Raw genomic sequence first — 46,475 nt, 5'->3', positions numbered from 1 at the left:
CACCCGAACCCCGCCCATGAAGCTACTCAGCCTGAACACCGGCCGCGCCAGCGCGATGGACATCGATGGCCGCAGCGTGCTCACCGGCATCCGCAAGACGCCGCGCGGCGGCGCCGTGGCGCTCGCCACCCTCGGCCTCGAGGGCGACGAGCAGGCCGACCCCAGCGTGCACGGCGGCCTGTCCAAGGCCGTCTACGCCTATCCCAGCGAGCATTACGAGTTCTGGCAGACGGTGCGCGCCCAGGCCCAGGTGGCGGCCTGGGGCCAGGTCTTGCCGCCCGGGTCGCTGGGCGAGAACCTCACCCTCAGCGGCCTGCTCGAGAAGGACGCCTTCATCGGCGACACCCTGCGCTTTGCCGGCGGCGTCGAGCTGCTGGTGAGCGAGCCGCGCTTCCCCTGCTTCAAGTTCAACGCCGTGATGGGCTTCAACAAGGCCGCCAAGCTGATGGCGCAAAGCCTCTGGTGCGGCTTCTATCTGGCGGTGAAGATCCCCGGCGAACTGGCCGCCGGCGAGACTTTCGAGCTGCTGCCGGGGCCGCGCGAGTTATCCATCCCCGAGCTGTTCCGCGCCAGGATGAAGGGCTAATCGCGCAAGGCTTCGATGTCGGCGATGCGCCTGGGCACCTGGCCGGTCAGCAGCTCCGGGCCGGCGGCAGTGACCAGCACATCGTCCTCGATGCGCACGCCGATGTGCCAGTAGCGCTCGGGGATGTCGGCGGCCGGGCTGATGTAGATGCCCGGCTCGGCCGTCAGCACCATGCCGGCCTGGGCCGGGCGCCATGCGCCGTCGGGCAGGTGGTAGCGGCCGGCGTCGTGCGTGTCCAGGCCCAGGTAATGGCCGGTGCCGCACATCAGAAAGCGCAGATAGGCCTTGCTCTCCAGCACGCCCTCCAGGCTGCCCTGCAGCAGGCCCAGGTCCAGCAGGCCCTGGCTGACGCCGCGCACATGGGTCTGGTGCAGGCGCTCCAGCGATTCACCCACGCGCAGCGTGGCGATGCCCGCATCGAGCGCGCCCAGCACGATCTCGTAGAGTTCGCGCTGCAGGCCGCTGAAGCGCCGCCCTATCGGCAGGGTCCGCGTAATGTCGGCGTTATAGCCCTGGAAGTCGCAGCCGGCATCGATCAGCAGCAGCTCGCCATCGTTGAGCCGCATCTTGTTCTCGACGTAATGCAGGATGCAGGCATTAGCGCCCCCGGCCACGATGGGGTTGTAGGCCGGCCCGCGCGCGCCGCGGCGCCGGTACTCATGCAGGAGCTCGGCCTCCACCTCGTACTCGTACTGGCCCGGCCGGGCAAAGCGCATCGCGCGCGTCATCGCCGCGCCGGAGATCTGTGCGGCCTCGTGCATGAGGGCGATCTCGGCCTCGTCCTTGATCACGCGCATCTCGTGCAGCAGCGCGCGCGGGTCGTGCAGGGTGATGGGGAAGACACTGCCCTGGCGGATCGCGCGCGCACCGCGCAGGGTATTGAGCGCGGCAAAGATGCGCTGGTCGCGGCCCGCATCCACGCCGAAGGGATAGTGCAGGCTGCGCTGGCCCTTCAGCAGCTCGGGCAGGCGCTGCTCCAGCTCGGCGATCGGGTAGGCCTCATCCAGGCCCAGAGCCGCGGCCGCGGCGGCGGGCCCCAGGCGGCGGCCATTCCATTGCTCCAGCGCCGCATCGCGCGGCCGGCAGAACAGGATGCTGCGCGGCGCGGCGCCACCGGTCAGCAGCAGCAGCGACTCGGGCTCTTCGAAGCCGCTGAGGTAGTAGAAATCACTGTCGGGCCGCCAGGCCTCGTAGCCATAGCGCCAGCCGTGATAGCGGCTGGCATCGTCCTCACGTTGCGGCAGATGGCTGTTGGGCAGCAGCAGCGCGGCATCGCCGATCGCGGCGAACACGCGCGCGCGCCGCGCCGCCAGGGCTTGAAGCTGGTTCACAAGCAGGCTTTCGATATAAATATATCTAAAGCATACTTGAAATCGACTCAGGCGGCCAGGCTCGGATAGTCGGTATAGCCATGGGCGTCGCCGCCGTACAGCGTGGCGCGGTCCAGCGGCTGCAGCGGCGCGTTCAGGCGCAGGCGGCGCACCAGGTCCGGGTTGGAGATGAAGTCGCGGCCAAAGGACACCAGGTCCGCCTGGCCCTCGGCCACGGCCTTCAGGGCCATCTCGCGGTTGTAGCCGTTGTTGACCAACCAGGGGCCGCCGAAACGCTCGCGCATGGCCCGGTAGTCGAAGGCGGCGATGTCGCGCGCGCCGCCGGTCTGGCCCTCGATGATGTGCAGGAAGGCAAGCTTCAGCGGCGCCAGCTGCTCGGCCACATGGTTGAACAAGGCCTGCGGATCGCTGTCCTGTCCGGCGTCGTTGACCGGCGTCACCGGGCTCAGGCGCAGGCCCGTGCGGCCGGCACCGATGGCCTGGACGATCGCCGTCATCACCTCCACCGTCAGGCGCGCGCGATTCGCGATGCTGCCGCCGTAGGCATCCTGGCGGTCGTTGATGCTGTCGCGCATGAACTGGTCGAGCAGATAGCCGTTCGCGCCATGCACCTCCACCGCATCGAAGCCCGCCTCCATGGCGCAGCGCGCGCCATGCACAAAGGCCGCGATGATGGCGGGCACCTCGTCGGCCCCGAGCGCGCGCGGTGCCGAGATCGGCACAAAGCCCTCGGCGGTGAAGGTCTTGCCATGCGCTGGGCGCGCGGTGGACGAGACCGGCGCGCGGCCCTCTGGCTGGAACACCACATGCGAGATGCGGCCCACATGCCAGAGCTGGGCGGCGATCTTGCCGCCCGCGGCATGCACCGCATCGGTGACCTTGCGCCAGGCGGCGATCTGCGCGGGCGTGTGGATGCCGGGGGTGTCCAGATAGCCCTGGCCCTCGGGCGCCACCTGGGTGCCCTCGCTGATGATCAGGCCGGCGCTGGCGCGCTGGCGGTAGTACTCCACCGCCAGCTCACCGGGCAGCAGGCCCTTGGAGCGGCTGCGCGTCAGCGGCGCCATGACGATGCGGTTGGCAAGGGCGAGGTCGCCGATCTGGATGGGGTCGAACAAGCTGGGCATGGCGGAGTCAGGGCGGGCTGAGGAATCGGACAGACAGGCAATGTATCCAGGTCAGCTGCTGAGCGCGGGCGGCGTCGGCAGAAGGCGAGCGCTAGACTGCGCCGCATTGCTCACCCCTGCAGTCGCTCATGAACTGTGCTAACTCGCACCGCCGGGCCTTCTTCGGCCAGCTGCTGGCCGTTGGCAGCGGCTGGCATGTGCGACCCGCCACTGCGGCCGGCCACGGCGCGCCACAGGCGCGACAGATTCTGCGCGTAGGCCCCGGCCGGGATGTGAAATCGCTGGCGGAAGCCGCCCGTCTGGCAGGTGATGGCTGCCTCGTCGAGGTGGATGCCGGGGATTACCTGGCCGACGTCGCCTACTGGCCGCAAAGCCAGCTGCAGCTGCGCGCCGTGGGCGGGCGTGTACGCCTACGCGCGGCTGGTGCCGCCGTGCGCGGCAAGGGCATCTTTGTGGTGGCGGGTGAGCAGGTCTTGATCGAAGGCTTCGACTTCCACGATGCCCAGGTCCCCGACCTCAACGGTGCCGGTGTGCGCATGGACAGCGGCAGCCTCTTGATCAGGGATTGCGTGTTCGCCGGCAATGAAACGGGGGTGCTCACCAACAACGTGCCCGACAGCCGTCTCGAGCTGCAGAACTGCGAGTTCGGCCACATCCTCCGCCGCGACGGCCAGAACCACAACGTCTATGTCGGCCAGATTGCGTCCTTGCGCGTGCAAGGCTGCTATTTCCACCATGCCCAGATCGGCCAGCTGCTGAAGAGTCGCGCGGCGCGCAACGAAGTGCTCTACAACCGCATCACCGATGAAAGCGGCGGTGCGGCCAGCTACGAACTGGAGTTTCCCAACGGCGGCGTGGCCGTGGTGCTGGGCAACCTCATCCAACAGGGCGCGCAGACAGAGAACGCGCACATCATCAGCTATGGCGTGGAAGGCTATCGCTGGCCCGTCAACGAGTTGCACCTGGTCCACAACACGGTGATCGACCAGCGCCGGTTCGGCGGCACCTATTTGCGCGTCAGCCCGAGCCGGCCTCCCTTGCAAGCACCCACGGTGCAGCTGTTCAACAACCTGTTTGCCGGCAATTCACGCATGCCAAGTCGGGATGGCTGGACGATGCGCGGCAACCATGTGGTGGACCTGGAAGAGTTTCGGCAGCCCGCGGATCACGGCTATCGCCTGCGGCCCGAGTCCACCCTGCGTGGGCGGGCCATGCCCTTGCCTGAAACAGCGGAACCGGACCTGACGCCGCGCCGGCAGTACGAACATCCCCGCCACAGCGTCGCCCTGAGCGGCCCGGCGCGCGATCCCGGCGCCCTCCAGCAGGGCTGAGGCGCTACAGTCCGCACATGCTTGCTTACCGACACGCCTTCCACGCCGGCAACCATGCCGACGTTCTCAAACACCTGGTACTCACGCAGGTGCTGCGCTACATGGGCGAAAAGGAAAAGCCTTACACCCTGGTGGACACCCACGCCGGTGCCGGCGGCTATTCGATCGAGGGCCGCTACGCCCAGAAGAAGGGCGAATACAGCAGCGGCGTGGCGCGCCTCTACGACGCCAAGGACCTGCCGGCGCCGCTGGCCAACTACGTGGACCTGGTGCGCCAGTTCAACACCGATGGCCAGCTGCGCCAGTACCCCGGCTCGCCCGCCATCGCCAATCTGCTGATGCGCGAGCAGGACCGGCTGCGCTGCTACGAGCTCCACCCCACCGATTTCCGCATCCTCGACACCTATCTCTCCACCCGGCCCAACACCCAGGTGAGCGACAAGGACGGCTTTGCCTCGCTGAAGGGCGAGCTGCCGCCGCCCTCGCGCCGCGGCGTGGTGCTGATGGACCCGCCCTACGAGATCAAGACCGATTACGCCAAGGTGCTGGCCGCCCTGCGCGAGGGCTTGCAGCGCTTCCCGGACTGCGTCTTCATGATCTGGTATCCGCAGCTGGCGCTGCTGGAATCCACCCAGCTGGCGCAGCGCCTCAAGGCGTCGGCCGACGCCGCGGCCAAGAAGGGCTGGCTGCATGTGCGCCTGACCGTGGACCAGCCCGACGAGCGCGGCTTCGGCATGCTGGGCAGCGGCATGTTCATCGCCAACCCGCCCTTCACCCTGCACGACGATCTGCAGGCCTGCCTGCCCTATCTGGTGGAGAAGCTGGGCCAGTACGACGGCGCCAACTTCGTGCTGGAGCAGCGCGCGGTTTGATCAATAGGCCAGCGTGAAGCGCTGCTGCAGGTGCTTGGGCGCCTCCAGCTCGTCGACGATGGCCAGCGCCAGGTCGGCGACCGAGATGTGCGAATGGCCCTCGGCGTCGGCCAGCAACTCGTCCCGGCCCAGGCGGTAGCTGCCGCGGCGCTCGCCCGGCTCCAGATGCGCCGGCGGCGAGACAAAGCTCCAGTCCAGTTCATTCTCTGCACGGATGCGGTTCAGCGCCTCGCGCGCCGCCAGCGCGCCGGGCTTCCACTGCGCGGGGAACTCCGCCGTGTCCACCAGCTGCACCCCCGCTGCCACGAACAGGCTGCCGGCGCCGCCCACCACGATCAGGCGCTTCACGCCGGCCTGCTTGAGCCCGGCGTTGATGGCGGCCGAGCCGCGCAAGAATTCTTCGTACAGATTCGGGTTGGTCCAGCCGGCGTTGTAGGCGCTCACCACCGCGTCCACGCCGCGCACCGCGGCGGCCACCGAATCGGGCTGCAGCACATCGGCCTGGCGTGCCTCCACGCCGGCCTGCGGCGCCCATTTGGATGGCTCGCGCAACAAGGCCACCACCTGGTGTCCTCGGGCGAGCAATTCCTTCAACACGACCGAGCCGACGAAACCGGTGGCACCAATCAGAGCGATCTTCATAAGAGTCCTGTGTCTGCCCTGGCCGGTGGGCCGGTGGGCGCTTGTTGCGATGCCTGAACTTTACGGACTTCACAATCACCGCATAAGTCCTCAAAATCACCATCCATTGTTTAGATCATCTACATGCTCGACCAACTCAAGCGCATGGCGGTGCTGGCCACGGTGGTGGACCAGGGCAGCTTTGTGGCCGCCGCCAAGCGCCTCAAGACCACCACCTCGGCGGTGAGCCAGCAGGTGCGCGCGCTCGAGCGCGACATGGGTGTGACGCTCTTGCACCGCTCCACCCGCAAACTCAGCCTCACGCCCGCGGGGGCGCGCTTCCACGCGGGCTGCGCCGCCATGCTGGCGGCCGCCCAGGGGGCACAGGCCCAGCTGCTGCAGCTGCGCGATGCCCCCGAGGGCGAGCTGCGCATCGCCTGCCCGGTGGGTTTTGCGCGCCAGCTCGGGCCGGCCCTGGCGCCGCTGCTGGCCGCCCACACCGGCCTCAGCCTGCATCTGGAGGTGGAGGATGGCTTCACCGACCTGGTGGCCCAGCGCATCGACCTCGCCATCCGCTTCGGCCGCCTGCCCGACAGCAGCTGGGTGGCGCAGCGCATCGGCGCACAGGCCCTGTCCCTCTTTGCCGCCCCGGCCTATCTGGCCCGCCAGGGTGTGCCGGCCAATGTTTCCGACCTCACCCGGCACGACTGGCTGGCCCTGCGCCCCGGCACCGACAGCGTCCACACCCTCCATCTGCAGCAGGGCCAGGAAGCGCCGCAGACCCTGCGCATCAGCCCGCGCGCCAGTAGCAACAACCAGCTCAGCCTGCAGCAGCTCTGCGAAGCCGGCCTGGGCCTGGCCATGCTGGGCCATGACGATGTGCGCGAGGCCAGCCTGGCGGGCCGCCTGCTGCCTCTCATGCCCGGCTTGCAGCTGCCGCCCCTGCCCATCTACGCCCTCACCCCGCAACGCGATGCCCAGCCCGCCAAGGTGCGCTACGCGATCCAGGCCCTGCAACAACATCTCGCCTCCGCATGAACCAGCACGACGCACTCAAGAACGGCCCCCTCACCGGCCTGAAGGTCCTCGAACTCGGCCAGCTCATCGCCGGCCCCTTTGCCGGCAAGACCCTGGGCGATTTCGGCGCCGAGGTCATCAAGGTGGAGCCACCCGCGAGCTCTGACTCACCCGGGGGCGACCCGCTGCGCCAGTGGCGCATGCTGCACGAGGGTGAAAGCGTCTGGTGGCAGGTGCAGAGCCGCAACAAGCAGAGCATCACCCTGGATCTGCGCGAGCCGGCCGACCGCGCCATCGCGCGCCGCCTGGCCGCCGAGGCCGATGTGCTGATCGAGAACTTCCGCCCCGGCCTGATGGAGGAATGGGGGCTGGACTACGCAGGCCTGAGCGCCGCCAACCCGCGCCTGATCATGCTGCGCATCAGCGGCTATGGCCAGACCGGCCCCTACCGCGACCTGCCCGGCTTTGCCGTGGTGGCAGAGGCCATGGGCGGCCTGCGCCATCTGATGGGCGAACCCGGCCGGCCCCCGGTGCGCGCCGGCGTCAGCCTGGGCGACACGCTGGCGGCCCTGCACGGCGTGATCGGCGTGCTGCTGGCGCTGCAGGCGCGCGCCAGCACCGGCCGCGGCCAGGAGATCGACGTGGCGCTCTACGAAGCGGTGTTCAACTGCATGGAGTCGCTGCTGCCCGAGTACAGCGCCTTCGGTGCGGTGCGCCAGCCCGCCGGCTCGGCCCTGCCGGGCATCGCGCCCAGCAACGCCTACCGCTGCGCCGACGGCCAGGTGGTGATCGGCGGCAACGGCGATTCGATCTACAAGCGCCTGATGACGGCGATCGGCCGGGAGGACCTGGGGCAAGACCCGACCCTCGCCGGCAACGCCGGCCGCGCCGCGCGCGTCGACGAGCTCGACGCCGCCATCACCGCCTGGACCGTGCAGCGCCCGGTGGCCGAGGTGGTGGCGCTGCTGCAGGCCGCGCGCGTGCCGGTGGGCCGCATCTACACGGCCAGGGACATTGCCGAAGACCCGCACTACCGCGCGCGCCGCATGATCGAAACCATCACCACCGCCGGCGGCCTGCGCCTGGACGTGCCCGGCATCTGCCCCAAGCTCAGCGACACCCCCGGGTCGATACGCAGCCTGGCGCCCGCCCTGGGTGAGCACAATGCGCAACTGCGCGACCCGCTGCGCTAATCCCATGCCTCCCAGCCCTGCCGCCCTCGCCCGCATCCTGCCCTTCGCCGCCTTCATGGCCCTGCTGGGCCTGCGGGGCATGTTGCCCGAGCTGCCCGGCCTCGATGCGCGCTGGATCTACAGCCTCAACCTGCTCATCGTCGGCGGCCTGCTGGCCTGGTACTGGCGCGAGTACGGCGAGCTCTACCGCCAGAACCTGCCCACGGCGCGCGAGGCCGGCTTCAGCGCCGCCATCGGCCTGGTGGTGTTTGCGCTCTGGATCGAGCTGGACGCGCCCTGGATGCAGCTCACCAGCCCCACCGCCAGCTTCTTCCCGGTGGACGCCGGCGGTGCGCTGATCTGGCCCCTGGTGCTGGTGCGCTGGCTGGGCGCGGCCCTGCTGGTGCCGGTGATGGAAGAGCTGTTCTGGCGCAGCTGGCTGATGCGCTGGCTGGAAAGCCCGCAGTTCGAGGCGGTGGCGCCGCAGCGCGTCGGGCTCAAGGCCATCGCCCTCTCCACCTTCGTCTTCATGCTGGCCCACACCCTCTGGCTGGCCGCCATCATCGCCGGCCTCGCCTATGCCCTGCTCTACATCCGCACCGGCAAGCTCTGGTGCGCGGTGCTGGCGCATGCGGTCACGAACGGCGCACTGGGAATCTGGGTGGTGCAGACGCGGCAGTGGCAGTTCTGGTAGGCGCGCGCTGCAGATGGCGGAAATGCTCGAACAGCCACGCACGCATGCCCATCACCAGGCTGTAGGCGCGCTTCTCGGCCTCGGGCAGCCGCTGATCCAGCAGATGCTGACGCGCGAAGTCCTCGGCCACGCGCTGCAGCCGCTCCTTCAATTCGCGCGCCGCGCCATGGCCCAGCTGGCCATGCACCAGCATCAGCAGCTCGGCCTCGCCGTCGAAGCCGCCTGAGAAGAAATCCCCCATCACCTGCTCGCGGAAGAAGTTCATCACCGGCCCTTGCGGGCGCCAGCGGAAGGTCTTGGCCACCTGCAGCTTGTAGCGGTTCAGGGGCTTGAGCTCGATGATGCCCAGGCGGTCCAGCTGGGCCAGGTAGCGCGTCAGCTCGGCCTCGCTGACGCGGTAGCTGGCCAGGATCTGCTCGGCGCTCCACTGGCTCAGGCAGCAGATCGCCGTCAGCAGCAGCTTGGCATCGGCCACCACCGCGCGCTCCTGCGCCAGCGTGAGCTCGCGGCGCTGCGGCTGGCGCTGCGCCAGGCGGGCCGCGAGTTCGGCAAAGTCGGTCTTCAGCACGCGGCAGACCTCATCCACGCGCGACAGCGGCATCTCGCCGCCGGCCGCGAACATGCGCTTGACGCTGGACTCCGACAGCTTCAGCTCCACGGCCAGCGCGGCATAGCTGATGCCCGCCTGCTTGAGTTCGGCCTTGATGAGATCGACGAGGGCGGAAGAGGTACTCATGCCGGCACGGTAGCGCATCTTGCTACCGCCGGGCGCGGCCCGCGACACCGGCGCAGGCCGACGCAGACATCGCACCGCGCCAGGAACAGCATCCGCCCCATGCAAAGACGACACCTGCTCTGTTGTGGCGCCGCGGCGGCGGCCGGGCTGTTCAGCGCGCTCACCAGCCCACCGGCCCGGGCCATGCTCGCCAACCCCTGCCACGGTGCGCCCGGCCCCGACGCGCGCGCCCTGCTGCAGCGCTGCTGGCAAGACCTGGCCCCCGACCAGCTGTGGGACGTGCACACGCATCTGCTCGGCACCGGCGATGCAGGCTCGGGCTGCCGCATCAACGCGCAGATGACGCAGTGGTGGCACCCGGTGGAGAGCCTGCGCCGCCGCGTCATCATGAACGGCGCTTGCGTGCCGTCCGATGCCCCCAGCGTGGACCGCGCCTATGTGCAACGCCTGCAGCAGCTCACCCAGGGCTTCCCGGCCGGCGCACGCTGGCTGCTCTATGCCTTCGACGAAGCCATCGACGCGCAGGGCCAGGCGCGCCCGGCATGGACCACCTTCCATGTGCCCAACCGCTACGCTGCCGAGGTCGCCCAGGCCCTGCCCGAGCGCTTTGCCTGGGTGGCCTCCATCCACCCCTACCGGCCCGATGCGCTGGCGCAGCTGGAGGGCGCGATCGCGGCCGGCGCCGTGGCGCTGAAATGGCTGCCCAGCAGCATGAACATCGATCTGCGCGACGCCCGCCTGGTGCCCTTCTACGCCCGCCTGGCCGCCGCGCGCCTGCCCCTGATCGTGCATTGCGGCGAGGAGAAGGCCGTGCCGGGCGCGGGGCGCGAGGACCTGGGCAACCCGCTGCTGGTGCGCGCGCCCCTGGCCGCCGGCGTGCGCGTGATCGTCGCGCATTGCGCCTCGCTGGGCCAGGCGCTGGACCTGGATCTGGCCAGGCCGCGCCTGGTGCCAGCCTTCGAGCTGTTCGCACGCCTGCTGGACGAGCCGGCCTGGCAGGGCCTGCTGTTGGGCGATGTGTCGGCGCTGTTCCAGTTCAACCGCCGACCCGAGGTCTGGCAACAGATCCTGCTGCGGCAGGACTGGCACGCGCGTCTGCTGCACGGCTCCGACTATCCGCTGCCCGGCGTCGGGCCGCTGTACCGGCTGGGCAACCTGGTGCGCGCCGGGCTGCTGCAGGCCGACGACGCCGAGGCGCTGGAGACATTGCGCGCCCACAACCCTTTGCTGTTCGACCTGGCGCTCAAACGCTGCGTGCAGTGGCGGGGTCAGGGCTTGCTGCCCGCGGTGTTTGCCACGCGGCGGCATTTCGAGGCCGTCGGGACCGAGAACAATTACCGAGGCCGGGCGCTCCCAATGGCCCGATGATCGCGCCATTCAAAACAAAGGGAGGATGAAAGCCATGCACCAACAGTTCAACAAGGTCCGCCGCGACACCAATGCCTGGCGTTATCAGGTCTGGATCTCCTTCGGCATCAGCTTGTCGCTCTGCGCCATCGGCCTGGCCTGGCTGCCCGGCAACGACCTCGACCGTGCCTTCATGGTGATGGGTTATGTGTTCTGCCTCTCCACCGCCTTTGCGCTCGCCAAGTTCGTGCGCGACAACCAGGAGCGCGTGGTCGACACGCCGATGTGGCAGCTGGTGGTCTGGGGCGGTTTCGTCCTGGCCATGTCGCTGACCGGCTGGGGCCTCTGGCGCATGGAGATACAACCGGTCTGGAAGGCCTATCTGCTGGTGTGCTGGCTTTACCTGATCTCGAATGTGTTCACCCTCGCCAAGATGTTGCGCGATGCCCATGAGGCCGACCTGCAAGAGGCGCGCCAGCAGGGCCGCCGCGAAGCCAGCCGCGAATTGCCCGACGCCGCTTGAGGACCGAAACGCCATGACGAAACATCTGCTGCAAGCCAGCCTGCTGTGCCTCGCCCTGCTGGGCCAGGCCCGGGCGCAATCCACCACCGCCTCCGAGGCGAGCGCGCTCTCGATGCTGCCGGTGGCGGTCTCGGTGGCGGCGCCGGCGCTGCTGCTGTCGGCCGGCGCGATGCTGACGGTGGTGGCGGTGGAGGCCAGCGCCAGCGGTACCGTCTGGGTGCTGCAGCGCGCCTCCGATGGCGCGCGCCTGAGCGTGCGCTTTGCCAGCCAGGCGCTGGCCGGCACGGCGCTGGCGGTGGGCACGGTGGTGACGGTGGCGGTCATCAGCACCGGCACCCTGCTCTCGGCCGCCGGCGAGGCCATCGCCTTCATCCCGAACGAGATCGGGGCCTCGCTGCTCTACAACGAGAAGCTGACGCGATGAGACGCTGGCCGATGCTGCTGGTGCTGCTGGCCGCGGGCGCCGCCCAGGCCGGCCGGCCCTGCGAGGACAAGCCGCTCAGGCCCGAGCAGGTCGAGCGCGGCATGGGCCTGGCCCTGACCACCGCGCGCCAACTCGATGCCAGCGGCGCCGAGGTGGTGCTGCTGGCGCGCGCCGGGCAGGACCTCGGCAAATACGGCCTGCAATGGTCGCACCTGGGCTTCGCCTACCGCGATGGCAGCGGCGGTGATCGAACAAGGCCGGTGTGGCGGGTGCTGCACAAGCTCAACCAGTGCGGCACGGCGCGCAGCGATCTGTATCGCCAGGGCCTGGGCGAGTTCTTCATGGACCGGCCGTACCGCTACGAGGCCGCCTTCGTGGTGCTCACGCCGGCGCTGCAGCAGGCCCTGTTGCCCCTGCTGCACGACAACGCCCAGCTGCCGCGCCTGCACGAGCCGCGCTACAACATGGTGGCCTATCCCTGGGGCGGCGGCTATCAGCAAAGCAACCAATGGGCGCTGGAAACCCTGGCGCTGGCGGCCGATGCGCAGAACCGCTCGCGCGCGCTGGCGCAGGGCTGGCTGAAGGCCCGGGGCTACCAGCCCAGCGACCTGCGCCTGTCCACCGCCACGCGCCTGGGTGCGCGCATCGGCATGGCCAATGTCACATTCGACGATCATCCTTCGGCGCGGCGCTTCGCCGGCCATATCGAAACCGTCACGGTCGATTCCGTCTTCGCCTGGCTGCCCCGTGCGGGCCTGGGCGGCGCCATGCAAGAAGTGAAAGAACAGTGAAAGTCCACCCATGAGCTCACCAGGTCACCCCAACCAGTTCGCCCTGCTCGCGCAGCGCCGCTTCGCGCCTTTCTTCTGGACCCAGTTCCTCGGCGCCGGCAACGACAACCTGTTCAAGTTTGCCTTCACCGTGATGGTGACCTACCAGCTGCAGGTGAGCTGGCTGCCGCCGGCCCAGGCGGGGCTGGCGATCGGCGCGCTCTTCATCCTGCCCTTCGTGCTGTTCTCGGCCACCAGCGGCCAGCTCGCCGACAAGCTCGACAAGACACTGCTGATGCGCTGGGTCAAGAACCTCGAGATCGCCATCATGGCGCTGGCCGGCTGGGGCTTCATGCAAGCCAAGGTGCCGGTGCTGCTGGCCTGCGTGTTCCTGATGGGCCTGCACTCCACCCTGTTCGGGCCGGTGAAATTCGCCTACCTGCCGCAGCAGCTGAACGAGCGCGAACTCACCGGCGGCAATGGCATGGTGGAGATGGGCACCTTCGTGGCCATCCTGCTGGGCAATGTGGCCGGCGGGCTGCTGATCGCCACGCCGCAGGTGGGCGCCAGCCATGTGGCGATGGCCGCGCTGGGCGTGGCCCTGCTGGGCCGGCTGACGGCGCAGGCGATTCCGCTCACCCCCGCCACCGACCCCGGCTTGCAGATCAACTGGAACCCGGTCTCGGAGACCTGGCGCAATCTCAAGCTGGCGCATGAGCAGCTGGCGGTGTTCCGCTCGCTGCTGGGCATTTCGTGGATGTGGTTCTTCGGCGCGGTCTTCCTGGCCAACTTCCCGGCCTTTGCCAAGGAGGTGCTGCATGGCAACGAGCAGGTGGCCTCGCTGCTGCTGGTGGTGTTCTCGATCGGCATCGGCGTCGGCTCGCTGCTGTGCGAGGTGCTGTCCAAGCGCCATGTGGAGATCGGCCTGGTGCCGCTGGGCGCGATCGGCATGAGCGTGTTCGCGATCGATCTCTATGTCGCCGCGCATGCGCTGCCGCCGGTGACGCAGCAGCTCGGCCTGGGCGAGTTCCTGGCCCAGCATGCGCATTGGCGCGTGCTCGCCGACCTGTGCCTGCTGGCGCTGTTCGCCGGCCTCTACAGCGTGCCCATGTATGCGCTGATCCAGCTGCGCGCGCAGCCCACGCACCGCGCCCGCATCATTGCCGCCAACAACATCCTCAACGCCCTGTTCATGATCGCCAGCTCGGTGCTGGCCGGCGCGCTGCTGGGCGCGGGGCTCTCCATCCCCGAGATCTTCCTGGCGGTGGGCCTGGCCAATGCGGTGGTGGCGGCCTACATCTTCCTGGTGGTGCCCGAGTACCTGCTGCGCTTCATCGCCTTCATGCTCTCGCGCCTGGTGTACCGCTACCGCCTGCGCGGTGACGAGCACATCCCCACCAGCGGCCCGGCCCTGCTGGTCTGCAACCATGTCAGCTTCATCGATGCGGTGCTCTTGATGGCCGCCAGCCCGCGCCCGATCCGCTTCATCATGGACCACCGCATCTTCGCCACGCCGGTGCTGGGCTGGCTGTTCCGCCTGGCCAAGTGCATCCCGATCGCGCCGCAGAAGGACGACCCCGCCACCTACGAGGCCGCCTTCGCGCAGGCGCGCGCGGTGCTGGCCGATGGCGAGTTGTTGGGCATCTTCCCCGAGGGCGGCATCACCCGCGACGGCAGCTTGCAGCCCTTCAAGGGCGGTGTGATGAAGATCGTCGAGGGCCTCCCGGATGTGCCGGTCGTGCCGCTGGCGCTGCAGAACCTCTGGGGCTCCTTCTTCTCGCGCGTGGAGCGTGGCGAGGCCATGGTCAAGCCCTTCCGCCGCGGCCTGTTCAGCCGCGTCGGGCTGGTGGCGGGCGCGCCGCTGGCGGCGGCCGAGGTCAGCCCGGAGCGCCTGCGCAGCGAGGTCAGCGCGCTGCTGGCCAGCTAAACGCCAAGCTCAGGCCCAGCTCAGGCCTGTTGCGAGAACATCTGCCGCCACGCGCGCAGGCGCCGCCGCAGCAGGCAGCGCAGCGCGCGCGCCTGGCGCCACAGCAGGCTGCTGCGCACCCAGGCCAGCAGGCCTTCCTTCCAGGCCGTCCAGCGCGCATACAGGCGCGCAAACCAGCCCAGCCGCATCAGCGCCGGCTGGCTCAGCATGAAGATCCGCGCCAGCACGGCCGTGCCCACCAGCTTGGCGATCAGGATCACCGCCAGGCCCAGCAGGGCGCGGCCCTGGGCGATCAGCCACAGCGCCAGCAGCTTGACGGGCAAGAGCAGCAGGGCCGGCGCCAGCAGCAGGGCCAGCGCCGCATAGGGCGGCAGGCGCCGGATGCCGGCCTCCAGCTGGCGCAGCAGCGGCAGGCGGCCCAGCCAGGCCATGGCGCGCTGCAAGGGCGTCCAACCCCATTCCTCGAACAGGATGATCAGCGCCAGCAGCAGCCGCGCCAGCCAGCGCAGGGGAGCCATGAGCTTCTTCAGCATGAGGCCATCATGGCCCTAAGTGGATGCCCTGCCAAAGGGCACGGCCGGCACGCCTAGAGTCCGCGCGCGCGGTCCGCCGCAAACTGCAGGCGGAAGGCCTCGAAGGTCCCCGCGTCCAGCGCCTCGCGCACCTCTTGCATCAGGTTGAGGTAGTAGTGCAGGTTGTGGATGCTGGTGAGCATGGGGCCCAGCATCTCGCCGCAGCGGTCCAGGTGGTGCAGATAGGCGCGGCTGAAGGTCTTGCAGGTATAGCAGGCGCAGGTCTCGTCCACCGGGCGCGCATCGGTCTTGTAGCGCGCATTGCGCAGGCGCAGATCGCCGAAGCGGGTGAACAGGTGGCCGTTGCGCGCATTGCGCGTGGGCATCACGCAATCGAACATGTCGATACCCTGGCTCACGCCCTCCACCAGATCCTCCGGCGTGCCCACGCCCATCAAGTAGCGCGGCTTGTGGCTGGGGAGCTGCTGGCCGATATGGGCCAGCACGCGCTGCATATCGTCCTTGGGCTCGCCCACGCTGAGGCCGCCGATGGCGTAGCCCGGCAGGTCCAGCGCGGCCAGGCCGGCCAGCGATTCATCGCGCAGCTTTTCGAACATGCCGCCCTGCACGATGCCGAACAGGGCGTTGGGGTTCTGCAGGCGCGCGAACTCGTCCTGGCAGCGCTTGGCCCAGCGCAAGCTCATCTCCATCGACTTGCGCGCTTCCAGCTCGGTGGTGATGTGGCCCTTGGTCTCGTAGGGCGTGCACTCGTCGAACTGCATCACGATGTCGGAGTTCAGCACCGTCTGGATCTGCATGCTGATCTCGGGCGTGAGGAAGAGCTTGTCGCCATTCACCGGCGAGGCGAACTTGACGCCCTCTTCCGAGATCTTGCGCATCTCGCCGAGCGACCAGACCTGGAAGCCGCCGCTGTCGGTGAGGATGGGCTTGTTCCAGCTCTCGAACTGATGCAGGCCGCCGAACTGCTTCATGATGTCCAGGCCCGGCCGCATCCAGAGGTGGAAGGTATTGCCCAGGATGATCTGCGCGCCCATCTCCTCCAGCGAGCGCGGCATCACCCCCTTCACCGTGCCGTAGGTACCCACGGGCATGAAGATGGGCGTCTGCACGACGCCATGGTTGAGGGTGAGCGTGCCACGGCGTGCGCGGCCCTCGGTCTTGAGGAGTTCGAACTTCAGCATGATGGGGCGATTGTCGCAGGGGACAATCGCGCCACCATGCCCTTCAGCCTTGCCGCCCCCGTCCACAGCGAAGTCGTGATCAAGAAGAGCCGCTTTATCGGCTGCGTGGAGGCCTGCGCGGATCGGGCGGCCGCGCTGCGCCGGGTCCAGGAACTTCGTGAACAGCACGTCAGTGCTGTTCACGTCTGCTGGGCCCTGATGGCGGGCGGGCAATCGGCCGCCAACGACGACGGCGAACCCGGCGGCACCGCCGGCCGGCCCATGCTGGAGGTGCTGCGCCACCAGGATCTGGAGGGCGTGCTGGCCACCGTGGTGCGCTACTGGGGCGGCAGCAAGCTGGGGGCCGGCGGCCTGGTGCGCGCCTATACCGATGCGGTGGCCCAGGCCCTCTTGAAGGCGGAGAAGGTGCCGCTGCTGCGCCTCGCCCAGCTGCGCTGCACCGTGCCCTATGCGCTGGAGGGGCTGCTGCGCCGCGAGATCGAGCTGGCCCAGGCGCAGCTGCTGGAGGTCCAGCATGGCGCCCAGGTGGAGTTCCACCTGGCCCTGGCCGAGCCGGCCGCGGCCGGCTTCGTGGCCCGGCTCAACGAGAGCGGTCAGGGTCGGGTGGGCTGGTTGCGGACAGAGCCCTAAGTTTCTCGGGGTTGCGCACGATGTAGACCGCGCCCAGGCGCCCGGGCTGGGCCGCCGGCGCCAGCGCCACCGCCTGCACCGGCGTGCCGTCGGCCTGGAACACCAGATAACCCGCCAGGCCATTGATCTGCGCCAGGCGCACGCGGAACTGGCTCAGGTCCAGATGCTTGCCAAAGCCCACCAGGGCCTTGGCGATGCGTGCGCCGCCGTGCAGCGGCCGCGGCACCGCGTTCACGATGCCACCGCCATCGGTGAGCAGCACCGCGTCGTCGGCCAGCACCTGGGCCAGCGCCTCCACGTCGCCGCGCATGAGGGCCCCGGCAAAGGCGGCCAGCAGGCGCTGCCGCTCCTCCTCCTGCACCTCCACGCGCGCATAGCCGGCCTTCACATGGGCGCGCGCGCGGCTGGCCAGCTGGCGGCAGGCGGCGGGGCTGCGCTGCAGGCGCGTGGCCAGCTCGTCGAAATCCAGCTCGAACACATCGTGCAGCAGGAAGGCGGCGCGCTCCAGCGGCGTGAGCCGCTCCAGCGCCAGCATGAAGGCCATCGAGACATCCTGGGCCCATTCGCTGCGCGCCTCCGGCCCGGGCGACCAGGCCTCGACCTCGTCCACCAGCGGCTCGGGCAGCCAGGTGCCCACATAGAGCTCGCGCCGCCTGCTGGCGGACTGCAGCTTGTCCAGGCAGAGATTGGTGACCAGGCGCGAGAGAAAGGCACCCGCATGCAAGACCTGACCCTCATCGACCTCGGCCCAGCGCAGCCAGGCTTCTTGCACGATGTCCTCGGCCTCGGCGCGCGAGCCCAGCATGCGGTAGGCCAGCGCGCGCAGGCTGCGCGCGTGCGTGCGGTCAAAGCGCAGCGCGCGTGCCGCCGGGCTCAGGTCCAGGCCCTCGTCCATCAAGCCTGCTCCAGCCCGATCAGGATGCGCGCGTGGGCGGGGCCAGGCCCTAGGCCCTGGGCCCTGCAGGCGGCTTGATGGAGGGTGGTGACGTTCATTCCGTGGCTCCCCGCTCTGCGTTCATCGACGTTCTTCATGGTGCTTGGCTACACCCCCGACCTGATCCGGCTGCGCCCGAGGATCCGGCTTCGCCGGGCCTGCGGGCGCGCCCCCTTGAGGGGGCCGGCGAAGCCGGTAGGGGGTGGTTCAATTCAATCCAGCCTTGTCCAGGCCATAGGCCGCATCGTAGGCGCCCGGCGCGGTGCGGAAGGCGATGCTGGCGCGGTTCCAGCCATTGATGGCCATCACCCGGTAGGTGAGGTCGGCCAGCTCAGGCTCGGAGAACTGCGCGCGTGCCAGCGCATAGAGCTCGTCGGGCACGCCCTCGGGCGCCAGGCGGGTGAGCGCCTCGGTCCAGGCCAGGGCGGCGCGCTCGCGGGCGCTGAACAGGGCCGACTCGCGCCAGATCGCCAGATGGTGCAGGCGCAGCTCGCGCTCGCCGTGCAGCTTGGCCTCCTTGACATGCATGTCGAGGCAGAAGGCGCAACCGTTCAGCTGCGAGGCGCGGATGTCGACGAGATGGGACAGCACCGGGTCGAGGCTGCTGTCCTGGATGGCAAGGCTGAAGTCCAGGAACTTCTTGAACAGGGTGGGGGATTGCTGCGTGTGGTTGAGGCGTGGGCTCATGATGTCTGGCTCGCGTGGAGATCGTGATGGAAGGGTTGACGGGGGGATGATTGGCTCCCTCCTACCTCACAAGACGACACAGCCGGCAGGCTTGTGACATCGGGCCACGCCTCAGGGCACCATGCGCTCCAGCAGCATCGCGTCCCCGTAGCTGAAGAAGCGGTAGCCCTGCGCGATCGCGTGGCGGTACAGCGCCATCACCTGCTCGTAGCCGGCAAAGGCGCTCACCAGCATCATCAGCGTGCTCTTGGGCAGGTGGAAGTTGGTGAGCAGGCGATCGACCACGCGGAACTCGAAGCCCGGGGTAATGAAGATGGCGGTCTCGCGCGCGCCGGCCTGCAGCGTGCCGCCCTGGGCGGCGGACTCGAGCGCACGCAGCGTGGTCGTGCCCACGGCCACCACCTTGCCGCCGCGCGCCCGCGTGGCGGCGATCGCCGCCACCGTCTCGGCCGGCACCTCGAACCACTCGCTGTGCATCTTGTGATCGCTCAGGCGCTCCACGCGCACCGGCTGGAAGGTGCCGGCGCCCACATGCAGGGTCACATGGGCCGTGCCGATGCCGCGCTCGGCCAAGGCGGCCAGCACGCCTTCGTCGAAATGCAGGGCCGCGGTGGGCGCCGCCACCGCGCCGGGCTCGCGCGCGAACACGGTCTGGTAGCGCCGCACATCGTCGGCCTCGTCGGCATGCTCGATATAGGGCGGCAGCGGCACATGGCCATGCTGCTCCAGCAGGGCAAAGGGGTCGCTGGGGAAGCGCAGGTGGAACATGCCGCCGTCCGGCCCACAGCGGCCCAGCACCTCGGCATCGAAGGCCTCGTTGAAGCGCACGACACTGCCGGGCTTGGGGCTCTTGCTGGCGCGCAGATGGGCCCAGACTTCGAGGGTGCCGGGCAGCACGCGCTCGATCAGCGCCTCGACCGAGCCACCGGTCTGCTTGGCGCCATAGAGCCGCGCCTTGATGACCTTGGTGTTGTTGAACACCAGCAGGTCGCCGGGATTCAGCAGGCCGGGCAGTTCACGGAACACCCGGTCCACCGGGTGATCCGCACGCCCGTCGAGCAGACGCGAGGCGCTGCGCTCGGGGGCGGGGTGCTGGGCAATCAGTTCGGGCGGGAGCGCGAAGTCGAAGTCGCTCACGTTGAAGGGGGGACGGGACATGGTGTTGAGGGCCGGACGGACCCGTGCCAAGCAGGGGCAGCGATTGTCCCATGCCCGCCGCCGCTACTTGCCGCCGGTGCCCGTGGCCAGCACGGTTCCCATCGTGCCGGTGATCCAGCCCAGGCGTGCGTCGGCAAAGCGTACCGAACCCAGCAGCTGGCGCGTGCCGCTGCGCTGCGCGACCCAGCTCTTGCCGCCGTCGCGCGTTGCCAGCACCGTGCCTCGCGCGCCCACGATCCAGCCCTGCTGCGCGTCGATGAAGAAGATGTCGCGCAGCGCGGGCAGGTCCGTCGACAGGCTCAGCTTGCGCCATTGGCGCCCACCATCGTCGGACTTGAGCACCACGCCGGCATCGCCCACGGCCCAGAGTGTCTGGGCATCGCTGGCTACCAACTGGTGCAGGCGCTCGGGGGTGCCGCTGCTGCGCCGGGTCCAGGTCTTGCCTGCGTCCAGGCTTTCGGCCAGCAGGCCGCCCTCGCCCAGCGCCCACCAATGCAGGGCGTCCAGCTGACGCAGCGCCTGCGTGCCCGCGGGCACGGCCAGCGCGGACCAGCTGGCTCCGCCGTCCTGCGTCGCCACAAAGCGCGGCCGCAGCGGCGCCGCCATGGCCCAGCCCAGTTGGGAGTCGGCAAACTCGACACGAACCCAGTCGCTGCTCGCGCTCAGCATCTGGGCCCAGCTGGCGCCACCGTCGGCGCTGCGCTGCAGCTTGCCATCGCCGGCAATCATCCAGACCACGGCAGTGGACAGCATCTGCAGCTGCACCGTGCCGGCCGTCAGATCACTGCGCCTGAGCTGCCAGGTCCTGCCGCCGTCACCAGTGGCCCAGAGCTCGCCACCTGCGCTCAGGCGCAGGCCATGCTGGGCGTCCGCAAAGGAAAGCGCCGGCGCGGCTTCGCTGCGATCGCTCGCGCTGCCGGCCAGGCGTTGCCAGCTTTGCGCACCGTCGCTGCTGAGGAAGAACTGGCCGTCGTTGTCGCGCAGCAGATAGCGCTGCGGGCCCAGCGACTGCAGCTCCAGCCAGGCCACCTTGCGCCCGGGTGGATGCTGGGCCGCCTGCCAGCTCACGCCCCAGTCCGGGCTCAGCCAGACCTCGCCAAAACGTCTGAACAGCAAACCCTGACCCTGCAGGGCCAGCAGATCCTCGCCGTACTTGCAGCAGGAGATCTCATCGCGCATGGCAGCCCAGCGGGCGCCGCTATCGCGGCTGATGTAAGGCGTGCCGTTGTGGCTCGCGATCATCACATCGTCGCTGGCGCTGAAGCGCTCGAACTTGAGCCATTCCCACAGCCAAGCCGGCGAGACGATGCCGCTGGGCACGATCTTCTGCCAGCTCTGGCCGCCGTCGCGGCTGCGCCAGAGCATGTTCTTGCGCATCCAGCCCTGGTTGATGTCGTAACGCTCGCCCACCGCGTTGACGAGGATCTGCTGCTCGTCCAGCACCAGCAGCTGTGCCGCGTACTGGAACATATAGTCCTCGTGCGCCAGCGTCAGCACCAGTTCGGGCTGGCGGCCCAGCGACCGCGCGCGATAGACCCGGCCATGCTCCTCGGTCCAGACCGTGCCTGCCGGCCCCACGGCGTCGGGGCGGCGCTCGACGCGTTGCCAGTCGACGCCGGCGTTCTCGCTGACCCAGAAGCTGTAGCGATCCAGCAGCAGCAGACGCTGCGCATCCAGCGCGCGCAGCACCAGCTGCGGGTTCTCCTGCGGCAGGGGCGCGGCACGGCGCTGCCAGCTGCTGCCACCGTCGGCCGTCCACAACAGGGTGCCCGGCTGGCCCAGTACAAAGCCCTGCTGCGTGTCGAGAAACTGCAGGGCATAGAGATCGGCATCCACGCCGCTCGGCTGCCGTGCCCAGCTCAGCCCACCGTCCACGCTCTTGAAAATATCGCCCGCGTCGCCCACGCGCCAGGCCGTCTGGGCGTCGACGAACTGGATCGCCTGCGCGGCATTGCCGCCCGCTTGCCAACACCAGGCGCTCGAGCCCGGGCCGCTGCAATCGAGCCCCAGCACCGGCGCCTGATGCTGGACCGATACCGGCCAGCTGGCCTCGCGGCTCTCGCCGTACTCATTGCTGACGCGCAGGCGCACCACATAGTCGCCGGCACGGCCGAATCGGTAACTGGGCTTGGGCGCCTGGCTGACGCCGCCATCGCCGAAACTCCAGGCAAAGCTCAAGCCGGCCAGTTCGGCCGCCGTGCTGCCAAATTGGGCCGGCGCGGCCACATCGGCCGTCGCGGCCGCCTGGATCTGCAGCGTGGCGGGCAAGGGCGTGGGGCCGCCAGATTCGCCACCACAGGCCGCCAGGGCCAGCAGGGCACCGGCAGTCCAGGCCCTTGGCCACGGCAGAGTAGTTCGACTCAAGCTATGCCCCACGCCGCTCGCTCCTGTCAGAAACCGCCGGTCCCGGTGGCCAGCACGATGCCATTCTCGCCAAAGGCCCAGACCGTCTTGGCGTCCTGGATAAGCAGCGCCAGCAGGCTCTGCTGCGTCGACTGCGCCTGCTGCTTCCAGCTTTTGCCGCCGTCATCGGTGGCCAGCAGCAGGCCAGCGTCGCCAACGATCCAGCCGTGCAGCGCATCGGCAAACTGAACATCGTTCAGTGCGCCGGCCGCACCCACGTCCTGCCGCAGCCATGTCCTGCCTGCATCGGCGCTGCTGAGCACCAGCCCCTTGCTGCCCACCGCCCAGATCTTGCCGCCCGCCTGGCGATGCAGGCGCCGCACGTAAAGCCCAGGCCCGGACACCGAATCGGAGTCGGCGCTGTAGACGGTGCTGAAGTCTGCCGAGTCCGCCTTGATGAGGAAGAGGCCGCCGGTGCGCAGCCCATTGCCGCCCGCCGCCAGCACCTCACCGTTCTCCAGCGTCAGCAGCTGCCTCACGTCAACCGGCAATGTGGCGCGCATGGCCCAGCTCTGACCACCGTCACTGCTGCGGTAGACGATGCTGCCCTGCCAGTTGCTCACCGCCATGATCCCCTCGGTTTCGCTGCTGAAACGCAGGGCCTGCAGCGCACCGCCAAATTCAGATCCGCCGGTCGGCACGGCCCACACCTGCGACCAGTTGGCGCCGCCGTCGCGGGTACGGAACAGCAGGCCAAAGTCGGCCACCACCCAACCCGTGTTGGCGGAGACGAATTGCAGGCTGCCGATATCACCCATCGAAAACATCGGCGGCGCTTGCCAGCTGCGGCCGTAGTCGCTGCTGCGCAGCAGCTGACTGCCGCTGAAGGCGAACAGGCGGCCCGGCGTCGGCATCGCGGCCGAGCCGATAGCGCCCGCCAGTGCCCCGCCACCAAAGCCAAGGGCCAGATCTGCTGAGCCGAAATGCGGGACCAACAGCTGCCAAGCCCCCTTGCCATCGTACGAACGCAATGGGCGCCCGCTGAGCAGCACGCCCTGGCCGGCCAGTGAGCTCAGGGATTCGGGCAATCCGCCCAGGCCCACTTGCAAGGCCTGCCAGCTGGCGCCCGCATCGGCGCTGACCCAGGAGTTCCCTGCGTCATTCGTAACGAGCAGCGTGCTTGCATTCACCACATGGCGGATCGAGGCGCCTGACTCCGGGGCTGCCACGGTCATCCAGGTCTCGCCGCCATCGACGCTCCGGTACAAGGTCGCGCCGCCACCGCCCACGTTGCTGTGGCTCGCCCAATACTGGCCAGCGCCAGCCGGCCAGAACGCCACGTCGCCCCTCAGACTGAACCGCGAATACAGCAGCTGGGGAATGCCGGTGGCCGCAACCCGCTTCCAGGTCTGGCCGCCATCGGTGCTGGTGCACAACACCACCTGATCCACGAAATGCTGCCAGCCACCTTCGTTGGAGGCAGAAATCTGCCAGCTCACGCTCAGCAAATCGCTGCGCGAAGCCGCCTGTATCAAGCGCCAACCCGTGGCGCTGCCCTGACAAGCGGCGGGCAACTCCCCCGCCACGGACTCATGCAGGCCCAGATCCAGCGATCGCACGACCTGCAAGCTCTTGCCGTCGCCCGTCCACTCGGTTCGGTACAGGCTGCCATCCTTGGCTTGCGAGTCGTAGCGCTGCGCCGACGCGAACCAGCTGGCGCCGCCATCGGCGCTCACCCACAGGCTTGTCGTCGCCAGGTCGGCGCTCACGCTTGTCACCGACAGCAAATCGCCGCCGTGGTTGCGCAGCGGACTGCTTCCCAATGGCGCAGAGAGCCGGCCAACGCGGCGGAAGCCGGCGCCGCCATCGTCACTGCGCCAGACACCACCGTCCGCCCCCAGCACCCAGGACTTGTTGGCATCGACCAGGGCAAAGCTGTGCAGCTTGCCGGCATCGGGCAGGCGTAGCGCCTGCCAATTGCGAGCACCGTCCGAGGTCTTGCTGAGTTGCCGCTCGTCCGTCAGCACCCAGCCAAGCTGAGCAGTGACAAAGCTCGCCTGCGTCAGCGCCGCGCCCGCCGGAAGCGGCGCCTGCCAGCACCAGCCGGAAGCCTCAGCGCCCGAACAGATGCGGCCGGCCAGATGAGCCTTGTTGCTGAGGCTCAGCTTGAAGCTGCTGCTGCGGCTTTGCCCGGCCTCGTTGCTCAGCTTCAGCTGCACCTCGTAATCGCCGGCCTTGGCGTAGGCATGCTTGGGGCTGACCTCGGTGCTGCTGCTGCCATCGCCGAAATTCCATTCATAGCGCAGGCCGGCGGCGCTGCCAGCACTGCTGCCGAACTGCACCGCCGCGGCCAGATCACTCGCTGCCGGTGCCGAGATGCTGAGCACCTCCGGCAAGGGCGCCGGCGGCGCGACGCTGGCGCCATCGCCACCTCCTCCGCAAGCACTCAGTAGTCCGACGACAAGCGCGACCCCGGCCGCGCGCCATTTTTTCTGCGTCTTTCGCTGCATGTAACCCTCCCTGGGTTGTGACTTATTTTTGGGGCATTCTGCACGAAGCCCGGTGGCAATGGACGCATGGCGCACGGGCGCCCTTGGAGCATGACCACAGTTGGCTAGACTCGCCTTGTGATCGCTGCCGAGCCCCCCAGGTGAACCGCCGCCAATTGCACGGCTTGGCGCTCGCCTGCCTGGCAGGCGGCCTGCGTGGCGCAAGGGCCGCCGAGCCCATGCTCACCGGCTTCACTGAGAACCTGCCGCCGCTGAACTACCAGGACGAAACCGGGCCGCAGGGCTTCAGCGTCGAGCTGCTGCGCATGGTGGCGCTGCAGGCCAATCTGAAGCTGGAGATTCAGGTGCTGCCCTGGGTGCGCGCCATGCAATCGGCCGAGGCCACACCCAACAGCATCCTGTTCTCGCTCACCCGCACGCCCGAGCGCGAGGCGCTGTTCAAGTGGGTGGGGCCCATCAGCCCGCGCCGCATCGTGGTCTACAAGCTGGCCAGCCGCAGCGAGCTGAGCCTGTCCGAGCTGCGCCAGCTGCAGGGCGCCAAGATCGGCGTGGTGCGTGAATCGGCCACCGCGCGGCAGCTGCTGGCCGAGGGCTTCAAGCCCGGCGAGGAACTCGAATTCGGGCTGGACGACGCCACCAATGTGCGCAAGCTGCTGGCCGGGCGCATGGAGTACGTGATGCTGCTGGACTGGGCCGCGGCCTGGAACCTGCGCCAGCTCAAGCTGCCTTATGCGACCCTGCAGGCGGTGCTGGACTACGACAACAGCAAGTCCTACTGGTACGGACTGCCGCCCGACACCGACCCGGCCTTGGTGCGGCGTCTGCAGGCCGCGCTGGACGTCACCAAGCGCGATGGGCGCTACGAGCTCTTGAAGCTGCGCTATTTCAGCTGAAGCCGCCTGCAGCAAGCGGGCAAAATCGCGCCCATGCCCGAGGCCCTCCCCGCTCCCGTCAAAGCCAAGTCAGCCCCCCAGAAGGCGATGGAGAAGCTGGGCCTGCTGCGCGACATCGACCTGGCCCTGCACCTGCCGCTGCGCTACGAGGACGAGACGCGCCTGACCCCGATCGCCGAGGCGCGCGATGGCGACACGGTGCAGTGCGAGGGCGAGATCGTCGAATCCCATATCGAGCTGCGCTCGCGCCGCCAGCTGCTGGTGCGCATCGACGACGGCAGCGCCCAGCTGCTGCTGCGCTTTCTGCACTTCTACCCCTCGCACCAGAAGAGCCTGGCGGCCGGCGCCCGGGTGCGCGTGCGCGGCGAGATCCGCGGCGGCTTCTTCGGCCGCGAGATCGTGCACCCCAGCTTCAGGCTGGTGAACGAGGGCGCGCCGCTGGCGGACTCGCTGACCCCCGTCTACCCCACCAGCGCCGCCCTGCCTCAGGCCTATCTGCGCAAGGCGGTGGGCTCGGCCCTGCAGCGCGCGCCGCTGGAAGAGATCCTGCCCGAGCAGGCGGTGCCGCGCCAGCTGCCCGCGCTGCGCGAGGCGCTGATGTTCCTGCACCACCCGCCGCCCCAGGCCAGGTTGGCTATGCTGGAGGACCACAGCCACCCGGCCTGGCAGCGCCTCAAGTTCGAGGAGCTGCTGGCTCAGCAGCTGAGCCAGCTGCAGGCGCAGCGCGAGCGCGCGCGCCTGCGGGCGCCGGCCCTGAGCGGCCGGCGTGGCGGCCTGCACGAGCAGCTGCTGGCTGCCCTGCCCTTCACCCTCACCGGCGCACAGCAGCGCGTCTGCGAGGAAATCGCGCAAGACCTGGCACGCCCCCAGCCCATGCACCGCCTGCTGCAGGGCGATGTGGGCTCGGGCAAGACCGTGGTGGCGGCGCTGGCTGCCGCGGTGGCGATGGCGGCCGGCTGGCAATGCGCGCTGATGGCGCCCACCGAGATCCTGGCCGAGCAGCATTTCCGCAAGCTGATCGGCTGGCTCGAGCCGCTGGGCATCACGGTGGCCTGGCTGACCGGCAGCGTCAAGGGCAAGGCGCGCCAGAAGATGCTGGACGCCGCCGCCTCGGGCGCGGCCCAGCTGGTGGTGGGCACGCATGCGGTGATCGAGGACAAGGTGAGCTTCGCCAAGCTGGGCCTGGCCATCATCGACGAGCAGCACCGCTTCGGCGTGGCGCAACGCCTGGCGCTGCGCAAGAAGCTCGCCAGTCAGGCGCTCGAACCGCATCTGCTGATGATGAGCGCCACCCCCATCCCGCGCACCCTGGCGATGACTTATTTCGCCGACCTGGATGTGTCGACCATCGACGAGCTGCCGCCCGGCCGCACGCCCATCGTCACCAAGGTGTTTGCAGACAGCAAGCGCCTCGAGGTGGTGGCCAAGATCGCCGACGAGGTGGCGCGCGGCGCCCAGGTCTACTGGGTCTGCCCGCTGATCGAGGAGTCGGAGACGCTGGACCTGAAGAACGCCACCGAGACGCACGCCGAGCTGAGCGCGGCGCTGGCCGGCCAGCGCGTCGGCCTGCTGCACGGCCGCATGCCGCCAGCCGAAAAGGCCGCGGTGATGGCCGAGTTCTCGAGCGGCCGCATGAGCGTGCTGGTGGCCACCACGGTGATCGAGGTGGGCGTGGATGTGCCCAACGCCAGCCTGATGGTGATCGAGCATGCCGAGCGCTTCGGGCTCAGCCAGCTGCACCAGCTGCGCGGGCGGGTGGGCCGCGGCGCGGTGGCCAGCGTCTGCGTGCTGCTCTACACCGGGCCGCTCTCGGACACCGGCAAGTCGCGCCTCAAGGCCATGGCCGAGACCAACGACGGCTTCGAGATCGCGCGCCGCGACCTCGACATCCGCGGCCCCGGCGAGTTCATGGGCGCGCGCCAGAGCGGCGCCGAACTGCTGCGCTTTGCCGATCTGCAGGAAGACTCAGCCCTGCTGCAAGCGGCGCGCCGGCTGGCCCCCGAGCTGCTGGACCACCACCCCGCGGCCGCACGCCGCCAGGTGGAGCGCTGGCTGGGCAGCAAGGCGGAGTTCCTCAAGGCGTAATTCGCACAAACCGGCATGACCAACGCTAGGCCGAGGCGGGCTTCGCTATAGTCCGCGGAACTTTTTCCCACGAAACCCAGCTCATGATGAACCCCCTGTCCTTCCAGCGCCGTGCCGCCCTGTCCTTGATGATCCTCGGCGCCAGCGCCGCGCTGCTGAGCGCCTGCGGCGGTGGCGGCAGCAGCAGCCCGGCCGATACCTCGGGTTCGGCCGCCGTCACCGTGCTCAAGACCACCGACACCCTGGTGGGCACCGGCGCCACCGCGGGGGCCGGCAAGACGCTGACGGTGCATTACACCGGCTGGCTGTATGACGAGAAGGCCGCCGGTCAGAAGGGCACGAAGTTCGACAGCTCGGTGGACCGCGGCACGCCGTTCACCTTCGTGCTGGGTGCCGGCCAGGTCATCGCGGGCTGGGACCAGGGCTTTGTCGGCATGAAGGTGGGTGGCAAGCGCACCCTGCTGATCCCCAGCGCCCTGGCCTATGGCACGGCGGGCCGCCTGCCCACCATCCCGGGCAACGCCGCCCTGGTGTTCGACGTCGAGCTGCTCGCCGTCAACTGAGCCCCAGGCTCACTTCAAGCGCTGCACCCAGTACACCAGCACCTCCTGGCGCGGCTGGATGTCGGCATCGCTGTAGAAGTAGACCGGCACCGCATTGATGGCCTCCACCGTGGCCATGCCCGAGATGACGCGGCCGAACACCGTGTAGCCGGGCTTGGCCGCGCTCTGGTAGTCCAGGCTCGGGTTGTCCTTGACGTTGATGAAGAACTGGCTGGTGGCGCTGTTGGCATCGCTGCGGCGCGCCATCGCGATCGTGCCGGGCAGATTTCCCAGGCCGTTGTTGGCCTCGCTGACGATGGGGGCGTAGGTCGGCGGCTTGAAGCGCATGCCCGGCGCATAGGCGCCGCCCTGGATCACGAAGTCGCGGTCGACATGGTGGAACAGGGTGTTGGTGTAGAAGCCGTCCGCCACATAACGCAGAAAGTTCGCGACCGTGACCGGCGCATAGCTGGTGTAGAGCTCCAGCACGATCTCACCGCTGCTGGTGAGCATGCAGACGGTGCTGTACTGGCTCTCGGCCGACTTGGCCAGGCCGGTGGCGCTGCAGCTGTTGGTGGGCGGATTGGGGTTGGGGTTGGGCGTCGGGTAGGGCCCGCCGCCAGGCCCGTCGTCATGGCCGCCACCACCGCAGGCCGCCAGGCTCAGGGCGGTGGCCAGGGCCAGCAGGCCCGAATAGATAGAACGCATCGCAACTCCCTTGGTTGGGAATTGCAACGCCGGCCCGGCCGCGGGCGTTGACCGGCTGACGTCCTGTTACTTCAGCCGGTCTTCAGAATTCGAGGTTGTCGATCAGGCGCGTGTTGCCGATGCGGGCCGCCGCCAGGGCCACCAGGGGCTGGCCCTCCTGGGCCGGGCCCAGGTCGTGCTGGCGGCGCAACGTCACGTAGTCGGGCTGCCAGCCATGGTCGCGCAGGGCCTGCATGGCATCGGCTTCCATCGCCTCGAGATCGCGCGCGCCGGCCTGCCAGCGCGCGATCAGCGCTTTCAGGGTGGCGCAGAGGTGCAGGGCCTCGGCCCGTTCGGCCTCGCTCAGGTAACCGTTGCGCGAGGACAGCGCCAGGCCCTCGGCGCTGCGCGAGGTCTCGCCCGCCAGGATGGTGATGGGCAAGGCCAGCTGCTGCACCATGCGGCGCAGCACCATCAGCTGCTGGTAGTCCTTCTTGCCGAACACCGCCACGCGCGGTTGCACGATGTTGAAGAGCTTGGCCACCACGGTGCACACGCCGACGAAGAAGCCGGGGCGGAAATGGCCTTCCAGGATGTCGGCCAGCTCGGCGGGCGGATGCACCTTGTAGCCCTGCGGCTCGGGATAGAGCTCGCGCTCGTCGGGGGCGAACACGAGCTCGCAGCCCGCGCTCTCGAGCAGCTCGCAATCGCGCGCCAGCGTGCGCGGATAGCGGTCGAAATCCTCGTGCGGCGCGAACTGCAGGCGGTTCACGAAGATGCTGGCCACCACCGGCGCCTCGGGCCCCACCGCGGCGCGCGCCTGGCGCACCAGCGAGAGATGGCCCTCGTGCAGATTGCCCATGGTGGGCACGAAGCCGGTGCCCGTGCTGCCGGCCAGGGCGGCGCGCAATTCGGCGATGGTGTGGATGACTTGCAGTGCCATGTCAGTAGCCGTGGAGATCGTCTTGCGGGAAGGTCTGAGCCTTCACCTCCGAGACATAGCGGCGCACCGCGTCCTGCACCGAGGAGGCGCCCTGCATGAAGTTCTTGACGAAGCGCGGGCGGCGGCCGGGCGTCACGTCCAGCATGTCGTGCAGCACCAGCACCTGGCCCGAGCAGCCCACGCCGGCGCCGATGCCGATCACCGGGATGGCCAGGCTTTGCGTCAGCTCGGCGGCCAGCGCGGCCGGGATCATCTCGATCACCAGCATCTGCGCGCCGGCATCGGCCAGCTCCTGTGCATGCTTCTTCAGCAGCGCGGCCGAGGCCTCGTCGCGCCCCTGCACCTTGTAGCCGCCCAAGGCGGTGACGGTCTGCGGCGTGAAGCCCAGGTGGGCGCAGACGGGAATGCCGCGCTCGACCAGATAGCGCACCACCGGCGCGGTCCAGCCGCCGCCTTCCAGCTTCACCATATGGGCGCCGGCCTTCACCAGCGCGGCGGCGCTCTTCCAGGCCTCGGCGGTGCTGGCCTGGTAGCTGTCGAAGGGCAGGTCGCCGATGATCCAGGCGCTCTTGCGGCCGCGTGCCACGCAGCGCGTGTGATAGACCATCTCCTCCAGCGTCACCGGCACGGTGCTGCTCTGGCCCTGCAACACATTGCCGAGCGAATCGCCGATCAGCAGCACGTCCACGCCGGCTTCGTCCAGCAGGGTCGCGAAGGCGGCGTCGTAGCAGGTCAGCATGGCGATCTTGTCGCCGCTGGCATGCATGTCCAGCAGGCGCTGGAGGCTCATCGGTTTGCGCTCGGTGTTCATGATGGCTGCTGCTCGGAGGTCAAGGGCGAGCGCAGTGTAGCGGGCCGATGCGGGTTTGCACCAAGCCGGGGACAATGTAGGCTCGCACCCCTAGGAGGCCCCACCGCATGACGCTCACCGAGCTGCGCTACATCGTCGCCGTCGCGCGCGAACGTCACTTCGGCCGCGCCGCCGAGGCCTGCTTCGTCTCGCAACCCACGCTTTCGGTGGCGATCAAGAAGCTCGAGGAAGAGCTGGACGTGAAGATCTTCGAGCGCGGTGCCGCCGAGGTCTCGGTGACGCCGCTGGGCGAAGACATCGTGCGCCAGGCGCAATCGGTGATCGAACAGGCCAGCGCCATCAAGGAGATCGCCAAGCGCGGCAAGGACCCGCTGGCCGGCGCGCTGCGCCTGGGCATCATCTACACCATCGGCCCCTATCTGCTGCCCGAGCTGGTCAAGCACACCATCGAGCAGTACCCGCAGATGCCGTTGATGCTGCAGGAGAACTTCACCGTCAAGCTGCTGGAGATGCTGCGCACCGGCGAGCTGGACTGCGCCATCATGGCCGAGCCCTTCCCCGACACCGGCCTGGCGATCGCGCCGCTCTATGACGAACCCTTCGTGGTGGCCGTGCCTGCCCCCCACCCCTTTGCGCAGCGCCAGAGCGTCAGCACCCAGGAGCTGAAGAACGAGACCATGCTGCTGCTGGGCACCGGCCACTGCTTCCGCGACCATGTGCTGGAGGTCTGCCCGGAGTTCGCGCGCTTCTCCTCCGATGCCGAGGGCATACGCAAGAGCTTCGAGGGCAGCTCGCTGGAAACCATCAAGCACATGGTGGCCTCGGGCATGGGGGTGACGGTGGTGCCCTCTTTAAGCGTGCCGCGCGACCCCACGCCGCATCTGCGCTTCGTGCCCTTCGAGGACCCCGTGCCCACGCGCCGCGTGGTGCTGGCCTGGCGCCGCACTTTCACGCGCTACGAGGCGATCGCGGCGCTGCGCAACGCCATCTATGCCTGCAAGCTGGATGGGGTGACCAGGCTTTCGTAGCAAGAAGCGGGTGGCCGCCGGCGCCGCGTGCCTTCAGACTATCTCCATGATGCAAGACGCCACCCCTCCCGATCTCCGCTTCGAGCGCGTGCGCCAGGCCATCCAGCAGCTGGCCGCGGCGCCCGAGGCGCTCTCGCTGCAGGCGCTGGCCGATGCCGCCGGGCTCAGCCCCTTCCACTTCCAGCGCAGCTTCGTCAGCATGGCGGGGGTCACGCCCAAGGAGTTTGCCCAGGCGCTGGCGCTGGCGCGTGCCAAGCAGAGCCTGCTGCGCGCCGAGTCGGTGCTGGAGGCGGCGCTGGCCGCCGGGCTCTCGGGGCCCTCGCGCCTGCACGACCTGTTTCTGAGCCTGGAGGGCCTGACGCCGGGCGAGTTCAAGCAGGCCGGGCGCGGCCTGGACGTGCAGTGGACGGCGCTGGACTCGGTGCTGGGCCCGGTCTGGCTGGCCAGCACCGCGCGCGGCGTGCTGCGCATGGCCTTCATGCGCGAGGCCTCCAGCGCCGCGCTGCTGGACGAGGCGCGCGCGCTGCTGCCCGAGGCGCGCTGGCACGAGGCCGCGCAGCCCCTGCGCCCGCTGGCCACCGAGGTGCAGCGCCGCCTCGCCGGCCTCAAGCCCCAGCACCCGATCGGCCTGCTGCTCAGCGGCACGCCGCTGCGGCTCAAGGTCTGGGAGGCGCTCTTGCGCATCCCCGAGGGCCAGGTCCTGTCCTATACCCAGCTGGCGCGGCTGGCGGGTGCGCCGCAGGCGGTGCGCGCGGTGGCCAGCTGCGTGGCCGCCAACCCGATCGCCTACCTGATCCCCTGCCACCGGGTGATACGCGCGAATGCCGATTTCGGCGAATACCGCTGGGGGCCGGAGACCAAGCGTGCGCTCCTGGGGCTGGAGCTGGCGCGGCACGCCTCCTGAGCGTTTCTTAGGTGCCACCCTCCTGCCCGAATACGGTCTTGCGCGCGGTGGGCAGCCATTCGTCGATATTGCGGCTGGTGGCGATCAGCACCGGCACCAGGATCTGCTTGGCCGGCGGCTTGCCGGCCCGGCCCGCCAGCAAAGCCTCGGCGGCGCGCTGGCCCATCAGGTAGGGCTGCTGCATGCCCACGGCCACCAGCGCCTTGCTCTTGAGCAGATCGACGAACTCCGGGATGCCGTCGAAGGAGCCCACCAGCAGCTCGGCGCTGCGCCGGGCGTCGCGCACCGCCTGCAGGGCCCCCAGCGTGGGCTGGTCCACCTCGACGAACAGGCCGCGCAGCTTGGGGAAGGCGGCCAGCATCTCTCGCACGAAGCCGTAGGTCTCCTCGGTCGAATAACTCTTCATCTGGCGCAGCACCACCTCCTTGCCAAAGCCGGCCTCGCGCATGGCATCGCGGAAGCCGTTGGTGCGGTCCTGGCCGTTCTTGCGGTCCAGCGCGATCGTGCACAGGCCGTACTGTCCGCCCCGCCAGCCGCGTTCGCCCATGGCGCGCGCCATCGCCTCGCCCACCCCGTAGGCGCCCTTGTAGTTGTCGGACTTGATGTAGGACAGGTAGTCGCCACCATTGCTGCCGATGTCGGCCACCACCGCGGGCACCTTGGCGCGGCTCGCCAAGTCCAGCACCGCCACCGCCGATTTGCTGCTGGTGGGCGAGAGCACCAGGCCGGCGGCGCCGCGCGCCAGCACGCTGCTGGCATGGGCCAGCTGCAATTCGTCGCTGTTGCGGCTGTCCAGCGCCTCGAAGCTCATGCCGGCGGGCTCGACCACGGCCTGTACGCCGCGGCCCAGGGTGCGCCAGAACGGCAGATCCAGGCCCGGCGTCAGATAGGCCACCAAGGGCGCGGGTGCGAGCTGCGCCGCCACCGGCCAGCCGCCCGCAAGCAGGGGCAAGCCGGCAAACCGGCGCAGACAGTGGCGCCGCGACAAGATGCATGGGTAGGGCATGAGCTTGACCTCCGCGATGTCCTCAGGGCCGGGCCGCGATCGGCACCGCGTCCGCCACGTCGGCGCCGGGCGCATGGCGCGGCAGCGTCATGTGCAGCGTGGTGCCTTCCCCGGGCTGGCTGACGATGCGTATCTTGCCACCCAGCACGCCGGTGACGATGTTGAATGCGATGTGCAGGCCCAGGCCGGAGCCGCCATGGCCCAGCTTGGTGGTGAAGAAGGGCTCGAACACATGGCTCAGATGCTCGGCCGGTATGCCGCGGCCGTCGTCGCTGACCCAGAGCTCGACGCAGCCGCTCTCCAGGCCGCGCGCGCCGATGCGTATCAGCCCGGCATCGCGGCCCTCGAAGGCATGCAGCACGGCGTTGTTGATGAGGTTGGTCAGCACCTGGCCGAGCGGCCCCGGGAAGCTGTACATCTCCAGGTCCTGCGGCAGTTCGGCCTGCAGCAGGAAGGGCGTCTTGCGCAGCGAGGGCTGCAGCGTCAGGCAGATCTCGCTCACCACCTCGTGCAGCAGGAAGCGCCGGCGCTGCGAGCTCTCGCGGTCCACCGCCACCTGCTTGAAGCTGGTGATCAGGTCGCCGGCACGGCCCAGATTTCGCAGCACGATGTCCGCGGCCGCATGCACCTCGCCCACATAGGCATGCAGGGCCTGGCGCGTGAGCGGATGTGCCAGCTTGGCCTCCATGTCCCGGGTGACGTCCTGGATGGTGCTGGCCGCCAGCAGGCCGTTGCCAATCGGCGTGTTCAGCTCATGCGCGACGCCCGCCACCAGAGCGCCCAGCGCCGCCAGCTTTTCGCTCGACACCAGCTCGCCCTGCATCTGGTGGAGCACATCGACGCTGTGCTGCAGCTCGGCATTGGCATGCCGGAGCGCATCGTCGCGCTCGATCAGGCGCGCGCGCATCTGGTCCATGGCATAGAGCAGGCTGCCGTGGTCGGCGGGCCGCAGCCGGATCACCGAGTGCAGGTCGCCGGCGGCGATGCGGCGCGCGATGTCGGCCGCGTACTCGGGTTCGCCGCCCAGCCGGTGCAGCAGCGAGCGCGTGATCGCCACCGTCACCAGCACGCTCAGCAGCAGCGCCAGCCCGGCCAGCGCGACGATCAGCCGGCGCGCATCCAGATAGGCCTGCTCCACCTGGCGGCTCGCCGCCAGCATCTGCGCGCCCTGGTGCTGGTTGAACTGCTCGAGCAGCGCGAAGTAGTCGGTCTGGTAGCCATGCAGGTCGACGATGAGCAGGTTGCGCGCCTCGCCCAGCCGATGCTGGTTCAGCAGGCCGATGAAGTCCTCCTGGTTGATGCTGTAGGCCGAGTGCACGACCTGCATGCGCCGCAGCAGCTCGCGGCCCAGCGGGTCGCTGACGCGCTCCCCCAGCGTGGCGAGCGCCACCTGCATGCGCTGCTGGGCGGCCGCGATCTCGGCCTGGGCCTGCGCCAGCTGGGCGTCCTCGTTGAAGATCAGCGCATTGCGCATCGCGCGCGCGGCAATGCCCAACTGGCTGTTGACCTCGCTGATCAGCACCGTCTTGGGATATTCCTGCTGCAGGGCCTGCCGGGTGGTCTCGCTGAGCGCCCCGAGCTTCAGCACCGCCGCGCCGCTCAGCGCCACCAGCAGCACGATGATGGCGCCATAGCTCAGCGCCAGGCGCTGGCCGATGCCCGCGCGCCCGTGGCCACGCCACGAACCAAGCCTCGTCAGACTGTGTCTCATCGGTATGCGGATGAAATGGCGGTCGGCCACCCGCCCGGCAGGGGCGGGGCCGCCTGGGACACAGTCTACGGCCGCGGCAATGCCTCAGCGCAGCTGCGCCAGCGTGGCCGCCGCCATGCCCATCAGCAGGGCCCCCACCCCGCCGGCCAGCCAGCGCTGGGTCGCAGCTCCGCCGCCGGCGCGCTGGCCGCGCAAGGCGCCCAGGCTGGCCAGCAGCACCGCGCCATAAACGACGATCTGGTTGGCCGCGATGATCAGCGTGAGCCAGAGCGCCTGCGCCAGCGGCGCGCGCTCCGGGCTGCGCAGAAAGGCCGGGAACACCGCCAGCATGAAGGCATAGGCCTTGGGGTTGAGCAGGCAGTTGGCCATGCCGCTGAAAAACACCCGACCCGGCGCCTGCGCCTTCACGGCCGCGGGCGGCGGGGCGCCGGCCGGCGCGGCCACCATCCAGGCCGAACGCAGCATCTGCCAGCCGATCCAGCCCAGGTAGAGCGAACCCGCCACCAGCATGAGCGCAAAGGCGCCGGGCAAGAGCATCAGCAGGGCCGCGAGGCCGCTGAGGTTGAGCAGCACATGCACCACCCCGCCGGCCACGATGCCGGCCAGTGCCAGCAGGCCGCCGCGCCAGCCCGACTGCAGGGCATGGCCGGCCACATAGGCCATGTCCATGCCGGGCAGCACGATGATGCCCAGGGTGAGCAGAAAAAACATCCAGAGACTGTGGCTGGCATCCATGGCCGGCTCCCTTGTGGTTGACCTCAAGGCTCGCAGTCTAGAAAGCAAATAGGACAGAATCGGCCCTGTATCGACCACCGAGCACCATGAGCAAACCTACCGGCCGTGTCCTTGCCCTGCTGGAGCTGCTGCAGTCGCGCGCGCGCCTGCCCGGCAGCGAGCTGGCCGAGCGGCTCGGCGTGGACCAGCGCACCGTGCGCCGCTACATCGCCCAGCTGGTGGAACTGGGCCTGCCGATCCAGACCGAGCGTGGCCGCGATGGCGGCTATGCGCTGGCGGCCGGCCACAAGCTGCCGCCCATGATGTTCAGCGCCGAAGAGGCGCTCGCGCTCACGATGGGCTTGCGCGCGGCGCGCGAGCTGGGCCTGCACGGCATCCTGCCGGCCATCAGCAGCAGCGAGGCCAAGCTGGAGCGCGTCATGCCGACGGCGCTGCGCAAGCGCGTCGCGGGCATCGCCTCGGTGGTGGCCCTCGACCTCAAGACGCCCAAGCAGCGCGCCGCCAGCCCCGAGCTGCTGGCGCTGAGCACCGCCGCGCGCGCCCAGCAGCGCGTGCGCCTGCAGTATCTGGATCTGCACCAGCAGGCCAGCACGCGCGAGCTCGACGTCTACGGCCTGGCCTACCGGGGCGGCGCCTGGTATGCGGTGGGCTATTGCCAGCTACGCCAGGACGTGCGCTCGTTCCGGCTCGACCGCGTGCAGGCCGTCGAGGCCCTGCCGGTGAGCTTCGGCCGCCCGGCGGATTTCGATGTGCTGGGCTATCTGACTCACGCCATCGCCACGCTGCCGCGCAACCACGCGGTGGAGGCCCTGCTGCACACCGATCTGGCCACGGCACGGCGCGCCCTCTATGCCGAGATGGGCGTGCTGGAACCCTGCCGGGGCGGCGTGCGCCTGCGCGCCCAGGCCGACGATCTGGCGTCGATGGCGCGCGACTTCGCCCAGCTGCCCTTCGGCTTCAGCATCGTCAAGCCCGCGGCGCTGCGCCGCGCCATCGCCGCCCATGCCCAGGCCTTGTTGACGCACATGCAATAAGTCATGCGTAGTCACCCGAAGTCGGGTAAATGCGCCCCCTTGAACCAAGGGGTGCGCTCCCGCCGCGGCATGAGCTAACGCCTACATTGCCACCCTCAATAAGACCAACCGTCAGGAGAGGGATCAAAGATGAAGAAGCAAGTATTGGGCGCCGTGGCTGCGGCCGCCCTGGCGCTGTGCGCCGGCCAGGCGCAGGCCCTGAACATCGTGCTGTGGGATACCAGCGGCAGCTTCGGCAAGGCGCCGCATGGCGCCGAGGCGCTGTTCGCCTTCCAGAAGGCCGCCAACTACTGGAACAAGACGCTCACCAACGACGTCACCGTCAACATCCAGATCTCCTTCGACGCCCTGGCCCCCGGCGTGCTGGGCTCCACCGGCAGCGCCAGCCAGGTGGTGGCCGTGACCGACGCCTACGCGCGCCTGGCCGCCACCAAGACCAGCGCGCTGGACAATATCGCCGTGGCGAATCTGTCGGCGCTCTCGGCCAGCGGCGGCCTGACGGTGCGCATGAACAACTACCACGACGTGGCCAACAAGATCGGCGTCGCCGCCGATGCCACCCGCCTGGTCACCGGCAATCTGGACAGCACCCGCTACCTGGACGTCAACCAGTCGGTCGTGAAGGCCCTGGGCCTGACCAGCCTGACCGGCCCGGCCCAGCAGTTCGACGCCAATATCAAGTTCAGCTCGAACTTCGGTTTCGACTTCAACCCGAGCAACGGCATCGATGTGGGCAAGTACGACTTCACCGCCGTCGCCATCCACGAGCTGGGCCATGCGCTGGGCTTCGTCAGCGGCACCGACACCTTCGACATCCTGGCCCACGGCAAGGGTCCGCTGGCCGCCAACTTCGAGGCCGGCAACTATGGCGACAAGAACACCGACGGCTGGGCCATCGGCAGCACGCTGGACCTGTTCCGCTATGGCAATGCGCTGAACGGCAGCAGCCTGGCGCTGCAATGGTCGGCCGCGCCCAACCGCGCGGCCTTCTTCTCGATCGACGGCAAGCATGTGTTCAACCTGCCCGACGTGGACCAGGAAGCCGGCTTCTTCTCGACCGGCCGCTACAACGGCGACGGCCAGCAGGCCTCGCACTGGAAGGACAACCTCGGCGCCATCGATCCCGACACCGGCGGCGCCTGCCTGTTCGAGACGCGCGCCGTCGGCATCATGGACCCGACCTCCTCGCCCTGCCACCAGGGCGCGATCACGCAGAACGACATCGCCGCCTTCGACGCGATGGGCTGGAACACCAGCTTCGACGTGCTGGCCAATGGCAGGTACAGCATCAACAGCAGCGGCGCCTTCGCCCTCGACGGCCTGGCCGCCGCGGTGCCCGAGCCCGCCACCTGGGCGCAGCTGCTGCTGGGCTTCGGCCTGATCGGCGGCTTCCTGCGCGCACGCCGCCAGGGTGGCGACGCCGCCTGAGCGCGGCAAGGCCGGCGGGGCGGCCGCGATCGGTTAGGCTTTCAAGCCCTGCACGACCCGTGGAGCCCCGCATGGCCAAGACATCCGCCACCCTTGCCGTGCTGCTGCTGTTGGGGCTTGGCGGCGCACGGGCAGCGCCCGTCGCCGAGCCCAGCCGCGCCGAGCTGACGCGCCAGGTCGAGGCGCTGGACCAGGCCTTCTTCGGCGCCTTCAACCAATGCCGGATCGAGCAGCTGGCCGGCCTGGTGGCCGAAGACCTGGAGTTCTTCCACGACAAGACCGGGCTGATGCGTTCGCGCCAGGCCTTTCTGGACAGCGTGCGCAAGAACGTCTGCAAGCGCTTCCGGCGCGAGCCGCTGCCGGGCACCATGACGGTGTTTCCGCTGGAGGGCTTTGGCGCCATCCAGATGGGCGAGCACAAGTTCTGCCCGCTGGACAGCGGCCGCTGCGAGGGCAAGGGCCGCTATGTGCATGTCTGGCACCGCCTCGACGAGGGGCGCTGGGAGCTGATGCGGGTGCTCAGCTACGAGCACCTGCCGTTGTCCGAGTGACGTTGAGGCTCACAGCACCGACAGCAGGCCGATGATGCCCAGCGTCAGCGCCGCCAGTGCGTCGCCGGCGATCAGGCCGCCGCCCACCAGCGAGGTGGAACTCATGTCCGCGGGCAGCTCGTCCGCGCCCGCCGCCGGCTTGGGCACGACCGTGTTGATGAAGCTGGAGATCACCCCGCCGCCGGCAAACCAGGCCGAGGTGCTGAGGTTGACGAAGCCGCCGAAGGACGAGGCATAGGGGCTGGGCAGCAGCACCGCATCCAGCACGAAATCCGCAGCGAAGGCGCCCTTGCTGCTGCGCGCCCAGCGCTTGTAGCCGGCATGGCCCCAGATCAGCTTGCGCAGCAGCTCGGTCACCAGGCCGATCGCCACGCCGATCCAGATCGCATCGGTCTGGTAGGGCTTGGGGTCGGTGAGGCTGCGCAGCGCGCCGACGAATTTGTAGGTCATCGCCGAGGTCCACTGCGCCGGCGCCTGATCGGCGCTCATGGCGGTCTGGTCCAGGTTCAGCACCGGGTAGGCCGACATGAAGAGCTTGGCGATCACCACCGCCAGGATCGCGCCCAGCAGCAGGCCGGCCACCTGGAAGCGGAACTGCAGCGCGCGGTTGGAACCGAGGCGCCAGCCGGTCGAGCGGTCCTGCTGCATATCGCCCGCCACGCTGGACGAGACGAACACCACCATCGCCGCCAGCAGGCCCAGCATCGGGTCCTTGAGGCCGATGCTGGCCAGTATCAGCACCGTCACCACAAAGGCCGAGGAGATCGGGTTCTGATCGGTCAGGCCCAGCGAGATGCCGTTGACGATGGCAAACACATAGACCAGGCCCACCGCCAGCAACATATAGCCCAGCGGCTCGTGGAAGAAGTTCACGCCGCAGAACACCGTGGCCGCGGTCCACACCGCGACCCAGGCGAGCAGGCGCGGGGTACTCGCGCGCGGCCCCCGATGGTGGCCCTGCTGCTCCTCCGGCACCTCGGTCTGCACGGCATTGACGTCGCGCAGGCGGCGCGCGGCGCGCCAGAAGATCAGCGCCAGGTCGACGATGGCGGCGCCCAGGATCAGGCCCAGCGCGATCAGGAAGGCGATCTTGCGGAAGGGCTCGCCGGCCTTGAGCCAGCCGATGCTGATGAAGTAAGGCCCCAGGGCCCAGAACACCAGGCCGCCCACGATGGCCGGAATGCCCACGCGCGCGCCCACGATCAGGCCGGCGCCAAAGGTCGAGGCCGAGAGCTCGATGGCCTCCAGCAGCGGGATCTTGGCCGCCGCGAACCCCGTGCCCAGGCCCGCGGCCATGCCGCCGAACAGGCGCGAGACCGAACGCTTCAGCAGCACCGGGTCGGTCAGCGCGCGCAGGATGTTGGCCACCGCCAGCCCGGAGGGGAAGGTCAGCTGCATGCGCTCCACCAGGATCGGCGTGTAGAGCATGCCGATGCCGGCGGCCATCATGCCGATGCAAAGCATGTAGGTGACGAGCTGCCAGTTGGGCACCGGCGGCATGCCCATCCAGGTCATGGCCTGGATCAGCGTGCTCATCGCCATCATTCCGGCCACCGAGGCGGCGGTGGTCTGGATGTAGTTGGCGCCATGCTTGCCCTCGGAACCGTAGCCGTAGGTGACCACCGAACCGAGGATGCCCGCCAGCACCTGGCCGCCGACGAAGAAGCCGATCGAGAAGTTCATGAAGGCCGCGGTGATGCCGCCCAGCGGGCCCAGCACCAGCATGCCGATGGCGCCCAGCAGGGCGTAATAGCGCCAGCTGCCGACGCGCGGCAGCCAGGCCCAGCGGCGCGTGTCCGGCACCGAGCTCACAGAAATGGAGGACATGGAGGAAAGGCCCAACGTAAGATGGCGCGGACTGTAGCCCCCGGGCCACCATCGCACCATGAGTGAGATCACCCCCACCCCCACGCCGCATCCCACCCGGATCGCCATCCTCACCTTCGACGGCTTCAACGAGCTCGACAGCTTCGTCGCCCTGGGTCTGCTGAACCGCCTGAAGGCCCAGGGCTTCAGCGCCGAGCTGTGCGGCCCCGGCCATGCGGTGACCTCGATGAACGGCGTCACGGTGCAGTTGCAGCGCCCGCTGGAATGGGCCAACGAGGCCGAGGTGGTGCTGTTCGGCTCCGGCATCTACACCCGCGCCATCGCCGAGAACTCGACCCTGCTCGATCGCCTGCAGCTCGACCCGGTGAAGCAGCTGATCGGCGCGCAATGCTCGGGCACCCTGCTGCTGGCGCGCCTGGGCCTGCTGGGCGACATGCCCGCCTGCACCGACCTGATCACCAAGCCCTGGGTCGTCGCGGCCGGCGCCCGCGTGCTGGACGAGCCCTTCCACGCGCGCGGCCCCATCGCCACCGCGGGTGGCTGCCTGGCCTCCCAGTACCTGGCCACCTGGGTGATGCTGAGACGCGCCGGCGAGCCCGCCGCGCGGGAGGCGCTGCACTATGTGGCGCCGGTGGGCGAGAAAGAGTCCTATGTGGAGCGGCTGCTGGCGCAGGTGGCGCGGTATTCCGCCTAGGCGCGTTCGATGCGGCAGGCGTAGCAGCCGTGGCCGGTGAAGCGCGCCAGCACAAAGGCCACCTCGGCGCGTGACAGCAGGGCTTGCAGATGCGCCTCGGCCTCGGCCGCCGCGACCACCGCCCCCTCCAGGATGCGCTCGGCGGCCGAATAGGCGCGCAGCAGGAAGCTCGGGCTTAGGTAGGGGTGCTCGCCGGCGAGCGGCAGGTGATCCAGGCCCTGCACCGGCTCGGCATCATCGGACGCGTCGGCCAACAGGAACACCGGCCCGTACTCGCGATAAGGGCCGGCCTGCTCGAAGGGGCAGTAGCTGGCCAGCAGCAAGGCCTCGCCGGGGCGCGCGCGGCGCAAGGCATCGCGACAGGGCTCGCCGCCTTCGGCGATGTGACGCTCCACCGGCTGGTTCAGATCGTCCAGGCCCGCAGCGCGGGCGCGCTGCACGAAGCTGGCGCGGATGGGGGTGATGCGGTAGGGGATGGCTTGGATGGCTGGCATGGGGCGGTGCGCGGCGTTGATGTGACGGCCATGCTAGGAGTGCGTCAGGTGGGCGGCCACCCGGTTCTTGCGGGGTGACGCATCGCAAAGCGAGCGAGCCGGTCGGGATGCCGGCAGCTTCAGCGGCGCGACAAATCGGCCGCCCTGGGCAGCAGGGTCGGATCCATCAACGCCGCAACGTTGAGAATCCCGGCGCCAAAGCCCCGGTCAGACATCCATCCGGCCGGCACGGTCGCGCTTCTGCGCGCCATGCAACGGAATGCCTCGATCCGCTGCCAGGGCTCGGGGTAACGCGCCTGGATAGCCCCGCGATGGGCGAGCATCCACAGGGCCGCGGCGCCCGAGGTCATCGCTGCAGCAAAGCTGGTGCCGCCCCAAAAAGATGTGTAGCCGTAGCCGCTGCACCTTGTCGTGTGGGCCCGCAAGACTCCACCGGCGGGCGCGCTGAAATCGACCCAGCGCCCGCGCGAACTTATGCACCAAGGCCGCGCTCGGCGCGTGACACCGGCCACTGCGATGGCGCGCGGCAATGCCGCCGGAAATGCCGGCCAGCCCCGAACAGGCATATTGCCGGCAGCCGCAATCAGGATGACACCGCATTCGTAGCAGTGATCGAGCGCCAGACGGATGGCCTCGGGTGGGCTGAACTTCAGGAAGGTGCCCAGGCTGACGTTGATCACGTCCACCCGGACTTGGTCGACCAGATAGCGTAGCGCGGCCTCAAACTCATGGGCCCGCCAATCAATGATGACGCAATCGCTGATCCTGGCCGGCACGACCGGCACGCGCGGGGCCACGCCCAGATAGGCCGCCGCCGCGTCGTCGCCATTGATCACGCTGGCACTCATCGTGCCGTGGCTGCCGACCAACGCCCTCGGCCACTCGCTGCCTGCGCCGGGCGGAGGATCCGGCAGAAAGGTACGCGCACCCCACGAGTCAATCCAAGGTGAGTTCGGGAATCCAAATACCGGGTGTTGCGTGTAGCCGGTATCGAGCTGCCCGACCCGCAGCCCGCCCCAATCGATGTGCTTGCGGCCGCCCAGCAGTTCCCAGGCCCGTTCGACCTCGCACATCCGAAGATGCCAGTTTCGATCACTGCTCATAGGCCCGCGCCGCTCCCATGCTTCCTGCCTGCATCGCCTACGGACAGCGCGTCACAGGCAGGGCTTGCAGCGCGCGGAAATAGACGTTGTCGACCCAGGGCGGCACCGCATCGGGATCGCACAGGCGCAGCGTGGGCAGCGCGTCGATCAGCCGTGTCAGGGCCTCGGGCACGATGCGCGCCTGCACGAACTGGCCGATGCACTCGTGCACGCCATGACCCAGCGATAGATGCCCGGCGCCCGTGGGCCGATCCCAGATGAACTGTTCCGCATTGCCTCCCGCCACTCCATCGCGATTGGCCGAGGCGATGACGGCGAATACGGCACTGTCCTTGGGAACAGCGACGCCGCCTATGTTCAAGCCCTTGGCGGCGTAGCGCTCCGCGATGGTGACGGGCGGGTCGATCCGGCGCGCCTCCTCCAATGCGCCTTTCAGCATCGAGTCGAAGGCTGGGGACTGTGCCGTGCGAAGCGCCGCGAGCGCATCCCATGGCCTCATGCGGGCGTTACGCGGATCCGGCATCATGAGATTCCGCGTCGCCGTGCCCAGCAGGAAGGAGGCCGACTGTCCGGCCAGCGCAAACTGCACCAAGGTCACCACCGCCTCCAGAAAGCGGACTGGGCGACAAGGTGGGAGGGAGAGTCCAAAGAAATGCAGCTTTGTCCGCGACGCGAGTTCCCCGATCAGGGTACCGGCGAAGCAGGATCTGCCGATCGGGATCAGGCTGCGCAGCCAGGCCTTCGCGAATTGGCAGCCCAGGCGCCAGCCGAGGCGCAATGCAGCGTCGTAAAGCGCGAGCTGATCGACCCCGCCCGGACGCTCTGGTTGGCCATAGTGGCAGATCATGGTCTGCACCAGGCGCTGACATGCGGAGATCTGCGCGGCATCTTTCAAACCCACCAAGCGCCACAGAACGCGGAGCGGCACCCTGGCGCCGTACGCAGTCATGAAGTCGAACTGCTTGACGCCGCCGATGTCCGCCAGTGCGGCCGTGATTTCCGCGGTGACGATCTGGTCGATGTGAGCGGTCGACGCCCGCAAAGCCTCCGCGGCGACACTGCGGACGACGCCGTGGCGAGGGCCGTCCATAGTGATGATGCCGCGCAGCTTGGTGCGCGGCTGAGCCTGAAGAAAGTTGTCGTGCTCGTCAAACAAGCGCTGCGCGTCGGCGCGCGACAGCACCCAAAAAGCCTTGTGCTCCTTCACCCACACGACATGCCTGCCTGCATTGCGCAACTGCCTGTAGGCCGGAAACGGATCGGCGATGAAGCCGGCATCACGCATGCGGATACCACCCGGCGATTGAGGGTGCCGCGCTGAGCAGTCGCGGCGCGGAGGCGGCAGGTAGGTCGTGACGACATCGGCCAGGCACTTGGAATGCAGCCGCAACAGCAGAACGTAAGTCCCGATGGCAATCATCCAGCCCGGCAGGCGAGCCAGACCCGTGAGGCGGGGCCGGTCCGCGCATCGACGCGCCGGCGCGCTCGTCCTGCTCGCTGATTGCCCAAGCCCGCGCAGCATCGAGATGCCCGGGAAAAACAGGTAAAGGCTGCCCCGCGTGGTGACCAACGGCGGCACCTCCAGGCCGCCGATCCCTGGCAACTCCATATGAACGGGCTTGCTGCGCAGCCCGGCCAAGGGATCCTGGGTACCCCGAATTCCGCTGGCTGCGTCGCCACCCTGTATCCACTGTCGCTGGATGAACTCGAATTGCCGCTCCAGACTGGCGCCGATGAACAGACCCATCAAGCCACGCTTGCCGACACCATCCTCGACCCAGCGTATCGGCATACCACGCCGTATCAGCCGACGCGAGTGCCTTTGTCCCGCGACGCGCGCGCTGCGCGGGTTGCTGCGGCGGATATGGGCGCCCACCGGGCAGCGCTCGCCCTCGTGATCGTTGAAGACCGCGGGGTGTTCCCAGGAGGGGGCGTAGTCGAAAGCGTTGCTGGGCCCCGTCGCGCCGGGCGCCTGCGGGCTAAGAGACAGCGGCTCGCCGTCCCGCCAACGGCCGAGCAGCTTCGCCCTCAGCAGCTCCTCGCCGATCGCCAGGCGCCAAGCCTGATGGGTGATCATCCGACTGAACGCCTTCACGTCCTGCTCCATCATGCGCAGGGCAGCAAAGCTGCCGTTCGTCGCCAGGTCCGCGGGCAAGTTCCCCAACGAGGAGCCGCCGTAGATGCTTTTGTAGTGTCGGCCGAGCAGGAATTCGCCGGGGCTCGCCGCGGGCTGGAAGTCCGGCGTCTCGGGTTTGCATTGCCCGCTGATGCGTGGCTGGGCAATGCTGTCGCGGTAGCCGAAATACACATAGCTATTGGGCAGGGCGTGGGCGTTCTGTCGAAACACCTCGCGCAGACCGTTCTGATGGACGCCCGTCTCGTCAACGAAGGTGTCGTGGATCGTTCTCGCTGCATACGGCTCTGACGAGTACAGCACCACCATCAGGTGGATGTCTTGCTCGGCGCGGCCGAGCCGCCAGTGCCGGGGATCGCTGGGGCCGACGTCGCCGTTGGCCTCGCTGCGCCGCAATGCCCCCTCGCGAAACTCGACCGGAAAACGCTCGAGATCGGCGCGCCGATCGGGCAGCAATGTCTCGAGCCCGGCAAAGGTGAAGCCAAGCTGCGCAATCAGCGCCTGTTTCTTCTCGATCTGCCTGTCCGCGCTGATCACGCCACTCCACGCGCCCTGACCTGCAAAGACCTCGGCCAACCATTTGCGCGCCAAGTCCGCATCGGTGATGGAGAAAAAGAGATACACCGCCGTCTCGGCCCTGTAACCAGTCAGGATGTTCGCCTGCACGTCTGCCAGGTCGACGGGGTCTCCATGTCGGTCCATCGACGGTGACAGCAACTGGCACCGCTTGCCAGCAATGTCCGTCACCGTCTTTCTCGGATAGGCGCTATAGATGGGAAAGGGGAAATCCGGGGGCAGAAGCGCCGCGTCGCAATGACAACCACCCGGCGCAATGGGCACCCGGTTCCAGCACCTGACGAAATCCATGAACTCATCGGGATACTCGCGCACCGGCAGCGGAGGCGCGTCCTCGACATACAGCAGCAGGGCGTCGAAGACCTCGCCCAAGGCGATGACAAAGTCCATCACATAGGGTTCAAGCGGGCCGTCAAACGAGGTGGTGACCATCAGCGCCTTGCCATCCCATGAAGGCACGAAGCGCGCGAAGTGGAGGAAGCTCAGTTCCTGCAGGGCCCGCTCGATCTTGGGCTGCGCTACCACGATGTCCCACAGCATGAGGGGCAGCTTGCTGGGCGAGGCGAGCTTCAAGGCCAGGTTGAGCCCATGACTCACTTGCGCTGGGTCAGGGGCCAGCCACGATCTGGCCCAAGGCGGAAACTTTTCCATGCCCTCTCCTGTCGGTGATGACTTCGGCGACGGCGTTCTGTCGGCCGCGCCGCAGGCGCAATGCCGAGTCAATGCCGGATTGGCATTCAAAGCAGCAGCCTTGTCATCATCAATGCGGCTATGTGTCGAACTCTCGCGGCCTCGCCACGCAAGCGCGCCACTCCCGCCCCCACCCCCTGCGATAATC

General features: G+C 68.9%; 42 protein-coding genes. 21 read left to right on the top strand and 21 right to left on the bottom strand.

The features are described from left to right. A partial coding sequence (locus tag AC3WQY_RS21270) for an MOSC domain-containing protein (RefSeq protein ID WP_492710562.1) occupies window positions 1–586 on the top strand: 586 nt, incomplete at its 5' end. On the opposite strand, the gene AC3WQY_RS21265 is transcribed toward AC3WQY_RS21270, so the two are convergent. Beyond that, the gene (locus AC3WQY_RS21265) at window positions 583–1,917 is read right to left on the bottom strand and encodes an aminopeptidase P N-terminal domain-containing protein (protein WP_492710561.1); all 1,335 of its coding nucleotides are present in this window, start codon (window positions 1,915–1,917) and stop codon (window positions 583–585) included. The genes AC3WQY_RS21270 and AC3WQY_RS21265 overlap by 4 nt on opposite strands. 47 nt (window positions 1,918–1,964) lie before the next feature. After that, window positions 1,965–3,041, bottom strand: coding sequence for an alkene reductase (locus tag AC3WQY_RS21260; protein WP_492710559.1), 1,077 nt, complete (start codon window positions 3,039–3,041; stop codon window positions 1,965–1,967). 128 nt (window positions 3,042–3,169) lie between these two features. Here AC3WQY_RS21260 and AC3WQY_RS21255 point away from each other — a divergent pair, with 128 nt between their 5' ends. Both AC3WQY_RS21255 and AC3WQY_RS21250 read left to right on the top strand, forming a co-directional pair. Next, complete coding sequence (locus AC3WQY_RS21255; RefSeq protein ID WP_492710557.1) at window positions 3,170–4,372, top strand: right-handed parallel beta-helix repeat-containing protein; 1,203 nt, start codon at window positions 3,170–3,172, stop codon at window positions 4,370–4,372. Window positions 4,373–4,389: 17 nt separating this feature from the next. Further along, complete coding sequence (locus AC3WQY_RS21250; protein WP_492710555.1) at window positions 4,390–5,244, top strand: 23S rRNA (adenine(2030)-N(6))-methyltransferase RlmJ; 855 nt, start codon at window positions 4,390–4,392, stop codon at window positions 5,242–5,244. Here the strand turns inward: AC3WQY_RS21250 and AC3WQY_RS21245 are convergent, their stop codons facing one another. After that, window positions 5,245–5,886: an NAD(P)-dependent oxidoreductase gene (locus tag AC3WQY_RS21245; RefSeq protein WP_492710553.1), complete on the bottom strand. Its 642-nt coding sequence runs from the start codon at window positions 5,884–5,886 to the stop codon at window positions 5,245–5,247. 123 nt (window positions 5,887–6,009) lie between these two features. Between AC3WQY_RS21245 and AC3WQY_RS21240 the strand changes: the two genes are divergently transcribed. Genes AC3WQY_RS21240 through AC3WQY_RS21230 form a run of 3 tightly spaced genes read left to right on the top strand, consistent with a single transcriptional unit; the run spans window position 6,010 to window position 8,748 of the window. Next, complete coding sequence (locus AC3WQY_RS21240) at window positions 6,010–6,903, top strand: LysR family transcriptional regulator (protein ID WP_492710551.1); 894 nt, start codon at window positions 6,010–6,012, stop codon at window positions 6,901–6,903. Then, window positions 6,900–8,075, top strand: a complete 1,176-nt coding sequence (locus AC3WQY_RS21235) for a CaiB/BaiF CoA transferase family protein (RefSeq protein ID WP_285234641.1) — start codon at window positions 6,900–6,902, stop codon at window positions 8,073–8,075. Before AC3WQY_RS21240 ends, AC3WQY_RS21235 begins: the two co-directional genes overlap by 4 nt. Window positions 8,076–8,079: 4 nt before the next feature. Beyond that, window positions 8,080–8,748, top strand: coding sequence for a CAAX prenyl protease-related protein (locus AC3WQY_RS21230; protein WP_492710548.1), 669 nt, complete (start codon window positions 8,080–8,082; stop codon window positions 8,746–8,748). Here the strand turns inward: AC3WQY_RS21230 and AC3WQY_RS21225 are convergent. Next, window positions 8,690–9,484 carry a helix-turn-helix domain-containing protein gene (locus AC3WQY_RS21225; RefSeq protein WP_492710547.1) on the bottom strand — a complete coding sequence of 265 codons (795 nt, stop codon included), beginning with the start codon at window positions 9,482–9,484 and terminating at the stop codon, window positions 8,690–8,692. The two genes, AC3WQY_RS21230 and AC3WQY_RS21225, sit on opposite strands and share 59 nt — an antisense overlap. Before the next feature lie 99 nt (window positions 9,485–9,583). On the opposite strand from AC3WQY_RS21225, the gene AC3WQY_RS21220 reads away from it, so the two are divergent. The 5 genes from AC3WQY_RS21220 to AC3WQY_RS21200 are packed head-to-tail and all read left to right on the top strand — an operon-like array spanning window position 9,584 to window position 14,475. Beyond that, window positions 9,584–10,852 carry an amidohydrolase family protein gene (locus tag AC3WQY_RS21220; RefSeq protein ID WP_492710545.1) on the top strand — a complete coding sequence of 423 codons (1,269 nt, stop codon included), beginning with the start codon at window positions 9,584–9,586 and terminating at the stop codon, window positions 10,850–10,852. Between the two features lie 34 nt (window positions 10,853–10,886). Continuing rightward, the gene (locus tag AC3WQY_RS21215) at window positions 10,887–11,354 is read left to right on the top strand and encodes a YiaA/YiaB family inner membrane protein (protein WP_492710543.1); all 468 of its coding nucleotides are present in this window, start codon (window positions 10,887–10,889) and stop codon (window positions 11,352–11,354) included. A gap of 13 nt (window positions 11,355–11,367) precedes the next feature. After that, window positions 11,368–11,778, top strand: a complete 411-nt coding sequence (locus AC3WQY_RS21210) for a hypothetical protein (protein WP_492710542.1) — start codon at window positions 11,368–11,370, stop codon at window positions 11,776–11,778. Further along, complete coding sequence (locus tag AC3WQY_RS21205) at window positions 11,775–12,569, top strand: DUF2145 domain-containing protein (protein ID WP_492710541.1); 795 nt, start codon at window positions 11,775–11,777, stop codon at window positions 12,567–12,569. Before AC3WQY_RS21210 ends, AC3WQY_RS21205 begins: the two co-directional genes overlap by 4 nt. A gap of 10 nt (window positions 12,570–12,579) precedes the next feature. Further along, window positions 12,580–14,475 carry an MFS transporter gene (locus AC3WQY_RS21200; protein ID WP_492710539.1) on the top strand — a complete coding sequence of 632 codons (1,896 nt, stop codon included), beginning with the start codon at window positions 12,580–12,582 and terminating at the stop codon, window positions 14,473–14,475. A 20-nt stretch (window positions 14,476–14,495) separates the two neighbouring features. On the opposite strand, the gene AC3WQY_RS21195 is transcribed toward AC3WQY_RS21200, so the two are convergent. Further along, complete coding sequence (locus AC3WQY_RS21195; protein ID WP_492710537.1) at window positions 14,496–15,008, bottom strand: hypothetical protein; 513 nt, start codon at window positions 15,006–15,008, stop codon at window positions 14,496–14,498. A gap of 53 nt (window positions 15,009–15,061) precedes the next feature. Then, window positions 15,062–16,189, bottom strand: a complete 1,128-nt coding sequence (gene tgt / locus AC3WQY_RS21190; protein ID WP_492710536.1) for a tRNA guanosine(34) transglycosylase Tgt — start codon at window positions 16,187–16,189, stop codon at window positions 15,062–15,064. A 36-nt stretch (window positions 16,190–16,225) separates the two neighbouring features. Here tgt and AC3WQY_RS21185 point away from each other — a divergent pair, with 36 nt between their 5' ends. Next, window positions 16,226–16,819: an IMPACT family protein gene (locus AC3WQY_RS21185; RefSeq protein ID WP_492710534.1), complete on the top strand. Its 594-nt coding sequence runs from the start codon at window positions 16,226–16,228 to the stop codon at window positions 16,817–16,819. On the opposite strand, the gene sigJ is transcribed toward AC3WQY_RS21185, so the two are convergent. From sigJ to AC3WQY_RS21160, 5 genes are all read right to left on the bottom strand, one after another. After that, a complete protein-coding gene (gene sigJ, locus AC3WQY_RS21180; RefSeq protein ID WP_492710532.1) occupies window positions 16,770–17,714 on the bottom strand; it encodes an RNA polymerase sigma factor SigJ in 945 nt (314 codons plus the stop codon). The genes AC3WQY_RS21185 and sigJ overlap by 50 nt on opposite strands. 246 nt (window positions 17,715–17,960) lie before the next feature. Continuing rightward, a complete protein-coding gene (locus AC3WQY_RS21175) occupies window positions 17,961–18,440 on the bottom strand; it encodes a carboxymuconolactone decarboxylase family protein (protein WP_492710531.1) in 480 nt (159 codons plus the stop codon). Between the two features lie 111 nt (window positions 18,441–18,551). After that, a complete protein-coding gene (gene queA, locus AC3WQY_RS21170; RefSeq protein WP_492710530.1) occupies window positions 18,552–19,598 on the bottom strand; it encodes a tRNA preQ1(34) S-adenosylmethionine ribosyltransferase-isomerase QueA in 1,047 nt (348 codons plus the stop codon). A 63-nt stretch (window positions 19,599–19,661) separates the two neighbouring features. Beyond that, complete coding sequence (locus AC3WQY_RS21165; protein ID WP_492710529.1) at window positions 19,662–21,866, bottom strand: YCF48-related protein; 2,205 nt, start codon at window positions 21,864–21,866, stop codon at window positions 19,662–19,664. A gap of 122 nt (window positions 21,867–21,988) precedes the next feature. Next, on the bottom strand, window positions 21,989–24,526 hold the full coding sequence (locus AC3WQY_RS21160; RefSeq protein ID WP_492710527.1) for a YCF48-related protein: 2,538 nt from the start codon (window positions 24,524–24,526) through the stop codon (window positions 21,989–21,991). Between the two features lie 65 nt (window positions 24,527–24,591). On the opposite strand from AC3WQY_RS21160, the gene AC3WQY_RS21155 reads away from it, so the two are divergent. The 3 genes from AC3WQY_RS21155 (at window position 24,592) to AC3WQY_RS21145 (ending at window position 27,992) form a co-directional block, all read left to right on the top strand. Next, a complete protein-coding gene (locus AC3WQY_RS21155; protein WP_492710526.1) occupies window positions 24,592–25,344 on the top strand; it encodes a substrate-binding periplasmic protein in 753 nt (250 codons plus the stop codon). Window positions 25,345–25,377: 33 nt separating this feature from the next. Beyond that, a complete protein-coding gene (gene recG / locus AC3WQY_RS21150; protein ID WP_492710525.1) occupies window positions 25,378–27,429 on the top strand; it encodes an ATP-dependent DNA helicase RecG in 2,052 nt (683 codons plus the stop codon). Window positions 27,430–27,557: 128 nt separating this feature from the next. Continuing rightward, window positions 27,558–27,992: an FKBP-type peptidyl-prolyl cis-trans isomerase gene (locus AC3WQY_RS21145; RefSeq protein WP_492710566.1), complete on the top strand. Its 435-nt coding sequence runs from the start codon at window positions 27,558–27,560 to the stop codon at window positions 27,990–27,992. A 9-nt stretch (window positions 27,993–28,001) separates the two neighbouring features. Here the strand turns inward: AC3WQY_RS21145 and AC3WQY_RS21140 are convergent, their stop codons facing one another. The 3 genes from AC3WQY_RS21140 to panB all read right to left on the bottom strand — a co-directional run bounded on the left by AC3WQY_RS21140 (window position 28,002) and on the right by panB (window position 30,412). Further along, on the bottom strand, window positions 28,002–28,679 hold the full coding sequence (locus AC3WQY_RS21140) for a peptidylprolyl isomerase (RefSeq protein ID WP_492710523.1): 678 nt from the start codon (window positions 28,677–28,679) through the stop codon (window positions 28,002–28,004). An 82-nt stretch (window positions 28,680–28,761) separates the two neighbouring features. Then, window positions 28,762–29,595 carry a pantoate--beta-alanine ligase gene (panC, locus tag AC3WQY_RS21135; protein ID WP_492710564.1) on the bottom strand — a complete coding sequence of 278 codons (834 nt, stop codon included), beginning with the start codon at window positions 29,593–29,595 and terminating at the stop codon, window positions 28,762–28,764. Between the two features lie 7 nt (window positions 29,596–29,602). Then, entirely contained in the window at window positions 29,603–30,412 is an 810-nt protein-coding gene (gene panB, locus AC3WQY_RS21130; protein ID WP_285234621.1) for a 3-methyl-2-oxobutanoate hydroxymethyltransferase, read from the bottom strand. Window positions 30,413–30,519: 107 nt separating this feature from the next. Here panB and AC3WQY_RS21125 point away from each other — a divergent pair, with 107 nt between their 5' ends. Both AC3WQY_RS21125 and AC3WQY_RS21120 read left to right on the top strand, forming a co-directional pair. Beyond that, window positions 30,520–31,440: a hydrogen peroxide-inducible genes activator gene (locus AC3WQY_RS21125; RefSeq protein WP_285234620.1), complete on the top strand. Its 921-nt coding sequence runs from the start codon at window positions 30,520–30,522 to the stop codon at window positions 31,438–31,440. Between the two features lie 46 nt (window positions 31,441–31,486). Then, window positions 31,487–32,344, top strand: coding sequence for a methylated-DNA--[protein]-cysteine S-methyltransferase (locus AC3WQY_RS21120; RefSeq protein WP_492710520.1), 858 nt, complete (start codon window positions 31,487–31,489; stop codon window positions 32,342–32,344). A gap of 7 nt (window positions 32,345–32,351) precedes the next feature. Here AC3WQY_RS21120 and AC3WQY_RS21115 read toward each other — a convergent pair whose 3' ends face one another. The 3 genes from AC3WQY_RS21115 to AC3WQY_RS21105 form a co-directional block, all read right to left on the bottom strand. Next, the gene (locus AC3WQY_RS21115; protein WP_492710519.1) at window positions 32,352–33,296 is read right to left on the bottom strand and encodes a substrate-binding domain-containing protein; all 945 of its coding nucleotides are present in this window, start codon (window positions 33,294–33,296) and stop codon (window positions 32,352–32,354) included. Window positions 33,297–33,372: 76 nt separating this feature from the next. Continuing rightward, on the bottom strand, window positions 33,373–35,061 hold the full coding sequence (locus tag AC3WQY_RS21110; RefSeq protein ID WP_492710517.1) for an ATP-binding protein: 1,689 nt from the start codon (window positions 35,059–35,061) through the stop codon (window positions 33,373–33,375). Window positions 35,062–35,145: 84 nt separating this feature from the next. Then, window positions 35,146–35,796, bottom strand: a complete 651-nt coding sequence (locus AC3WQY_RS21105) for a LysE family translocator (protein WP_492710515.1) — start codon at window positions 35,794–35,796, stop codon at window positions 35,146–35,148. 86 nt (window positions 35,797–35,882) lie between these two features. Here AC3WQY_RS21105 and AC3WQY_RS21100 point away from each other — a divergent pair, with 86 nt between their 5' ends. From AC3WQY_RS21100 to AC3WQY_RS21090, 3 genes are all read left to right on the top strand, one after another. Next, window positions 35,883–36,830, top strand: a complete 948-nt coding sequence (locus tag AC3WQY_RS21100; protein WP_492710514.1) for a helix-turn-helix transcriptional regulator — start codon at window positions 35,883–35,885, stop codon at window positions 36,828–36,830. 129 nt (window positions 36,831–36,959) lie between these two features. Then, a complete protein-coding gene (locus AC3WQY_RS21095) occupies window positions 36,960–38,258 on the top strand; it encodes an NF038122 family metalloprotease (protein WP_285234614.1) in 1,299 nt (432 codons plus the stop codon). Between the two features lie 71 nt (window positions 38,259–38,329). Continuing rightward, entirely contained in the window at window positions 38,330–38,809 is a 480-nt protein-coding gene (locus tag AC3WQY_RS21090) for a nuclear transport factor 2 family protein (protein WP_492710512.1), read from the top strand. Window positions 38,810–38,818: 9 nt separating this feature from the next. Here AC3WQY_RS21090 and AC3WQY_RS21085 read toward each other — a convergent pair whose 3' ends face one another. Beyond that, a complete protein-coding gene (locus AC3WQY_RS21085; RefSeq protein WP_492710511.1) occupies window positions 38,819–40,636 on the bottom strand; it encodes an OPT/YSL family transporter in 1,818 nt (605 codons plus the stop codon). Window positions 40,637–40,694: 58 nt separating this feature from the next. Here AC3WQY_RS21085 and AC3WQY_RS21080 point away from each other — a divergent pair, with 58 nt between their 5' ends. Further along, window positions 40,695–41,330 (top strand): DJ-1/PfpI family protein, encoded by a 636-nt coding sequence (locus AC3WQY_RS21080; RefSeq protein ID WP_492710509.1) that lies wholly within the window; start codon window positions 40,695–40,697, stop codon window positions 41,328–41,330. Here the strand turns inward: AC3WQY_RS21080 and AC3WQY_RS21075 are convergent. From AC3WQY_RS21075 to AC3WQY_RS21065, 3 genes are all read right to left on the bottom strand, one after another. Beyond that, a complete protein-coding gene (locus AC3WQY_RS21075; RefSeq protein ID WP_492710507.1) occupies window positions 41,327–41,824 on the bottom strand; it encodes a DUF1203 domain-containing protein in 498 nt (165 codons plus the stop codon). The genes AC3WQY_RS21080 and AC3WQY_RS21075 overlap by 4 nt on opposite strands. A 119-nt stretch (window positions 41,825–41,943) precedes the next feature. Continuing rightward, window positions 41,944–42,927 carry a S8/S53 family peptidase gene (locus AC3WQY_RS21070; RefSeq protein WP_492710506.1) on the bottom strand — a complete coding sequence of 328 codons (984 nt, stop codon included), beginning with the start codon at window positions 42,925–42,927 and terminating at the stop codon, window positions 41,944–41,946. A 37-nt stretch (window positions 42,928–42,964) separates the two neighbouring features. Beyond that, complete coding sequence (locus AC3WQY_RS21065) at window positions 42,965–46,288, bottom strand: hypothetical protein (protein WP_492710504.1); 3,324 nt, start codon at window positions 46,286–46,288, stop codon at window positions 42,965–42,967. Window positions 46,289–46,475 lie beyond the last annotated feature (187 nt).

This window comes from Roseateles sp. FW301-B2, assembly GCF_058788955.1.
Note: the sequence above shows the minus strand (reverse complement) of the source record. Positions and strands in the feature narration are given on the sequence as shown.

Excerpts from the sequence above, each read along its gene's own strand:
- AC3WQY_RS21260 (WP_492710559.1), bottom strand. The coding sequence starts at position 3,041 with ATGCCCAGCTTGTTCGACCCCATCCAGATCGGCGACCTCGCCCTTGCC.
- AC3WQY_RS21255 (WP_492710557.1), top strand. The coding sequence starts at position 3,170 with ATGAACTGTGCTAACTCGCACCGCCGGGCCTTCTTCGGCCAGCTGCTG.
- AC3WQY_RS21250 (WP_492710555.1), top strand. The coding sequence starts at position 4,390 with ATGCTTGCTTACCGACACGCCTTCCACGCCGGCAACCATGCCGACGTT.
- AC3WQY_RS21245 (WP_492710553.1), bottom strand. The coding sequence starts at position 5,886 with ATGAAGATCGCTCTGATTGGTGCCACCGGTTTCGTCGGCTCGGTCGTG.
- AC3WQY_RS21240 (WP_492710551.1), top strand. The coding sequence starts at position 6,010 with ATGCTCGACCAACTCAAGCGCATGGCGGTGCTGGCCACGGTGGTGGAC.
- AC3WQY_RS21235 (WP_285234641.1), top strand. The coding sequence starts at position 6,900 with ATGAACCAGCACGACGCACTCAAGAACGGCCCCCTCACCGGCCTGAAG.
- AC3WQY_RS21230 (WP_492710548.1), top strand. The coding sequence starts at position 8,080 with ATGCCTCCCAGCCCTGCCGCCCTCGCCCGCATCCTGCCCTTCGCCGCC.
- AC3WQY_RS21225 (WP_492710547.1), bottom strand. The coding sequence starts at position 9,484 with ATGAGTACCTCTTCCGCCCTCGTCGATCTCATCAAGGCCGAACTCAAG.
- AC3WQY_RS21220 (WP_492710545.1), top strand. The coding sequence starts at position 9,584 with ATGCAAAGACGACACCTGCTCTGTTGTGGCGCCGCGGCGGCGGCCGGG.
- AC3WQY_RS21215 (WP_492710543.1), top strand. The coding sequence starts at position 10,887 with ATGCACCAACAGTTCAACAAGGTCCGCCGCGACACCAATGCCTGGCGT.
- AC3WQY_RS21210 (WP_492710542.1), top strand. The coding sequence starts at position 11,368 with ATGACGAAACATCTGCTGCAAGCCAGCCTGCTGTGCCTCGCCCTGCTG.
- AC3WQY_RS21205 (WP_492710541.1), top strand. The coding sequence starts at position 11,775 with ATGAGACGCTGGCCGATGCTGCTGGTGCTGCTGGCCGCGGGCGCCGCC.
- AC3WQY_RS21200 (WP_492710539.1), top strand. The coding sequence starts at position 12,580 with ATGAGCTCACCAGGTCACCCCAACCAGTTCGCCCTGCTCGCGCAGCGC.
- AC3WQY_RS21195 (WP_492710537.1), bottom strand. The coding sequence starts at position 15,008 with ATGCTGAAGAAGCTCATGGCTCCCCTGCGCTGGCTGGCGCGGCTGCTG.
- tgt (WP_492710536.1), bottom strand. The coding sequence starts at position 16,189 with ATGCTGAAGTTCGAACTCCTCAAGACCGAGGGCCGCGCACGCCGTGGC.
- AC3WQY_RS21185 (WP_492710534.1), top strand. The coding sequence starts at position 16,226 with ATGCCCTTCAGCCTTGCCGCCCCCGTCCACAGCGAAGTCGTGATCAAG.
- sigJ (WP_492710532.1), bottom strand. The coding sequence starts at position 17,714 with ATGGACGAGGGCCTGGACCTGAGCCCGGCGGCACGCGCGCTGCGCTTT.
- AC3WQY_RS21175 (WP_492710531.1), bottom strand. The coding sequence starts at position 18,440 with ATGAGCCCACGCCTCAACCACACGCAGCAATCCCCCACCCTGTTCAAG.
- queA (WP_492710530.1), bottom strand. The coding sequence starts at position 19,598 with ATGTCCCGTCCCCCCTTCAACGTGAGCGACTTCGACTTCGCGCTCCCG.
- recG (WP_492710525.1), top strand. The coding sequence starts at position 25,378 with ATGCCCGAGGCCCTCCCCGCTCCCGTCAAAGCCAAGTCAGCCCCCCAG.
- AC3WQY_RS21145 (WP_492710566.1), top strand. The coding sequence starts at position 27,558 with ATGATCCTCGGCGCCAGCGCCGCGCTGCTGAGCGCCTGCGGCGGTGGC.
- AC3WQY_RS21140 (WP_492710523.1), bottom strand. The coding sequence starts at position 28,679 with ATGCGTTCTATCTATTCGGGCCTGCTGGCCCTGGCCACCGCCCTGAGC.
- panB (WP_285234621.1), bottom strand. The coding sequence starts at position 30,412 with ATGAACACCGAGCGCAAACCGATGAGCCTCCAGCGCCTGCTGGACATG.
- AC3WQY_RS21125 (WP_285234620.1), top strand. The coding sequence starts at position 30,520 with ATGACGCTCACCGAGCTGCGCTACATCGTCGCCGTCGCGCGCGAACGT.
- AC3WQY_RS21120 (WP_492710520.1), top strand. The coding sequence starts at position 31,487 with ATGATGCAAGACGCCACCCCTCCCGATCTCCGCTTCGAGCGCGTGCGC.
- AC3WQY_RS21110 (WP_492710517.1), bottom strand. The coding sequence starts at position 35,061 with ATGAGACACAGTCTGACGAGGCTTGGTTCGTGGCGTGGCCACGGGCGC.
- AC3WQY_RS21105 (WP_492710515.1), bottom strand. The coding sequence starts at position 35,796 with ATGGATGCCAGCCACAGTCTCTGGATGTTTTTTCTGCTCACCCTGGGC.
- AC3WQY_RS21100 (WP_492710514.1), top strand. The coding sequence starts at position 35,883 with ATGAGCAAACCTACCGGCCGTGTCCTTGCCCTGCTGGAGCTGCTGCAG.
- AC3WQY_RS21095 (WP_285234614.1), top strand. The coding sequence starts at position 36,960 with ATGAAGAAGCAAGTATTGGGCGCCGTGGCTGCGGCCGCCCTGGCGCTG.
- AC3WQY_RS21090 (WP_492710512.1), top strand. The coding sequence starts at position 38,330 with ATGGCCAAGACATCCGCCACCCTTGCCGTGCTGCTGCTGTTGGGGCTT.
- AC3WQY_RS21085 (WP_492710511.1), bottom strand. The coding sequence starts at position 40,636 with ATGTCCTCCATTTCTGTGAGCTCGGTGCCGGACACGCGCCGCTGGGCC.
- AC3WQY_RS21080 (WP_492710509.1), top strand. The coding sequence starts at position 40,695 with ATGAGTGAGATCACCCCCACCCCCACGCCGCATCCCACCCGGATCGCC.
- AC3WQY_RS21075 (WP_492710507.1), bottom strand. The coding sequence starts at position 41,824 with ATGCCAGCCATCCAAGCCATCCCCTACCGCATCACCCCCATCCGCGCC.
- AC3WQY_RS21070 (WP_492710506.1), bottom strand. The coding sequence starts at position 42,927 with ATGAGCAGTGATCGAAACTGGCATCTTCGGATGTGCGAGGTCGAACGG.
- AC3WQY_RS21065 (WP_492710504.1), bottom strand. The coding sequence starts at position 46,288 with ATGGAAAAGTTTCCGCCTTGGGCCAGATCGTGGCTGGCCCCTGACCCA.